Here is a 56,818-nt window from a genome sequence, read left to right as displayed (position 1 = left end):
CGGGTAAACCCGCTCCCACAGTGCCCACCACCCTCAGGCCCTATGAAGTCCCTGTGGGAGCGGCTTCAGCCGCGAAAGGGCCAGCCCAGGCACTGAATCAGTAGAGGTTAGGCTCCATCTCCAGTTCGACCCCGAACCGCTCGAAGATATCGGCCTGGATCCGCCGCGCCAGTGCATGCATCTGCGCCCCGCTCGCCTGGCCGTAGTTGACCAGCACCAACGACTGCAAACGATGCACCCCCGCATCCCCCTCGCGGTGGCCCTTCCAGCCAGCCTGCTCGATCAACCAGCCTGCCGCCAGCTTCACTTGGCCATCGGCCTGGGGATAAGCCACCACTCCCGGGTACTGCGCACGGATACGCTCGACCAGCTCCGCCGAGACCACCGGATTCTTGAAGAAGCTCCCGGCATTACCCAGCTCTGCCGGGTCTGGGAGCTTCTCGCGGCGAATGCTGCAGATTGCCTCGCTGATCGCCTGCGCGGTCGGCTCGGTCACGCCCTGTTCCGCCAGGCGCTGGCGCACCGGGCCGTAGTCCAGGTGAGCCTGTAGCGTACGGCTCAAGGCAAAGCGCACACGCAGGATCAACCAACGCCCAGGGTTGCGCTTGAACAGGCTGTCGCGATACCCGAAGGCACATTCAGCCAGGCCGAAGTCACGCAGCTCGCCGGTCTCGCGGTCCAGGGCGGTCAAGCCGACAAATACGTCCTTGATCTCCACGCCATAGGCGCCCACGTTCTGCATCGGCGCGGCGCCCACGGTGCCGGGGATCAGGCTGAGGTTCTCCAGCCCGCAATAGCCCTGCGCCAGTGTCCACTGCACGAACGGGTGCCACGGCTCACCGGCCTCGGCCTCGACCACGATACGTTCGCCATCGTCGCTGAGCACGCGCCGACCACGGCTGGCCATATGCAGCACCAGCGCATCGATATCGCGGGTCAGCAGCAGGTTGCTGCCACCTCCAATCACCAGCACCGGCACGCCGCCTTGCTGCGCCTGGGCCAGCGCCAGGCGCACCTCCTGGTCATCATGTGCCTGGGTGAAATACCGCGCCTTCACGTCGATGCCAAAGGTGTTGTACGGCTTGAGCGATACCTGCTCCTGCCACTGCACTGTCATAGCCGCCCCTTGATTTCCAGGACCAGTGCCTGGCACGCCGCTTCAACCAAGTCGAGCACCTGCTCGAAGCCGTCGGCGCCACCGTAGTACGGGTCCGGCACTTCATCCAGCGCTGCGCCATAACGGCGCAGGAACAGGTCGAGCTCGCCCACTGCCGTGTGCGGGCGCATCGCACGCAAATGGCCGAGGTTGCTTTCGTCCATGGCCAGGATCAGGTCATATTCGGCAAAGTGCGCCGCCTTGACCTGCTGGGCGCGTTGCTGCGAGAGGTCATAGCCACGCGCCAGCGCTGCCTTGCAGGTGCGGCTGTCAGGCGCATTGCCGACGTGCCAGTCGCCGGTGCCGGCCGAGGCCACATGCACCCGGTCGGCAAGCCCGGCAGCCCGCAATTGATGGCGCAGCACGCCTTCGGCGGTGGGCGAGCGACAGATATTGCCGAGGCAGACGAACAGGACGCGCATCAGGCCTCCAGCAAGCGCCGTACGCGCTCCAGGTCTTCAGGGGTATCCACGCCCACGGCAGGCGCCTCGATGGCGTCTTCGACGTGGATGCGCACGCCATGCCACAAGGCACGCAGCTGCTCCAGCGCTTCGGTCTGCTCGAGCCAGCATGGGCCCCAACTGACGAAGTCCTGCAGGAAGCCGACGCGGTAGGCGTACATGCCGATGTGGCGGCGATATGGCACGCCTTCTGGCAACAGGTTGCGGTCCTTGGCAAAAGCATCGCGGGCCCAGGGCAGCGGCGCACGGCTGAAGGCCAGGGCGAGGCCGTTCTTGTCGCTGACCACCTTGACCGCATTGGGGTTGAACACGGTTTCCGGCTCATGGATCGGTTCGGCCAGGGTGGAGATGCCGGCTTCCGGATGCGCCGCCAGGTTGGCTGCCACCTGGTCGATGATCACCGGCGGGATCAGCGGCTCGTCGCCCTGTACGTTGACCACGATGGCATCGGCCGGCAGCCCCAGGTGTGCGACCACTTCGGCCAGGCGATCGGTGCCGGACTCATGGTCAGCACGGGTCATCAGCACTTCAGCTCCGAAGGCCTGACAGGCCTCCAGAATGCTGGCGTCATCGGTGGCGATGACTACGCGGCCCGCGCCGCTCTTGCGGGCCTGTTCCCACACGTGCTGCACCATCGGCTTGCCAGCGATCAGCAGCAATGGCTTGCCCGGCAGTCGTGTGGAGCGCAGACGGGCGGGGATCACCACGGTGAAATCCAGGCTCATTTGTCCAGACGCTCTTCATCAGTCAGGGTGCGCGCCTCGCTTTCCAGCATGACCGGGATGCCGTCGCGGATCGGGTAGGCCAGGCCGGCGCCCTTGCTGATCAGCTCGGTCTTGTCAGCACTGAGCTTGAGCGGGCCTTTGGTGATCGGGCAGGCCAGGATATCGAGCAGTTTGGTGTCCATTTGAGGCTTCCTTTAGGCCAGGTGGCCGGGAATTGAAAAAGGGCTCAGGGCTTGCGCAGCAAGCGTTGCAACTGGTTGTCGAACCAGGCGCTGAAAGCCGGCGTGGGCTGCGCCTCGACGGCCAGGTACCACCAGTCGTCAGCGGCGAAGGCCCGGCATTTCACCGCATCCTTCTCGGTCATGACCAGCGGCAGCGGCGGGCTGAAGGCCAGGCTCCGGGCGCTGAACTGCGCATGGTCGGCAAAGGGATGCGGCACCGGCTGCCAGTTTAGCCCCAGCAGGGTATTGAAGAAACGTTGCGGGTTGCCGATACCGGCCACCGCGTGCAGGCGCTGGCCTGCGGGAAAATGGTCAAGCGCACGGCGCTCGCCACTGCGCAGGTTGACCAGGGCGGACGGCTGCAGGCGGAAGCCGAAACCATCGGCGCGGTCTGCGCTGGCGCCGTTGAACAGCACTGCGTCAGCCTCGTGCAGGCGCTCGGCGGGCTCACGCAGTGGCCCCGCCGGCAGGCAGCGGCCATTGCCCAGGCCGCGTGCGGCATCGATCAGCACCAGCTCCAGGTCGCGCGCCAGGCGATAGTGCTGCATGCCGTCGTCACACAGGATCAGGTCGAGGGGTTCGCTGGCCAGCAATGCCTGCACGGCGCGGGAGCGGTCGGGGTCGATCATCAGCGGCACGCCGGTGCGCTGCACGATCAGCAGCGGTTCGTCGCCGGCCTGCCCGGCCACCTGATCGGGCTGCACGCGCCAGGGTAGCTGCGGCGGTTTGGCGCCATAGCCACGGCTGACCACGCCCACCTTCAAACCCTGCTTGCGGCAGTGCTCGATCAGCCAGAGGATCATCGGCGTCTTGCCGGTACCACCCACAGTAATGTTACCCACCACGATGACCGGCACCGGGGCCCGGTAGCTGGCACTTTCGCCACTGAGAAAACGCGCCCGCTTGCGCGTGACCACGCGGCGATACAGCGCCTCCAGCGGGCGCAGCAGCGCCAGGGCCGGGTGCCCGGCGTACCAGGCGGCGAGCAGACGGTCGGCGAAGGCCATCAAGGTGTGCCCTGGGCCGCCTCGACAGTGGTCATGCGCAACTGGCTGAAACCGAGCTTGCCGGCGGCATCCATCGCAGTGACCACGGCCTGGTGCGGGGTCTTGCCGTCGGCGCTGATGGCCAGCGGCAGCTTGTTGTCGCCGCCCGACTCACGCTCGATCGCTTCGCTCAGGGTGGCCAGGTCGCTTTTGGGCAGCAGGTGGTTGTTCACCGAGTACACGCCTTCGGCGCTGATGGTGATTTCCACGAGCTTGCCCTGGTCGGGCGCCGCCGGTTCGGCGCTGGCGGCTTCAGGCAGCTCGACGCGCAGCTGGGTCTCGCGGGTGAAGGTGGTGGTGACCACGAAAAACAGCAGCAGGACGAACACCACGTCGATCAGCGACGCCAGGTTGATGTCGACGTTCTCCCGCTGGCGATTGCGCCGGAACTTCACGCCTTGCCTCCGGCCACTTCCACTTCGCGGTCGCCCTGGATCACTTCCACCAGCTTGATCGCTTCCTGCTCCATGCCCACCACCAACTCATCGATACGGCGCAGCAGGAAGCGGTGGAAGAATACCGCCGGGATACCGACCATCAGGCCGGCCGCGGTGGTGACCAGGGCCTTGGAGATACCACCGGCCAGCACTGCGGCGTTGGCGGTCATCTGCGAGCCCATGAAGGCGCTGAAGATGTCGATCATGCCCAGCACGGTGCCCAGCAGGCCCAGCAGCGGGGCCATGGCGGCGATGGTGCCGAGGGTGCTGATGTAGCGTTCCAGTTCGTGGATGACGCGCGAGGCGGCCTCCTCGATGCATTCCTTCATGATTTCGCGACCATGGCGCGAGTTGGCCAGGCCGGCGGCAAGGATTTCGCCCAATGGCGAATCAGCACGCAGGGCCTTGAGCTTGTCACTGGTCAGTTGCTTGTCCTTGATCCATATCCACACCTGGCCGAGCAGGTGCGGCGGGGTGACGCGACTGACGCGCAGGGTCCACAGGCGCTCGACGACGATAGCCATGGCAGCGATGGAGCTCAGAATGATCGGCAGCATCATCCAACCACCGGACTTGACCAATTCCCACACAGTAAACGCCCCTTCGGAAAAAGGCCGCCACTCTACCATAGGCGCGCCGGGGGCTCATCTGCCGGAGGTCAGGGAATTGGCCTACCCCGGTTTCAACCTTGAGCTGTCGGGTGGCTGAACTGGCCCTTTCGCGGGTGAACCCGCTCCCACAGGTTTTGTACCATCCTCAGGTTCAGTGCAGTACCTGTGGGAGCGGGTTTACCCGCGAAAGGGCCTGCTCAGCCACCGCCCGCATCCCTCCAGAAACGCCGCTGTCGGCGCACACTCTCGACCTCCCCCAGCCTCCCCAGCACCAACCGCAACGCCCCCTGCTCCGCCGTGTCATGCATCACCACCCCATGCCGCCGATAACGTTCGACCACCTGCGCATGCGGGTGCCCGAAGCTGTTGTTGCGCCCGCGCGAAATCAGTACCCCGCGCGGCGCCGTGGCGCGGATGAAGGCCTCGCTGGACGAACTGCGGCTGCCATGGTGCGGCGACTGCAGCCAGTCGATCCGCGGCGCTTCTGTGGCCGCCAGCCAGGCCCGTTCGGCACCGGCTTCCATATCTCCCGCCAGCAACAACCGCTCACCCTGCGCCTCGACCAGCAACGCACAGGAGCGGTCATTGCTGCTCTGTCCATCAGCCCAGCGCCACAGCGAAAAGCGCACGCCATCCCACGTCCATTGCTCGCCACTGGCACAAGGTTGCAGTTGCATGTCATCCAGCACTTCGCCGCCGATCAGCCGTTTAACCGGCAGGCCACGTATGATTGCGCCAGCACCACCGGCGTGGTCGGCATGGGCGTGGCTGACCAGCATCAAGTCCAGGCTGCCCACCCCCAGCTTGCGCAAGGTCGGCAACACCAACCGCTCGCCCAGGTCGCTCTCTCCCCTGGCCGGCCCGGCGTCGTACAGCAGGTTGTGATGCCGAGTGCGCAACAGCACCGCCAGCCCCTGGCCGACGTCCAGCTGCCAGACCTCGACCTGGCCGAACGGCACCGTCTCCCGGGGTACCCACAGCGCCAGCAGCATTACGCCACCCAACCCGCGCAGTGGTACGCCACGGGGCATCAAAACCAGCAGCGCACCCAGGCACACCAGCAGCCAGGCCCACAACGGCACGGCTGGTGGCAGCCACGCCGGCTGCTGGGCCGCCAGCGCCAGCAGCCGGAAAAGCACATCAAGCAAACCACCCGCCAGCCAGAGCAGCGCCTCCCCTACCCCGCCCAACGGCAGCAGCAAAGTGCCCAGCAACGCCAATGGCAGCACTGCCAAGCTGACCCACGGCACCGCAACAAGGTTGGCCAGCGGCGCACTCAAGCTCACCGGCAAGCCCGTAGCCAGCAGTACCGGCAACAAGCCGATCGCAATCACCCATTGCGCCCGCGTCCAGGCCTGCCAGGGCCGCCAGTTGCCCAGGCGGGCACTGAAGCAATAGACAAGCGTGGCCACGGCCGCGAACGATAGCCAGAACCCGGGCAGCAGCGCGGCCAACGGTTCCAGCAACAGTACGGCAACCAGCGCCAGCAACAACGGCAAGGTCGCACCCAGTTGGCGAAAACGCAGGCGCCAGAGCAACACCACGGCCAGCATCAGGCAGGCACGCTGCACCGGTACACCGCCACCAGCCAACCAACCGTAGACCAGTGCAGCAGCCATGGCCAAGCCACACGCCCAGGGCAGCCACGGCAGACGAGCGGGCCACAGCCCCCAACGCGCCAGCCCGGCAACCAGGCCATACAGCAAGCCGGCAACCAAGCCGATGTGCTGGCCGGAGATCACCAGCAGGTGCACCGTGCCGGTGGCCTGCAACGTTTGCCAGTCCTCCCGGGCCAGGCCCGCGCCGTCGCCAAGCACCAGCGCCACCAACGCTGCCTGCCGGCCATTGGCGTCCACTGCCAGCAGGCGCTGGCGCAGCGTGTCGCGCCAGCCGCCGGCAACCGGCGCCAGCAACTGCCCGGCCTTGACCGTACCGGTCGCACCGACCCGCCGCGCCAGCAATTGCGCCTCACGGTCCGGCCCATGCGGGTTGAGCAGCCCGGCCGGGCGCTGCAAGGTCACCGCCAGCCGCCACTGCTCGCCCGCGCGCAGCGGCGGGCCGTCGAACCAGCTCAGTTGCAGGCGCTGCGGCAGCTCTGCCCGCCGCGAGCGGGCCGCGTCCAGCTCGAAGCGCACACCCTGCGCAGTCCGGGTCGGCAGGCCGACCACCCGGCCCTCAAGCCACAAGGTGCGACCATCCAGCCCGGTGGCCAGGCGGTCATCCAGGGCCTGCTGCGCAGACCAGCAGGCCCAACACAGGCCCAACAGAAAACAGCCCAGCGGCCACAGCCGCGTGAACAGGCCGAGGCCACCGACTACAGCCAGCAGCACCAGCCATCCGACCGATGGCAATGCGGGGAGAAAGCCCAGACACAACAGCCCGAGCGCGAGCGCAAACATCCCTGTGCGCATGAAGTAGAGCTCCAGAAGCGAAATCACCTTCTGAGGCATAGCCCAATTGCCGCCAGCGCTTGCTCAACAATTGTCACAAACTCTAAACGAGGCTGAGCGGGAATCAGGGCATACTGCCCGGATCAACGCTCCGGGAGCCTACATGCCGCGCCGACTTTTCAAACGCTACATGCCGGACCCGACCAGTATTCGGGAACACAAGTCCTTACGCTTTTTCGGCAAGTTGCTGCATGACCCGAACCTCTGGCACCTGAACCGCCATTCGGTGGCGAGGGCCATGGGCGTTGGCCTGTTCGCGGCGCTGATCCCGATGCCGGCGCAAATGCTGTTGGCTGCCGCGCTGGCCATTCCGCTGCGCGGCAACCTGCCGATCGCGGTCAGCCTGGTATGGCTGACCAACCCGCTGACCATGCCACCGGTGTTCTTCGTCACTTACATGACCGGCGCCTGGCTGATGCAGGTACCGCCGCGCACCCTGCCCGACGAGCTGACTTTCCAGTGGATCACCGACCAGCTGTCGACGTTGTGGCAACCTTTCCTGCTCGGCTCGGTAGTGTGCGGTGTGGTGCTGGGCATCCTCGGCTACTTCACCACCATGCTCTACTGGCGCTGGTGGGTGGGCCGGCAGTGGCGTCTGCGCCAATACCGGTGCAAGGCTTCAGGCACGCATGCCGCGGCCGCTGACCAGCAGGCGAACGCACACCAGGTAGAGCACCGCGGTGGCGACCAGCATGAAGGTAATCGCCGTACCAATGCTGATATCCGACACCCCTAGAATGCCGTAGCGGAACGAGTTGACCATGTGCAGCACCGGGTTGGCCAACGACACGGTCTGCCAGAACGGCGGCAGCAGGTTGATCGAATAGAACACCCCGCCCAGGTACGTCAGCGGCGTCAGCACGAAGGTCGGGATGATCGAGATGTCGTCGAAGTTGCGCGCGAACACCGCATTGACGAAGCCCAGCAGCGAGAAAATGGTGGCGGTCAGCAGCACCACGACCACGGTCACGCCCAGGTGGTGCACCTGCAGGTGGGTGAAGAACAGCGACAGGAAGGTCACGATCACGCCCACCGCCAGGCCGCGCAGCACGCCACCCAGCACATAACCGACGAGGATCGTGTGTGGCGAAACCGGCGATACCATCAACTCCTCGATAGAACGCTGGAACTTGCTGCCGAAGAAGCTCGACACCACGTTGCCGTAGGAGTTGGTGATCACCGACATCATGATCAGCCCCGGCACGATGTACTCCATGTAGGTGAAGCCACCCATGTCGCCGATCTGCCGGCCGATCAGGTTACCGAAGATGACGAAGTACAGGACCATGGTGATCGCCGGCGGCAGCAGGGTCTGCGGCCAGATACGCAAGAAGCGCCGCACCTCGCGGTAGACGATGGTATTCAGGGCGACCCAGTTGGTGCGCAGTTCCACACTCATACGGCCACCTTCGACAGGTTTTTTTCCACCAGGGACACGAACAGCTCCTCGAGTCGGTTGGTTTTGTTGCGCAGGCTCTGCACCTCGATGTTCTGCAGCGCCAGCTGGCCGAACAGCGCAGTGATGCCGATGTCCTTGTCCACCTGCACTTCCAGGGTGTGCGGGGTCAGCAGCCGGCACGGGTAGCCCTGCAGCACCGGTGCAGTGGCCAGGTCCTGCCTGAGGTCGAGGACGAAGGTTTCGACATGCAGCTTGCCCAGCAACTGGCGCATGCTGGTGTTCTCGACGATGGTGCCGTGGTCGATGATGCCGATGTTACGGCACAGCTGCTCGGCCTCTTCCAGGTAGTGGGTGGTGAGGATGATGGTGATGCCCTTCTGGTTCAGCTCGGTGAGGAAGCTCCACATCGAACGGCGCAGTTCGATGTCCACACCGGCGGTGGGCTCGTCGAGAATCAGCAGGCGCGGCTCGTGGATCAGCGCACGGGCAATCATCAGGCGGCGCTTCATGCCCCCCGACAGCGAACGCGACTGCACGTCACGCTTGTCCCACAGGCCGAGCTGGGTCAGGTACTGCTCGGCTCGCTCCTTGGCCACCTTGGGCGGGATGCCGTAGTAACCGGCCTGGGTCACGACGATGTCGAAGGTTTTCTCGAACTGGTTGAAGTTGAACTCCTGCGGCACCACGCCCAGGCAACGCTTGAGCGCCGACGGCTCGCGATCCAGATCGTGGCCGAACACGTTGACCGTGCCGCTGGTCTTGTTCACCAGGGTGGAGAGGATGCCGATGGTGGTGGACTTGCCCGCGCCGTTGGGGCCGAGCAAGGCGAAGAAATCGCCTTCGGCAACATCCAGATCGATGCCCTTGAGGGCCTGGAAGCCGTTGCCGTAGGTCTTGGTCAGCTGTCGGATGGACAGGGCGGAACTCATAGCGGGTCACTTACCGAGAAAAAGGTGCAGGACACGCCAGGTAAAGGCACTGGCGCAGTGAGTGCGGCCAATGGTGCTTGGCCTGGCCGCACAAGTACAGTCATGTGTATTGATAATGACTATCGAAGTGGCCGTGGTGTTCGATCAGGTCAGCGCAGTCATTACCGCTGCCTGGTACGCAGGGCGGGCCTTGAGGCGCTCGTACCAGGCCTCCAGGTGATGCATGGCCGGGCGCTCGATGGGCATTTCGAACCAGGCATAGATGAAGCTGCCCAGTGGGATGTCGCCCATGCCGATCTGGTCACCGGAAAGGTACGGCTGTTTGGCCAGGGCCTCGTCGGCAATGGCCAGCAGCTGGGCGCATTGCTTGTGCGCAGCGTTGATCGCCACCCAGTCGCGCTGGTCTTCCGGGGTGCGCAACAGGCCCCAGAACAGTGGGCGGAACGGCGTGGCGAAGGACGAGGTGGTCCAGTCCATCCACTTGTCCGCCAGGGCGCGCTGACGCGGGTCGTCCAGGTACCAGCCCTGCTCCGCACCGTACTCGGCGCACAGGTAGCGGACGATGGTATTGGACTCCCACAGGGTCAGGTCGCCGTCTTCCAGCATCGGCACCAGGCCGTTGGGGTTGCGGGCACGGTAGTGCGGCTCGTTGACCACGCCGAAGGCGCCGCCGGCGTCGATCGACTCGAAATCCAGGCCCAGTTCGTGGGCGATCCATAGCGCCTTGCGCACATTGCTCGAATTCTTGCGGCCCCAGATCTTCAGCATGGCAACGTCCTTATGAATGCGGAGGTGGTGCAGTCTACTCCAGACTTTCGTCGCCTGTACCGGCCTCTTCGCGGGTAAACCCGCTCCTACAGGGTTCTGCGCCAGACCTGAGAGTGATGCAGTACCTGTGGGAGCGGGTTCACCCGCGAAGAGGCCGGTACAGACAAACACCGGACTGAAACTCCCACCGCCATACCCTGTCACTGTTCTGACCCGGCCGTTCGCAGCGTTGCGTCTAAGCTGTCTGGGACGGCTTACCCCCTGGTTCCAAGGAGGACCGATTATGTTGCTGTTGTGGTTGGTAGTGCTGGTGATCGGCGCGGCGTACCTCACGCACCGGCGCCTGGCGCCCTTGCAGATTCTTGGCATCATGGCGGCTTATGTACTGCTGATGGGCATTTTCAGCAGTGCTCCCGGCTGGCTGCTGACACTGATCTGGATAGTGCTGGCCCTGAAAGTCGCCCTGGTGGCGCTGCCGGAATGGCGCCGCAAGGTATTCACAGGCCCCGTGTTCAACTGGTTCCAGCGCACCCTGCCTCCTATGTCGCAGACCGAGCGCGAGGCGATCGACGCAGGCACCGTATGGTGGGACGGCGAACTGTTCAGCGGCCGTCCCGATTGGCGCACCCTGCTCGCCTACCCGGCTCCGCAGCTGACCGAAGAAGAACAGGCCTTCATCGACGGCCCGACGGAACAACTGTGCGCCATGGTCAGCGACTGGCAGATCGGCCAGGACATGGACCTGCCGGCCGAAGCCTGGGCACATATCAAGCAGAATGGCTTCCTCGCCCTGATCATCCCCAAGGAATATGGCGGCAAGGGCTTTTCAGCCTACGCCCACTCCCAGGTGGCGATGAAACTGGCCACCCGCAGCGGCGACCTGGCTTCCACCGTGATGGTGCCCAACTCGCTCGGCCCGGCCGAGCTGCTGTTGCATTACGGCACCGACGAACAACGCAACCATTACCTGCCACGCCTGGCGCGTGGCGATGAAATCCCCTGCTTCGCCCTCACCGGCCCGCTGGCCGGCTCCGACGCAGGCGCCATGCCTGACACCGGCGTGGTCTGCAAGGGGCAATGGGACGGCGAAGAGGTCATCGGCCTGCGCCTGAACTGGGAAAAGCGCTATATCACCCTCGGGCCCGTCGCCACCCTGCTGGGCCTGGCGTTCAAGGCCTACGACCCGGACCACCTGCTCGGCGAGCAGGAAGATCTGGGTATCAGCCTGGCGCTGATCCCTACCGACACGCCCGGCGTCGAAATCGGCAAACGCCACCTGCCACTGGGCGCCGCGTTCATGAACGGCCCCAACAGCGGCAAGGACGTATTCGTGCCGCTGGATTTCCTCATCGGTGGCCAGGCCATGCTCGGCAAGGGCTGGATGATGCTGATGAACTGCCTGTCGGTAGGCCGCTCCATCTCCCTGCCGGCCGTAGGCACTGGCGCTGCCAAATACACCAGCCTGGTCACCGGCCAATATGCCAATATCCGCGAACAGTTCAATGTTCCGTTGGCCGCCTTCGAAGGCATCCAGGAGTCGCTGGCACGCATCGGCGGCAATGCCTGGCTGATGGACAGCGCGCGGCTGCTGACCGCCAAGGCCGTGGACCTGGGCGAAAAACCTTCGGTGCTGTCGGCGATCCTCAAGTACCACCTCACCGAGCGTGGCCGCGAGTGCATCCAGCACGCCATGGATGTGCATGGCGGCAAGGGCATCATCATGGGCCCGAACAACTACCTGGGGCGCAACTGGCAAGGCGCGCCGATCTTCATCACCGTCGAAGGCGCCAACATTCTTTCGCGCAACCTGATGATCTTCGGCCAGGGCGCCATCCGCTGCCATCCGTTCGTGCTCAAGGAAATGGCTTTGGCCGGGCGCGAGGACGGTGACCAGGCATTGAGGGAATTCGATGACCTGCTGATGAAACACATCATGTTCGCCGCCGGCAATGCGGCCAGCACACTGATACTCAGCCTGGGGCTGGGGCGACTGGAATCCGTGCCCGGCGATGCCCTGAGCCAAGGCTACTTCCGTGCACTCAACCGCCAGGCAGCGGCCTTCGCCATGCTGGCTGACCTGTCGATGATGTTGCTGGGCGGCGCACTGAAACGCCGCGAACGGCTGAGCGCAAGGCTGGGGGATGTGCTGAGTTACTTGTACCTGGGCAGCGCTGCGCTCAAGCGATATCACGACCTGGGCTCACCGGAACATATGCAACCTTTGCTGCGCTGGGCGATGGAAGAAAGCCTGGGCCAGGCAGAAACAGCCCTGGATCGGTTGCTCGACAATTTCCCCAACCGCTTTGTCGGCTGTGCGTTGCGCGTGCTGGTGTTCCCCTTCGGCCGCCGCCACACCGGCCCAAGCGATGAACTGGATGCCGAAGTGGCGGCGTTGATCGGTCGCAGCAAGGGCGACCCAGCCCTGGAGGAGCTGCTTGCAGGTTGCTTCCGCCCGCAGGCCGAAGGCGACCCGGTAGCGGCACTACAGCGGGCCGCCGACTTGCTGGATGGGGCGGCCCCACTGCACAAGGCACTGCACCAGGCTATCAAGGAAGGCAAGGTTCGGCCTGCAACGGGGCAGTCGATAATCGATGCGGCAGTGGAAAGCGGTGCGCTACAGCCTGGTGAGGGGCAACGACTGCAGGAGGCAGAGCACGCCCGGCGGGCAGTGATCGATGTGGATGCCTTCGACAAGACACAGTTGCTGCCCGAACCAGGCAAGGTACGCTGAGCCAGGGGGCCGTTTTGCGGCCCCTTCTGTAACCCGCGTATACTCCGCCCCCGTTTCAACCACCCCGAGGACCGCCCCAATGGCCAACCCCCACCTGGAATATCACCTGCAACTGCTTAACCACCTGCGTACCATCCTGGTGGCCCTGGGTGACGCCGAGCAGGTACCAGAGGAAAGCCACGCCCTGTTCCTCGAGCGTTTCGACGAACTGCTGAGCCTGCTGCCGCAGAATCCGCTGGAAAGCCAATATCTGGGCCAGGACCTGATCTGCCAGGTGATCCAGCGCTACCCGCAAATCGCGCACCTGGTACCACGCGACCTGCTGTGGTTCTTCGGGGGAGACTGCCTGCACTACATGCCTGACGAGGAGCTGGACCTGTACCAGCGCCTTGAAGAGCGCCGCTACGAAGCGGAGCAGAACGACGAGCCGTTCGACTGGCACCAGGAAAAACAACTGCTCTCGTTACCAGGCGACTCTGCCAGCCACTGACCACCTCGACAGTCGCGCCTGATCGAGGCGCGACTTGACGCTGTAGCCAACCGCAATCCCCCGTGCTCATGTTGATTCGCCTTACAGACGCTCGGTGCCGGCCTGCTTAACCTGCATGCGGCCCTGCAATTGCTGACCAGCGCTGACCAGGACTCAAAACTGACCAACGGGTATTTCCAATGAAAAAGACCTTGATCGCCCTCGGCTTGGCCGTGGCCGCCAGTACGGCCCATGCCTTGCCAGACAGCGACACCATCCTCTTCACCGGCAAAGTCAACGGCAACACCTGCTCCATCGAGATTGTCGACCCTTATAGCGGTGCGACACTGAACCCAATCGTGTTGCCTGAGGCTGAAGCTTCCAAGCTCACGGGCGCCATTGACAAAGAGTCGACCCCTCTGGGCTTTGGCATTAGCATCACTGCCGGAACCGGTTGCGACCCGACCGGCAAGAAAGGTGTCGTATCCTTCGCTGGCAAAGACGGCCCGGCAGGCACGGGCGACGCTCTGCATGCACTGCACCCTGGCAGCGCCGCTGGCGTAGCGCTGGCAATCAAGGACAACACCGGCGCCATCATCCCTTGGGGAGCCGAATCCAAGGAATATGACCTGAACGACACCGGCGAAAGCAACATGCTGTTCTACGCCAACCTGCGCTCGACCGCAGCCGTTGTCACCGCCGGGCCAGTCAACGCCACGATTCCTTTCGTGTTCGACCTGAAATAGCCCCCTGGCCGCGCCGAGCGCGGCGCGGCCCCTACTTCACAACGCCCTGTGCAAATCATGTCTAACACTGGATACCAACGCCTCCGACGCGCCCTGCTCCCTCTGTGCCTGGCCCTTTCACTGCCAGCCGCCGAAGCCGCGCTGACCATCAACGCTACCCGGGTGATTCACGCCAGCGACGCTCGCAGCTCTTCGGTCGTGGTCGCCAACCCGACCAACAGGCCTTTCGCCGTGCAGACGTGGGTCAATACCCAGGCGGACGATACACTCACCGCCGTACCGTTGGTGCCAACCCCGGTGCTGTTCCGCCTGGACCCTGGCAAAGACCAACTGGTGCAGATCAACCGACTGCCCAACGACCTTCCGCAAGACCGTGAGTCGCTGTTCTTCTTCAATGTCCAGGAAATTCCGCAGCAGGAAACGTCTGGCCGGAACCAGTTGAACGTCGCCATGCGTACCCGCATCAAGCTGTTCTATCGCCCCACCCAACTCAAGGGCTTGCCGCAGGATAACGTCAAGCAACTGAACTGGTTTCTGCAGCAACGCGATGACGCCCTGTATCTGGTGGTCGACAACCCGACACCATTTCACTTCACTTTCGACCAACTGGAAGTCAGTGGTGCCGGGCAATCGGAAAAACCCAGCGCCATGGCGATGGCACTTCCTTTCGCCCAACAGTCCTACCGGCTGACGCAAATCCGCAGGCTGCAAGGGCTGCAGGTAACTTTCAATACCCTCAACGACTATGGTGCCTCTACTGCCGTCATCCGGCAGCCACTGACTCTCAAGGCTGCAAGGTGATATGTAGCGGCTCGAAATTCGGCAAGTCCGGCCAGGTTTGGCCGGCGTCGAAACTGACCCTCACCTCTACCGAGAATTGCTGCCCCAGCTGCAAACTGCCCAAGAATGTCAGTGGCACCGTTACATCACCGTTTGCACCGATCCCTGAGGTCACCTCTTCCTCGGTGATCGCATGATCGTGCATGACTGGCAGAGCACTACCGGCACCCTCAGCGGATACCCCAGTAACGTCGATGCGAACCCTCTGGTCCAGACCGATCAGTTTCCAGGGCGCCAGGGTAATCGCAGGATTCTGCGCCTGCTCCTTCAATGAGAAGGTATTACCTTCGGTACCCGATAGCTTTGGGATAGTCATCATGTTGCGTGGAAACGGCTGTACCATGACCTGCCTGACAGCCGATACCCAAGGGCCATCGCTTGCGTCTACCTTGTAACGCAGCGGTACCGTCTTGCCGCTCATGGCAACTACGTGACGCTCGCCAATGCAGTAGCGACGCCCCCCCTCCACACCCGGCAGCAACTGCTCACCGAAAAATCCAGGTGCCCATTCCACCGTGAACGGCTCGCCCGGATGAATGACAGCCGAATCGGGTATCCGTATTTCCAGTGGCTCATACATGTCGCTCAGTTGCAGAACCACCTGCTCCTGACTGCCAGCCGCCAGCGGCACTTCAGGCCAGGGCAATACACGAGGTACAGGTTTGGCATCGACGGTGACGGCCTTGGGCACAGACGTCATGCTGGTGTTTCCGGCACGATCACGCAGCAGATACTGCGCATAGCGGCCACCATCACCGCGCTCCCGGATCATCTTGCCGTCATATTCAATGAGCACCGGCTGGCCGGCATCCGCAGCGGTCAAGGTGCGTTCGCCTACCTGGGTGTTGTCCAGCGGCTCGTCATCCCAGTAGTAGACGATCGTGTCGCCCGGCATGAATCCCTGATAGTCCGGCACGCTCGCCCGCAACACTTCGCCATGGTCCTTGAGAAACTTGTCAGTTACCGGCTGTGAGCCCAGGTCAGGAAATTCAAGCCGTCCTCTGTCTCCTCCCAGAATCGGTGCAGTGCGATCGATGGTCAAGGTCAGGGCCCTGGATTCAGTCTTCATTCCGTTATAGCCCCGAACGCAATAGGTAACCAGAACCTCGCCTTCCTTGAGCAGGTAGTCGGCCGGTACATCGATGAACAACTCAGCAGGATCGATCTCGGCGTACCAGGTCTTGTCATCAATGAAGTCGCCATTCCAGAAAAGAGAGAGAGTTTCCCGGTTGCCACCGGGCCCAGGATTGGAAATCGGCCACATTGGAACCTCGATCCGCAAGGGAAGGCCCAGCGTTGCAACCGGCAACAACCCAGGCGCGCCATCCGGGATGTCCTCCAACGCCGCTGGTGTCGAAGGAGGGTCGAGAAAATTGGCGCCGTGTGATGAATCCATAGGCATGATGCCTTCCTCCAAACCGGAGCCGCCCAAAGCAGCAGCAAGGATGCTCTGAGGCTGCGGGTTATCACATTCAAACCAAAACACTGAATAGACTTCATAAGAAAGCTCGCCTGTAAGAAATGCGTCGAAGACTTACAAAGCTACAAAGAAAAACCGCCACGATATGTAGGAAAAGCCGACAAATGCCGAATGGACGGCCTTTCCTCACATCCTCAGGGTCTGGATCTCAATGGGCAGGAGCCCGCAGCGTCGTGCATGGCAACAACCTCCTCTTCGATGTCCGATTCATAGGTACGCCCTGCCAACTCAAACTCGTAGTGGACCCTTCCTCGCCCATCATGGATAGGAGGATTGAAGATGGGCAGAATATGTTTTGCATAAGGCTGTACACGCCAGACGAAACCATTGATGTTGGTCGCTGTGAGGTCGATTGTTTCGTCCAAATCCACACCAGCTACTGGTGTTTCGCCTTCTAATCCTTGAACGGCAGTCCATTTCAGCGTCACCTTGTCACCCACTTTGAGCCCATACTGCGCCAGATCCGGTACCTGGACACGGATCGCAGGGTCAAGCGGGTTATCTGGATCACCGTCATCGTAAAGCGCATCGCAGGTCAGCCAGCCGACAGGTTCACTGGTATTGCCGCCCAGGAACTTTGGTTGTTCCGGATGGATGCCGATGGCAGTCACGTCTACATCGACGGTATCGGACCATACAACGTTCGGGTTGCCCGGTCGCCTGACCTTGTAGTGGACTGGAACGATATCGTTGCCCCTCGCTGCTATGGCCGCCCATGGCACCTCGAATTCCATATCTTCACCGATATCGTCTGTTGCCAATGAATAGTCCAATGTGTCGAGATGGGTGTCGTCCCAGTAGAACGTGAGTACGTCGTTCTCCTGCAATGAAGCATCAATTTTCAGAAGTAACCGTGCAGCCTCGAACTCATCATCAGGAAGCAAAGTGTTCTCGGTGTCGGATTTCTTGCCGTAAACAGCAGGAAGCGGCAGCCGCGGGTTCACCGGCTCCGGCCACTCCGGATCTGGATCAGGGCCGACTGGGCCAACCCGCTCGAGATTGACCATGACATCGATGTCCCGACCACCTTGCGGCACGGTGCCCCTGCGCACTTCGTACGCCACCTTCACCGCAACCGCGCCCGTGCTGCCGGCGCCGTAGCTGTCCCAAACGACGGTCGGAGTTATCCGAAAATCCATCGGAAAGGCGTTGAGGCTACCCACTTCGCGCCACTCGGACGTATCGCTACCCCAAATCACCCGCACCTCGTCGGTAGGCTTGGCGTTGGCGAAGGCCAGCACTTGCACGACGATACCGTCGAAGACATCCTGTTGGTCGATCACGCCATCATCGGCAGCCGCCACGAGGGGGGCTTGGAAACTGCCAGGCGGGGGGCCGATGGCCACCCCCACAGCTCGAGGAGCCGAAAGCCGGCTGAGATTACCCGCCTTGTCCTTCAGCACGTACAGCGCGTATACACCGCCATCTCCCAGCGCTCGGATGGTGTCGGCAGGCACGGCGATATCCTGCGGCAATGCCCCCACGTCGACGGCCCCATCGGGGTCGACGACTTCACCTTCACCCGGTACTTTGTTGAGCCAGAACCAGAACACTTTGTCGCCGTCGGCCCGATCCGGATAAACGGGCAATGTAAGTTTTACTGTTGTAATAGTCGCATCAGTAATATCGGCAATCACCGGAAATGCATCGGGTGTCGCTTTATCGTACGGGGGTTTCCGGTCAAATCTTAATGTCAGTTTATCCGATCCCGTTGTGGAACCTGTGTACTGTTTTACTTCGTAACTAAAACTGTGATCGCCATCCGCCCACTGCTCCAACTGCAAACGATCAAACGGGATCGGAAGCGGGAAAAGGCCGGCATCATTAATATCAAACTGCTCTTCCAGAAGCGTCTTGCCAGTTTGTTCATGTGTAACCGTCAGAAGGTCATACCTGCCAACCGGCGCCATTACTGGCCAATTAGGAATAGTAATCTGGAGCACTTTGCCGTCATCTTCCAAGTACTCAACCTTGACCGTATTGTCCTTAGGGTCTGCAATCAACTCCGGGGCTATTCCCGGGGCATTCAACGCTTGAGGCTGAGCATGACGAATGCGAATTGGACGTAGTGTCGCCTGCTCCTTTTCCACTACAGGCCGTTTACCAACTGACTGACTCATTCCGAGATCTCCCGTTAATCGCCGCAGGTATGTTTCAGCTACCCAGACACTTGACCAGTGTCAGCAGCCCGAAGCTTCGAATACAACTTCAGCTTCCTTCTGACTGAAGCCTGTACTCAATGACTCCGAATCACAACTGGCATTTTTATCAGGTACCTGAAACCCACCCGGCCTTGACAGGCAAAAAAAAGGCCCATGCAAGCATGGGCCTTTTCATTCACGCCTGAATCACTCGGCTCTAGATTTCCTGACTGGCCAAACGATCCACCGGGTCATATCCGTAGCGACTTGTTTGCTCTGGAACATCGCCGTTTGCAGGTACGATCACTTCGATCAGACGGTTCAAACCGTCATAGGTCAGATCACGCCCTGCATCATCCTTGGTCAACCGCGCGCGATCATCGTAGTCATAAGTCTCCTTGCGCAGTAAGTGCTCACCCTCGTGTAGCGTTCGCAAGGTCAAGGCATCACGTACATCGTAATCCTGCGCCAGGCTTTGCACCGCGTTGTTCATGGTGAACGTGCGCAATACTTCTCGATCGAACTCATCGTAGCTCAACGTCGTGATCAGGAACTGCCCCCCTTCTCGGGTAGCAATCTTGATCTGTCGGCCAAGCGTGTCATAGGTAAAGCGTGCCTCTACGCCCCCTAACGTTGTCAGTTCCAACTGGCCTGCGGGGTTGTAGTCATAGCGCTGAATCGCACCGAGCACATCGGTGTAAGTCAATGCACGTTCACGCAGGCTTACCTGGTAATACATGGTGTAATCGTTACGCACTTCAGACTTGACCGCCCCCGTGCTGAAGTAGGTGCGTTTGAGGAGTTCCCCTTGCTCCACGGCAGCGGTCAGGTGCGCGTCCTTCGGATCGTATTCATACGTGGCTTCGAAGTTCTGTGCGGCCACGCTGGTGGTCGAGTCGACGACCTTACGGCTGATAGGCTCCTCATTCAGTTGAGGGTTGTACTCGTAGTAAATGCTCTCACCCGCTGGCGTGATCACCCTGTCTGGATTGCGCTGGCCGGGCAGGTAGAACATCTGTCGCCTGCGCCCACCGGTAATCGACACGACCATGCGATCCAGGCCATCGAACACTTGTTCACCGAGCACCTTGTCACCGACCCTGATAAGCACCGGCAAATCTTCACCGCTGTGCGTGGCATAGTCGCGGTGCACCACGCTACCGTCTGCCAGGGTTTCGTCCACCAGTCGATCAAACACATCGTAGACAAAGCGTTTGTCGGCCCTGCGAGCATCTATCTCTTGCGTCAGGCGCCCGAGGCCATCGTAGTGGCTCTGCTGCACACTGTAGGACTTGGCGGGCACGCCCGGCCTGTCGATGGTAAAGCGCTCCACCCGCACAGGCGTTTCGAACCGGTTGAGCCAGCTGACGGTCTTGCCGGTTCGACCGGCGCCATCGGGAAGCAGCAGTTCACCCGTGCTGGCATCACGCAGTTCGCCATCCTCCGATTCGCGCCAGCTGGTCTGTACCGGGCCATCCTTCCACTGGTCGCTGCCCTGCGGGTCGGTCTGCTCGAAATGCCTGACGTTGTCGGGGCCGATCTGGCAATACTGCTGGCCCCAGTCATCGTAGAGGTAGCGCGTCATATAGGCGGTTTCCGCCGCGGTCGCCACAACCGGCTTGCCAACCTGTTGCGCGGCCCGGGCATCGACCTTTTCAGGTTCATAGTCCAGCCAATCGTATTCGGTTTCCTCGGCAAGGTTGCCGAAGCCGTCGTAGGTCATCTTGTAACTGGCACGCAATGCCTCGGCACGCAAGGTATCGGGGTTGTCCGCATCCTGACGTTCCTGCGCCACCGCGCGGTTCAGGCCATCGACCCAGGTGCGGGTGACCACTCCCTTGACATTCTCACTGGTCTCCTCGGCCTGCTGACCGGTCAGGGCAACCAAGCTGTAACTGTAACGACGCGAAGCTCTGAATTCGGCGTGGTTAGGCATGACAATCTCCTCGACCACCCGCCGCAACGAATCGTAGACATACGCAATCTCCACATCGTTGTCGTCACGGTTGAGCACTGGCAGGTTGATCAACACATCCTGACGCAGGGTAGTGCGCTTCTGAGCATGATGGGGGCTACCGTACGCCTGCTCCGAACCATGGTCGAAACCGGTATGGGTCTGCACCGTCTGCAGCACATTGGCGCCGATTGCCTCCGACATCTCGTACAGGTAAGCATTCTTCGTGGCTTTATTGTCGAGTGTGGTGACCTGGGATCGGATACGGCCATATTCCAGCCCGACGCGGTGCATCCGGTAGTACGTATAATCCGTCGAACTGTAGGGTTGGCCGATCTGGTCGCTTTCATTGGCAAGTTTCAGCAGGGTCTCATTCTTGACCAGTAGCGCACCCGCCCGATCATGGGCGCCCACCTTGGCAGCCAGGCGTTCATAGGTAAGGCGAGTGCAGCGGATAGGCGCCACCGGTTGCCCCGGCGCGCCGGCGCCAGGTATCACGACCGTGTCGCGCACGTTACGCACAAAGTCATGAGGATCCGGTGGGCAGTCGGTACCCGCCCCCTCCTTGGGGTAATACGCGTAGCGGGTGCGCACACCGTTGGCCAGCAGTTCGTCGAGCAGGTTGCCGTAATCATCGTATAGGGTCGTGTCACACTCCTCCCGTGCCCAGCCGCTGCCTTCTTTCCAGCGGCGCGTCACGACATGGGGCATCTGGAAGAACTTCGGCTGATGCTTGAAGGACAAGCCAGGTTGCTCGTGGTACTGCGTGACCACTTCGTGCACGTGCTCGTTCTGCGCGTTGACCTGGCGGGTCATGAGGTGGAAACGGTTGTAGTATTGAGTAACCGTTTTCAATACTTGATCTGGCGCATCCTTCGGCTTGTCGGCGTGCAGATAGTGGGTAATCTGCGTGGAATACTCGAAGTCCGACCCCGTGAACTGGTAGAGGTTGTCAAAGCCATTGTCAACCCAACTGACGCCAGAGGCCCCCCGTCCCAGGAAGTTGTTGTCCGAGTACGCGTAGGTAGTCAGCATGGCTGGCTGCCCGGCACCAGGTTCGATGAGATGACGAACCACCCTGGGTAATGCCGGATGCGCATCCCCTGGGAAGCGATGGCCAATATTATCACCGAACTCGTAATCGATGGTTTCAGTGCCGCCCACCGGGTTTTCCACCTTGCTCAAAACGGCCAGGTTGCGCTCGCCTTCGTATTTCAAGTGGCGGTATTTCAGGCGCCAACTGCCCTTGTTCGCATAGGGATCATCATGGTCAAAGGGTAATTGCACCGATTGGGGCAGGCGCAGTGCCGGTGAACCTTCGGTACTCAGGTTAATGGTATAAGTTGCCAACGCGCGGCCTTGACTGCCGGACTCTGGATGCAGACCGATAATTACTTCACCACTGCTGTAGGTCAGCTCCAGCAACTTGAGCCCCGTGCCATCTACAATGCTGGTCAGGCAGGGAATGCCATTGTAACTGTCGTTGTACGCCAAGGTGATCCAGTGCCCCAGAGGGCCTTCGACGCGTACTGGTAGTGCAACCTTGTTTTCGCTGCCCTTGAGTTCAAGAAATTCCACCAGGCCGGACTTGTGTACCACCCGCCAGTAGGCCCCATGCGTGTCTTCGTGCATGTGGAAGGTTTCCACCGTGCGCTCGTCAATCCCCAGCCCGGTGCCATCGCCGAGGTCGGAGCCTGTGATCTTGTAACGCTCTCCGGTGTGCAATTCGAGCATGTTGCTGGCAGGCGAGTACTGCGTAAGGTTCAAACTCCAGCCATGACCAAAGCCTGCATCCTGGCTACTCATCGGGTTGAACCCCAGGCGCAGTGGCAGCGATGGCCCCATGAGACAATTGCCTATCAACTCCGGCAAGGCGATGAACAGGGCGTACTGCGCGGTACGCGGGTCACCCTCCCCGAACACTACCCAGCGAGTAGCCACAGTCGGGTCAGGCAAGCTCAAGGACTGGCCACTTTCCAAGGTTACCTGCTGTTTGGCCAGGTCGAACTGGATGGGTTTAGCGTGGAAGCTTCCCAGCCAACCCAAGTGACAACCAATGTGCAAAAAGTCGTGAGCACCCTGTTACTCGATGGTCTTAACCGCAGCGTAGGCGAGAAGCGCGAAATCGATACGGCCAATGACCCGGACAATCCGGTACGCAAGACCTTCACCGTGGCCACGAAGCAATACGACAGTCTTGGGCGCCAATGCGCCGAAACCGTCCATGACAATCTCGACAACAACGAAAGCCTCGCACTGACCAGCCGGTTCGAGTACGACGACTGGGGCAACCTGAGCAAGACCATCGGCCCCAATGGCGTCATCTATTGCCAGCAACGCTCGCCGTTTGGCAAAGACGGAGACATCATCGAAACCTGGCAGGAACGAGCCGATGAAGCGGCGCTGAAACAACCATTGAGACGCCAGTTGCAAAAGGTCGAGTTCAACCGCTTTGGCAAGCCCGTATATGAGCAGCGCATCGACCTGGACGGGCAAGAAGTAGGCAGGCGCGACTACCTCTACGAAGGCCTCGGCCGCTGCGTAACGGAGACTCGCACCCAGCGCGACCCGTTGAGCACGCCTGCGGAACCCAAACCGGCCCTGCGCCATGCCTGGAAGTTCAGCTACGATGTCTGGGGCCGCATGATGCGCAACGAACGCCCCGACCAGAGCGCGCTGATACGCCGCTTCAGCGACTTCACCAGCGAAACCCTCACCACCCGCCTGGAACTCGAAGGCGATGCAACCCCAATCTGCACACGCACCTTCGATGGCCTCGGCCGCATGAGCACACTGACCGTCGGGCCACGGATAGAACGCTATGACTACCAGGAAGGACGCACGCTGGTACACCAGCATCACCGCACCAGCAAGCGCACCCATACCTACAGCTATCAGCCAGAAGTCACGACCTTGCCCACCAGGATCAGCACCACCCTCACCAGCGAGCAAGGGCAGCTGACGACAAGCCTCGACAACCCAAGCTTTGCATTCGAGCGCCCGGATGCCTCCATTACCGAAAACAGCAGGGTACGCAGAGTAAGCGCGCCTGAGATATCGACAAATGCAAGTTCCACGGAACCAGTCCAACAAACGCCCCAAGGAGGCCCTGAAAGTACTGGAAGTCAACCGCCTGCCCCTCCTAGACAACGGGCTGCTTCGACTGAAAACCTCGAAGACCTTATGAGTCAAATACGTAACTTTAGACAGTTTGACCGACATGTCGACATACGTACAATACGAGCCAGGAACTTCGATAGGAGAGAGTTCCACGGTGTATCCCCAATACCACGCCCTGATTAATTAGTTCACACCTACATTCATTACCAATACAAGTTACCTCTGTTCTCCAGGGCCCTACCGCGCCGCACTGCTCGGCATGGCCCGCGACCTGGGGCACCTGGGCGCGGTGTCGCTGGATGTCACCCAGGCCAGCGCCGACCTGGGCCAGCGCCTCGGCCAAGTGCAGGGCCAGAGTTATTCCGCCCGCTACGGCAAGGCGTTCACCACCGGTACCAATCTGCGATTCGCCGGCTACCGCTACTCCAGCGAAGGTTACCGCGACTACGACGAGGCCGTACGCGAACGCAATGCCTACAGCGGCTACCTCGGCAACCGCCGCAGCCGCCTCGAAGCGTCGGTATACCAGAGCCTGGGCAATTACGGCTCGCTGAGCCTGTCGCTGTCCCAGGACGACTACTGGCGCAACAACCTGCAACGCAGGCAGTACCAGCTGCAGTACAACACCCAGTACCGCAACATCAACTTCAACCTGTTCGCCTCGCAATCGCTGACCCGCAACAACCACCAGGACCGCCTGATCGGCCTGAACATTACCTTGCCCCTGGACTGGTTCAACGGTGCCAGTGCCACGATCGGCACCCAGGCCAGCAACGGGCGCCAGAGCCAGCGCGCCAGCCTCAGCGGCGGCGCACTGGACAATCGTTTAAGGTATACCGCCTCGACCACCCGCGATATCCAGCAACAGACATCCGGCGCATTGTCGGTCGGCTATCAAGGGGCCTGGGCCAACGTCGGTGCCGGCTACACCCAGGGCAACGACTATCAGTCATTCTCGGCCAACGCCAGTGGCGCCATGGTGCTGCACGCGGGCGGCCTGACCATTGGCAGCCAACTCGGCGAAACCAACGCCCTTGTCGAGGTCCCTGGCACACCAGGCCTCGGTGTGCAGAGCACCCCTGGCGGAAGGACCGACAGCGCCGGCTACCTGATCGCACCACACCTGCGCCCCTATCGCAGCAACCCGCTGCACCTGGACACCGCCGACCTGGCGCCACAGGTACAGATAGACAACGGCAGCACCCAGGTTGTCCCCCGCCGCGGCGCAATCGTCAAAGCAACCTTTGCCGCACGCAATGTCAGCCGCTTGATCCTGACCTTGCTACAGGCCAACGGCAAGCCGCTGCCCTTTGGCGCCCAAGTCAGTGATGAGCAGGGCCAGGTATTGGCGGTGGTCGGCCAGGCCGGCCAGGCGCTGGTGGCCACCGATGACAAACCACAGCCATTGCACGTGCAGTGGGGCGGCCAGACCTGCCAGTTGGCCATCGCCCCTCGAAGCATGCGCGAGGAACAAGGCTACCGCCTTCAGACCCTGCAATGCCCGCAATCCTCGACAGACAGCCCCCGGACCTGAACCCATGAAACCATCCACCCGCGTCTCGTTGACTTCCCTGTGCCTGGCACTGCTGGCCAGCGGCGAGGTCTTTGCACGATCGGCCTGCGACTGGAGCGGCGGCATCAGCGGCGAACTGGAGCACAACATCGATCTCAAACACCAATGGGTAGGCCGCGATGCGCCAATCGGGTCGGTCATTGGCCAGGCCGAAACTTACTACAACCGGCCCAACGAAGCTGGCCTCCAGGTAATCTGTACCAATTTCATGGCCGAAGGCCCAACCCTTACGGCCAACGTGAACAACACCCAGCCACTGTTCACTGGTTCGCTGCCGCCGATCAACGGCGAAGACCTCACCGGCCGCGTGATCCAGACCGGCGTGGATGGTATCGGCATTCATGTGCGCCTGGTCGCACCATATCACGGCAAAGGTGGCAGCCCCAGCAATGCCTGGACTTACATCAACTGGACGTCGGTCCCGTGGCAAGGCTACGCCGATCACGCCCCTGGCCCCACCGGCATCCAACTGAACAACCTGCGTGCATACATCACGCTGATCAAGACTGGCCCGATTGCCCCCGGCCCCCACTCCTTCAACGGTATTCAACTGTTCAGTGGCACCTACAGCGATGTCGGCACCGTGATGCGTGCGCACTTGCATGGCACAGTGACCACCGCGCAATGCACGCTGAAGGCCAACGCCGTCAGCCCGGCCCCGGTAGATCTGGGCACCCACGACGTGAAGGACTTCGGCAAACCTGATGACTTCACGAAAGCAGTCCCCTTCAGGATCACACTCAACGACTGCGAAAGCGACGCATCAGGCGGCACCCAGGCCTATATACGGCTCGACGGAGCCAATGGGTCGAAACCGATAGACGTCGACAAGGGTGTATTCAGCCTGTCCAGCGGTTCGGGGGCTACTGGCATCGGTATCCAGGTGCTGCACGCAGACGGCAGCCCCTTTCGGCTGGAAGAAGAAGTTGCCGTGATGCCGCTGAGCCCCGGCGACCTCACCCTGAATTTCCAGGCCCGCTATTACCAGACCGCGCCCACCGTAACCCCGGGCGAGGCCAATGGAGCACTCAATTTCACCGTCACTTATCGCTGATTTGCACCCGGCCTGGCAACTTGCTTGCCAGGTTGTTGGTTTGGGAAAAGCAAAAACGCAAAAATGCTCCGCATCGAAAGATGGGGAGCATTTCTCGTTATAGGGTGCGCCCACCACGTACAGCCCAAGCGGGCAATCCGTGTCCTGGGAGCCAGGAAAATGAAGCCATGAGAGGCTGGAGAGCTTTTTTCAGTACAAAAGCAAACGCCCCGAACAAGTCGGGGCGTCTGGTTACATGTTTGGAGCGGGAAACGAGACTCGAACTCGCGACCCCGACCTTGGCAAGGTCGTGCTCTACCAACTGAGCTATTCCCGCATTTTGAAGCTTTACCACTATCGGCGTGAAGCGCCTTGAAGACCTTCACCACCACTGCACCGCATAGACGCCACAGTATTTAAACTGGAGCGGGAAACGAGACTCGAACTCGCGACCCCGACCTTGGCAAGGTCGTGCTCTACCAACTGAGCTATTCCCGCAAATGGCGTCCCCTAGGGGACTCGAACCCCTGTTACCGCCGTGAAAGGGCGGTGTCCTAGGCCACTAGACGAAGGGGACACACGACACTTTTCAGTGCACCAGGTTTGAACCTCACGATTCAGCCTGGATTTTCTTTTCCTGCCCCGCAGTTAAGCGTTGCCGGAGAAACTGGAGCGGGAAACGAGACTCGAACTCGCGACCCCGACCTTGGCAAGGTCGTGCTCTACCAACTGAGCTATTCCCGCAATTTGGCGTCCCCTAGGGGACTCGAACCCCTGTTACCGCCGTGAAAGGGCGGTGTCCTAGGCCACTAGACGAAGGGGACACGCTGCTGGCATTACTGCCTGCTTTCACTCCCTGCCGCGTTTCGCTGTGTGCTTTACGCTGCAAGTGGCGCGCATTCTATGGATGGTTCGGACAGGCGTCAACCCCTTTATAGAAATTTATTTAAATCAATGACTTCCGGGTGTGTTGGGGTGCAGATGCGGGATGGGTTGCCGATATAGAGAGAAGCAATCCTGTGCCGGCCCTTTCGCGGCTAAAGCCGCTCCCACAGGGACCGTGCGCAGCTTGAAGGCAGTGCCGTACCTGTGGGAGCGGCTTTAGCCGCGAAAGGGCCGGCACAGGGATTTAGCAGCTGTTCGTCCCACACCGAACTCACTACACTCAAAGCTGTAATTCTTCTTCAATGAGGCATTAACGGTGACACCACTTCTGATCACCCTGCTCATCGTGGCGGGTATCGCGCTGCTGATCGTGATCGGCTACCTAAACAATGTGGTCGAGAACGGCAAGCTCGAGCGCGCCCGGATGAAGATCGAGCTGGCCGACCGCCTGCGCCGCTGTGGCGAAATCACCGAGACCTTCCCCGGCCAGTTCATGACCCCGGCGCTGAAGTTGCTGCTGACCCGCCTGGAGCTCAACCTCAACCAGCGTCAATTGGCGATGGACAAGCACAATGCCGAGATCAAGGCGCGCATCGCCGAACTGGAAAACCTGATTGCCCAGGGTACGCAGATCCCGGTGAACAACCCGCCCAACCCGATCCAGACCGAGATCAAGGCCAAGGATGTGCGTTTCCTGCTGGAGGCGTTGCACAACCAGGTGACCCGAGCCGCCCAGGAGGGCTTCCTGCCCACGCCCGAGGCCAAGCAATGGATCAAGGAAATCCGCCATATCCTGGTGCTGCTGCATATCGAGTTCTTCAACAACCTCGGCCAGCAGGCCCTGCAGCAGAACCAGCCAGGCCAGGCGCGCCTGGCCTTCGAGCGCGGCGTGCAGTACCTGCGCAAGCAGCCGGAACCGAAGGTGTATGAAGAGCAGCTGACGTACCTGGAGAAGCTGCTGGCTCGGGCCAACGCCCAGGTGCTGGACCGCCTGGCCCCGGCGGAGGACGAGCAGAATGAACTGACCCAGGGGCTCAAGACCGATGAGGAAGAGACCTGGAAGAAGAAGGTGATGTACGACTGATGCTTTAACCTGTACCGGCCTCTTCGCGGCTAAAGCCGCTCCTACAGGGACCGCATCGCCCTCAGGCTTGGTGCGATCCTTGTAGGAGCGGCTTTAGCCGCGAAGAGGCCGGTACAGGCAGCGACCATCAGCAGTCGGTCAGCTCCAGAAAAATCGCCGCCAACCGCTCCAGCCCCACCTGATCCGCCTCACTGAAGCGCCCAAGCTTCGGGCTGTCCAGGTCCAGCACACCAATCAACCTGCCCTCCTTCACCAGCGGGATTACCAGCTCGCTGTTGGACGCACTGTCACAGGCAATATGCCCTGGGAACGCATGCACGTCCTCTACCCGCTGAGTCTGCCGGGTGGCCGCTGCCGCCCCGCACACGCCCTTGCTGAACGGGATGCGCACGCACGCCACCTGGCCCTGGAACGGGCCCAGCACCAGTTCTTCGTTGCGGTTGAGGTAGAACCCCGCCCAGTTGAGGTCGTCCACCTGGTTATAGAGGAATGCCGAAAACTGCGCGGCATTGGCGATGAAGTCACGCTCGTCGGCAAACAGCGCCTGCACTTGCGCCGCCAGCAGGTTGTAACCGTCGAGGCCGGCGCCACTGGCATTGAGGTCGATCATTTACTTTTGCTCCAGCAATTGCAGCCCGACCCAGTAGCGGGCGAACTGATAGGCACAACGGCCATTACGGTTACCGCGGCCGGTGGCCCAGCGCACGGCGAGGATGTCGAGTTCTTCGCTGCGCTGCCAGGCCAGGCCGGCAGTTTGCGCGAGCTGGCCGATCCAGTGCTCGACCACGTTCAGGAAGTGTTCCTGGGTGAAGGGGTAGAACGACAGCCACAGGCCAAAACGGTCGGACAGGGCAATCTTGTCTTCCACCGCTTCACTGGGGTGCAGCTCGCCGTCCACGCGCTTCCAGTTCTCGTTGTCGCTCTCCTTTTCCGGCACCAGGTGGCGGCGGTTGGAGGTGGCGTACAGCAGCACGTTGTCCGGAGCCTGCTCGAGCGAGCCGTCGAGCACGCTCTTGAGCACCCGGTAGTCGCCCTCCCCGGCTTCGAACGACAGGTCGTCGCAGAACAGGATGAAGCGCTGCGGCAGCTTCTGCAGCTGCTCGACCACCCGTGGCAGGTCGGCCAGGTGGTCGCGTTCGATTTCGATCAGGCGCAGGCCGGCACCCGCGTGCTCGGCCAGCAGGGCACGTACCAGCGACGACTTGCCGGTGCCGCGCGAGCCCCACAGCAGTGCATGGTTGGCAGGCATGCCGTTGATGAACTGATGGGTGTTGCGGCCCAATTGGTCACGCTGCTGGTCGACGCCGATCAGGTCGCTGAGGCGAATGTCCAGGCTGACTTCCAGTGGCAGCAGGTAGCCGCTGCGGCCATCACGCTGCCAGCGCGCGGCCAGGGTAGTGGCCCAGTCGATGTTCGGGCGCTGGGCCGGCAACAGGGGTTCGAGGCGGGCCAGTACCGATTCGGCGCGGTCCAGGAAAGCAATCAAGCGAGCGTCCATCAGGGCTCCTGCAAGTTCAGATTCGGGGCTGCTGTGCCGGCCTCTTCGCGGCTAAAGCCGCTCCCACAGGTTTATCACCGCCCTTGAGACCTGTGATGTACCTGTGGGAGCGGCTTTAGCCGCGAATAGGCCGGCACAGCCAGTAGAGCAATCAAGGCTGAATGTGTGACAGACCCACCAGCAGCCGGGGCTATTCGGCTATGCTTGCGCAGCGCAAGGGACGTGAAACCGGCTCGGGACACATGGATATCAAGTTCACCAATCGCCTGTCATACAAGCAAGCCCGGTTGACAGTCCTGGTCGGCTTCATCCTGGGAACATTGCTCAGTCTCATCCAGATCGGCATCGATTATGCCAGCGAAGACGCGTCCATCAACCGTGAAGTGCGCGCCTTGCTGCAAATCAGCCACAACCCGGCCTCGCGCATCGCCTACAACATCGACTCGGAACTGGCGCTGGAGCTGACTCGCGGCCTGCTGGAGTCGCCGGCCATCATCCGTGCGCGGCTGATCGACAACAACGAAACGGTACTGGCCGACGTCGAACGACCGCGCCTGGAGGACCGCTACCGGCCACTCAGCGACTTCCTGTTCGGCGATCAGCGCCAGTTCAAGGAACGCCTGTATCTGACCCACATGCCCGAGGAAAACCTCGGCACCCTCTACCTGGAGGTGGACACCTACGCCTTCGGCAGCCGCTTTCTCGACCGTGCCGGGATCACCCTGCTCAACGGCTTCGCCCGTAGCCTGGTGCTGACCGGCATCCTCCTGGCGCTGTTCTACATGATGCTGACCAAGCCGCTGGTGACGGTAATTGGTGCGCTCAGCGGCAGCGACCCGCGCAAACCCACGCAAACCCGCCTGCAATGCCCGCCCGGACATGAACATGACGAAATCGGCGTACTGGTAAGGGTCGCCAACCAGCAGTTCGTCAGCATGGCCACCGAGATCGATCAGCGGCGCACCGCAGAAAACCGCCTGACCCAGTACCTCAACGAGCTGGAAGATATCGTCTCGGCACGCACCAACGAGCTGAAGGCCAGCAACAGCAGCCTGAGCCTGTCCAACCAGGAGTTGGAAGAAGCCCGCCGCCGGGCGCTGGACATGGCCCAGGCGCGCGCCGCCTTCCTCGCCAACATGAGCCACGAAATCCGTACCCCGCTCAACGGCATGCTCGGCATGATCGCCCTTGCCCTGGACAGCCCGCTGCCCAGCGAGCAACGCCAGCAGCTGGCGATAGCCCATGACTCGGGCAAGGTGCTGGTGGAGTTGCTCAACGATATTCTCGACCTGTCCAAGTTCGATGCCGGCCAGCTGGAGCTGGAGCGCATTCCGTTCGACATGGGCTCGATGGTCGAGGACACTGCCAACCTGCTGTCGCAGAACACCGCGCAAAGCGTGGAGCTGACCTGCCTGATCGCCCGCGACTTCCCCAGCAGCGTGCTTGGCGACCCCACGCGGGTACGGCAGATCGTCAGCAACCTGCTGTCCAACGCCCTCAAGTTCACCCGCTTCGGCCGCGTGGATGTGCGCCTGTCGACCATCGTCGGCGGTGTGCGCCTGGAAGTGCGCGACACCGGCATCGGCATCCCCGAAGAAGCCCAGGCACGGATCTTCCAGCCATTCACCCAGGCCGGCGCCGGCATCACCCGCCAGTACGGCGGCACCGGCCTGGGCCTGGCGCTGACACGCAACCTGTGCAAGGCCATGCAGGGCCACCTGCACATCAAGTCCGACCCTGGCTTCGGCAGCCGCTTCACCGCCGAACTGCCACTGGCCGTGCACACCGAGGCCATTGCGCCAGCACCGTTGCACGGGCGCGTGGCGGCGCTGAGCACGGCCGGCAGCGGGCTCGATGAACTATTGCAGGACCTGCTGCCTGCCTGGGGCCTTGCCTACCAGCACCATGACAGCTGCGCGGGGCTCGACGCGACGGCCATCGACCTGCTCATCACCGACAGCCTGGACCACCTGTTCGAACTGCGCCCGGCATTGAAAACACCGATCTTGCTGGTGACCGCCTACGGCAACTTCCTGCCCAGCGAACAGTCGGTCGCCCTCGCCCCCCTGCACCAACTGGCCCGGCCGCTGGCGCGCAACGCCCTGTACCAGACCTTGCGCCGCACCTTGCAGGGCCATGAGCCCGAACACCCGCTGGCTACCCCGGCCATCACACTGGACCAAGGCCGCGCGCGCATCTTGCTGGTGGAGGACAACCCGGTAAACCAGCTGGTGGCCAAGGGCATGCTGGCCAAGCTCGGCTGCCAGGTACAGCTGGCCACCCAAGGCGCCGAGGCCCTGGAGCTACTGGAACAGGACGAATTCGACCTGGTCCTGATGGATTGCAACATGCCGGTGATGGACGGCTACGAGGCCAGCCGGCGTATCCGCCAAAGCGGTCGCTGGCCCGACCTGCCAATCGTCGCCCTCACCGCCAACGCCATGCCCGAAGAGCGCGAGCGCTGCCGGGCAGCCGGCATGAACGACTACCTGGCCAAGCCGTTCCGCCGTGAAGAGTTGCTGGCGCTGGTCGACCACTGGGTGCCGGTCAACGGCTGAGCAGGCGCTCGATGTCCGCTTCCAGGGCCTGCGGCTTGGTGGTGGGGGCGTAGCGCGTTACCTGGCCAGAGGCCGGGTCGACCAGGAACTTGGTGAAGTTCCACTTGATCTTCTGGCTGCCCAGAATGCCCGGCGCGCGCTGCTTGAGTTCGACGAACAGCGGATGGCTGCCGGGGCCGTTGACCTCGACCTTGCGGAACAGCGGGAAGCTCACGCCGAAATTGCGCTGGCAGAACTGGGCAATTTCCCGTGCATCGCCCGGCTCCTGCTTGCCGAACTGGTTGCAGGGGAAGCCCAGCACCACCAGGCCACGCGCGCGATAAGCCTGCCACAGTTGCTCCAGGCCCTTGTACTGCGGGGTAAAGCCGCACTGGCTGGCGGTATTGACCACCAGCAGCGCCTTGCCGGGGAAGTCGCCGAGCTTCTTGTGCTCGCCGCCCAGGGTCACGCAGGGGATGTCCAGTATCGATCCAGCCATGGTCGGGCTCCGGTCAGTCGCGCGGGCGCAGGTCGATGCACACCGAGTTGATGCAGTAGCGCAGGCCGGTCGGTGGCGGGCCATCGGGGAACACGTGGCCCAGGTGCGCATCGCAGCGGGCACAGGTGACTTCGGTGCGGATCATGCCGTGGGAGGTGTCGCGAATCTCGATCATCGCGGCTTCCTCGATGGGTGCGTAGAAGCTCGGCCAGCCGCAGCCGGAATCGAACTTGGTCTGCGCATCGAACAGCGGCAGGCCGCAGCAGATGCAGTGGTAGATGCCGTCGCGGCGCTCGCTGTTGTACTTGCCGCTGAACGGCCGCTCGGTACCCTTGAGGCGGCATACCTGATACTGCTCGGGGTCGAGCATCGACTGCCATTGTTCCAGGGTTTTCACGATCTTTTGCATGTAGGGACCTCGGCAGGCTGAATTTCACTGCGCACCGTCTTTTCCGGGGCGCGGGTGGCACGTATATTAGTTGGCTTCGTGTGCCAGGCGTTCAGTCTGGCACCCGCTTCCTGCCCTTTCAAACCTTTCGGCGGGGCGTAGCGCGTTTTCTCAATCGGGATCCCATCATGCAGTTCAGCAAATCGAACAAGCTCGCCAATGTCTGCTACGACATTCGCGGCCCAGTGCTCAAGCACGCCAAGCGCCTGGAAGAGGAAGGCCACCGCATCCTCAAGCTGAACATCGGCAACCCGGCGCCGTTTGGCTTCGAGGCGCCTGACGAAATCCTCCAGGATGTGATCCGCAACCTGCCCACCGCGCAGGGCTACAGCGACTCCAAAGGCCTGTTCAGCGCGCGCAAGGCGGTGATGCAGTACTGCCAGCAGAAGCAGATCGAAGGCGTCGGCATCGAGGACATCTACCTGGGTAATGGTGTGTCCGAGCTGATTGTGATGTCGATGCAGGCGCTGCTCAACAACGGCGATGAAGTGCTGATCCCTGCCCCCGACTACCCGCTGTGGACCGCCGCCGTGAGCCTGGCCGGCGGCAAGCCGGTGCACTACCTGTGCGACGAGCAGGCCGACTGGTTCCCAGACCTTGAGGACATCAAGGCCAAGATCACCCCGAACACCAAGGCCCTGGTGATCATCAACCCGAACAACCCGACCGGCGCGGTGTACTCCAAAGAGCTGCTGCTGGGCATGCTGGAACTGGCCCGCCAGCACAACCTGGTGGTGTTCTCCGACGAGATCTACGACAAGATCCTGTACGACGAAGCCGTGCACATCAGCACCGCCTCGCTGGCCCCCGACCTGCTGTGCCTGACCTTCAACGGCCTGTCCAAGTCGTACCGGGTGGCGGGCTTCCGTTCCGGCTGGCTGATCATCTCCGGGCCCAAGCACCACGCGCAAAGCTACATCGAAGGCATCGACATGCTGGCCAACATGCGCCTGTGCGCCAACGTGCCGGCCCAGCATGCCATCCAGACCGCGCTGGGCGGCTACCAGAGCATCAACGACCTGGTGCTGCCGCCCGGCCGCCTGCTGGAGCAGCGCAACCGCACCTACGAGTTGCTGAACGACATCCCGGGCGTTAGCTGCGTGAAGCCGATGGGTGCGCTGTATGCATTCCCGAAGATCGACCCGAAGGTTTGCCCGATCCACAACGACGAGAAGTTCGTGCTCGACCTGCTGCTGTCGGAAAAGCTGCTGATCGTTCAAGGTACGGCGTTCAACTGGCCGTGGCCGGACCACTTCCGCGTTGTCACTTTGCCGCGGGTGGATGACCTGGAGGCGGCGATTGGCCGGATCGGGAATTTCCTGAAGGGTTATTCGCAGTAAGTGAAGGCCCTGGGGGCGCTTTGCGCCCCTTTCGCGACACAAGGCCGCTCCTACAGGGTTACGCGATCAGTTGTAGGAGCGGCCTTGTGTCGCGATGGGCTGCAAAGCAGCCCCCAAAACCCCACAGGATGTTTCTTACATCCTGCAACGCTCTATCCCACAGCCCCCGCGCCATCCTCTGCCATACTCCGCCGTACACAGTTTGAAATAGTCGCCCGATTGAATCGGCACGGCCGGCCCCTTATATACCCCGCAGTAAGCGACAACTCATCCGTCAGGAGAACGTAACAACCATGATGCGCATTCTGTTGTTTGTAGCCACCAACCTCGCGGTGGTGCTGGTTGCAAGCATTACCCTGAGCCTGTTCGGTTTCAACGGGTTCATGGCCGCCAACGGGGTCGACCTGAACCTCAGCAGCCTGCTGGTGTTCTGCGCCGTGTTCGGCTTTGCCGGCTCCCTCGTCTCGCTGTTCATCTCCAAGTGGATGGCGAAGATGACCACCGGTACCCAGATCATCAGCCAGCCGCGCACCCGCCACGAACAGTGGCTGCTGCAAACGGTGGAAGAGCTGTCCCGTGAAGCGGGCATCAAGATGCCCGAGGTGGGTATCTTCCCGGCGTACGAGGCCAACGCCTTCGCCACCGGCTGGAACCGCAACGACGCGCTGGTCGCCGTGTCCCAGGGCCTGCTGGAGCGTTTCTCGCCCGATGAAGTGCGCGCAGTGCTGGCCCACGAGATCGGCCACGTGGCCAACGGCGACATGGTCACCTTGGCGCTGGTGCAAGGCGTGGTGAACACCTTCGTGATGTTCTTCGCGCGCATCATCGGCAACTTCGTCGACAAGGTGATCTTCAAGAACGAAGAAGGCCAGGGCATTGCCTACTACGTAGCGACCATCGTTGCCGAGCTGATCCTGGGCATTCTGGCCAGCATGATCGTGATGTGGTTCTCGCGCCGCCGCGAATACCGCGCCGACGAAGCCGGTGCACAGCTGGCCGGTACCGCAGCAATGATCGGCGCCCTGCAGCGCCTGCGCGTGGAGCAAGGCCTGCCGGTGCACATGCCCGACAGCATGAAGGCCTTCGGCATCAATGGTGGCCTGAAGCACGGCCTGGCCGGGCTGCTGATGAGCCACCCGCCGCTGGAAGACCGTATCGAGGCCCTGCGCCGTCGCGGTTGATCCAATCGGTAAAACAAAAGGGCGACTGCGGTCGCCTTTTTTTGTACACCTGTGCCGGCCTCTTCGCGGGTAAACCCGCTCCCACAAGTTCACCACACACCTTGAGGATTGTGCAGTACCTGTGGGAGCGGGTTCACCCGCGAAAGGGCCGGTGCAGGCTACACACCTGTCATCGGCTAACCCGGTACACCCGCTCCAACAAACTCGATACCCCGGCCTGCGAAAACTTCGGGCTTTCTTCAATCACCTCCACAGCCTCCAGCTCATCCACCTGCCACCCGGTAAACCCCTGCCGCAGCTCTTCATCCCCGACCGAAAACGGCGGTCCGTCCAGCAAAGCCTGGTCATAATCCAGAGTCACCACCAACCCCTGGCAACCCGCCGGCAGCAAGCCCGACAACAGCTGCATGTAAGCCACACGCATCTGCGGCGGCAAGGCAATCAACGCCGCCCGGTCATACAGCCCCGCGCAATCGCCAATATCCTCGACCTTCAACGCAAAGAAATCCCCACACCAGAGCTCAACGTCACCACTGCGCCAAACTTCGAAAACCCCGCGCTGTTGCACCTCGGCTTCAAGCCCATGCTCACGGAAGAATGCCTCCACCGCTTGCCGCGACAACTCTACGCCCAACACGCGATACCCCTGCCCGGCCAGCCAGGCCAGGTCCAGGCTCTTGCCGCACAACGGCACCAGCACGCGGCTGCCCGGCGCCAGGCCAAGCGTTGGCCAGTACCTCTGCAGATAGGGGTTCACCTGCGCCTGGTGAAAGCCGATCTGGTTGTCGGCCCACCGCTGCTGCCAGAACGCTGGCTCCATGATCACTCCTGATTTTTAGATGGTTTGTCGGTAAAAGTTGGTTTGGATTTCGATCTGTAGTTGATCGAAGATGATTGCATCTTAACCGTCAGGACCCCGCCATGCTGCCCAGCCTGTTCATTTCCCATGGTTCTCCCATGCTTGCCCTGCAACCCGGCGCCAGCGGGCCTGCGCTGGCAGGGCTTGCCAACGCCCTGCCCCGGCCGAAAGCGATCGTGGTGGTGTCGGCGCACTGGGAAAGCCGCGAACTGCTGGTTACCGGCAGCGCACAACCAGAGACCTGGCATGACTTCTACGGCTTCCCACCGGCGCTGTATGCGGTGCAGTACCCGGCACCGGGTGACGCCACCCTTGCCGGCCAGGTCAGTGAACTGCTGCAGGCTGCCGGGCTGCCAGCCCGGCTGGACGCGCAGCGGCCGTTCGACCATGGTGCCTGGGTGCCGCTGTCGCTGATGTACCCGGATGCGGGTGTTCCGGTGGTGCAGGTTTCACTGCCCAGCCACATGGGGCCGGCGCTGCAGGTCAAGGTAGGCCAAGCGCTGGCGGGTTTACGCGACCAAGGCGTGCTGTTGATCGGTTCGGGCAGCATTACCCACAACCTGGGCGAACTGGACTGGCATGCCGGGCCGGATGTGATCGAGCCTTGGGCACTGGCGTTCAGGGATTGGGTGGTGGAAAAGCTGCGGGCGAATGACCAGGAAGCGTTGTTGGGTTATCGGCAGCAGGCGCCGTTTGCGGTGCGTAACCATCCCAGTGATGAGCATTTCCTGCCGCTGTTCTTTGCCCTGGGGGCTGGCGGCAAGTTCGGGGTGGTGCACCAGGGGTTTACCCTGGGGGCGTTGGGGATGGACATTTATCGGTTCGACTGAAGGGCCTCTTCGCGGGCTTGCCCGCTCCCACAGGTCCTCCACAGGCCTTGAGAGCTGTGATGCACCTGTGGGAGCGGGCAAGCCCGCGAAGAGGCCGGCACAGGCAAAAAAAAATCCCCAGCCAAAGCCGGGGATTTTTTCATTGCGCCAGGATCAATCCTCGCGGTAGCGACGCAGCTTCAGCTGCTTGCCAGCCACGCGGGTGTCCTTGAGCTTGGACAGCAGCTTCTCCAGGCCATCTTCCGGCAGCTCGACCAGGCTGAAGCTGTCGCGCACCTGGATGCGGCCGATGGCGTCACGAGCCAGACCACCCTCGTTGAGGATCGCGCCCAGCAGGTTCTTGGCAGCGATGCCGTCACGGGCACCCAGGGCAGTACGGCAACGCACGCGGCCTTCGGCCAGCGGCATCGGCGCACGGCGCTCGCGGTCACCACGCTCCGAGCGCTCGCCACGCTCACCACGCTCGGTACGCTCACCACGCGGGGCGAAGCTCGGCACCAGCGGCTGCTCACGCTCTACCGCGGCCAGGTCCAGCGCCTGGCCATTGGTGGCCTTGCGCAGCAGGGCAGCAGCCAGGGCACGCGCGCTGCAACCCAGGTCGGCGGTCAGGCGGTCGAACAGTTCGCCGTGGGTGGCTTCCGCTTCGGCAACCAGCGGCGCCAGGCTCGAGGTCAGCTTCTTGATGCGGGCGTCCAGCACGGCCTGGGCATTCGGCAGGCGGGCTTCGGCAACTTTCTGCCCGGTTACGCGCTCGATCACCTGCAGCATGCGGCGCTCACGCGGGGTGACCAGCAGCAGTGCACGGCCATCGCGACCAGCACGGCCGGTACGGCCGATACGGTGTACGTAGGACTCCGGGTCGTACGGCATGTCGACGTTGAACACGTGAGTGATGCGCGGTACGTCCAGGCCACGGGCAGCGACGTCGGTAGCGACAACGATGTCCAGGCGGCCATCCTTGAGCGAGTCGATCACGCGCTCACGCTGGTTCTGGGCGATGTCGCCGTTCAGCGCGGCAGCCTTGTAACCCTTGGCTTCCAGCGCGGAGGCCAGGTCCAGGGTGGCTTGCTTGGTACGCACGAAGGCGATCAGCGCGTCGAACTCTTCCACTTCCAGCAGACGCAGCACAGCCGGGATCTTCTGGTCGGCGTGGACCATCAGGTGGGCCTGCTCGATCGCGGTAACGGTCTGGGTCTTGCTCTGGATCTTGACGTGCTTGGGCTCGCGCAGGTGGCGTTCGGCGATCGAGCGGATCGACGACGGCAAGGTGGCGGAGAACAGCACGGTCTGGCGGCTGGCCGGGATGGCATCGAAGATCACTTCGAGGTCGTCCATGAAGCCCAGCTTGAGCATCTCGTCGGCTTCGTCCAGTACCAGGTACTGCACGGTCGACAGGACTTTTTCGTCACGACGCAGGTGGTCGCACAGACGGCCAGGGGTGGCCACGACGATTTGCGCGCCGTTGCGGATCGCACGCAACTGTGGGCCCATCGGGGCACCACCGTAGACGGCGACCACGTTCACGCCCGGCATCTGCTTGGCGTAGGTTTCGAAAGCTGTAGCAACTTGCAGCGCCAACTCACGGGTTGGCGCCAGGATCAGGGCTTGCGGTTCGCGCTTGCTCACATCGATCTTGTTGAGGATCGGCAGGGCGAAGGCAGCGGTCTTGCCGGTGCCAGTCTGCGCCTGGCCGATCATGTCGTGACCGGCGAGGATGATCGGGATCGATTGTTGCTGAATGGCGGACGGCTCTTCGTAGCCGGTCGCCAGAACGGCAGCAACAATATTCGGATTGAGATCGAGAGCGGCGAAGCCGCCGGTTTCCTGGGTCATGGGTCTGCCTCTAGGTGCATCCGCAAAGACCCATGCTCCAAAGCTGCACAAGCCATGAAAGACCGACAGGTCACCCAGGCAGCTTTGGCGGCGGGGATTTGCGAAAACGATTGAAAAAGAAAACGTGGGAAAGTCCGCCTAGCGGACGTGCAGCCGAAGCTGGACTCGGAGGGTTTGCACCACCTGATTTTGCGGTCCGCTAAAAGACCGGCGCGTACTATACCCGAAATCGTGCGCAGACGTGAGGAATATTTTCAGGGTGCCTGGCCATTGTCGGGCCATCAGCAATGTGCGGCTGAAACGATTCCTGCCTGCGATACCGCGTCGTCTGATTCGCGAGCACGCCCGCTCCCACAGGATACTCACCGCCCTTGAGCACAATGATATTCCTGTGGGAGCGGGCGTGCCCGCGAAGAAGCCAACTCAGGTAGCCGGCCGAATCTCGCGGATCAGCCCCTCAAGGCTGTACCCCAGGCGCGGCGCCAGCGCCTGGGCCCGGGCTTTCAGCCCATCCAGGTCCAGCGTCTGCTCCAGGTCCGCCGGCACCAGCAGGATCACATTGCCCTCCTTCACCGGCAGCTCCCAGTAATGCCGGTGGTACAACCCGCGCAGCAACGCCGCGCCCAGCGGCTTGCCGTCGTCGGTGGCCCACTGGTTGATCACCAGCCAACCACCCGGGTTCAGTTGCTGCTGGCAGTTCTCCAGGAAGTTCCACGCCAGGTGGCCCACCCCCGGCCCATGGTCGGTGTACAGGTCGACGAACAGCAGGTCGGCCTTCTCCGCCGTGGGCAACAGCTCCAGCGCATCGCCGATGCGTACATACAGCCGCGGGTCGTCGTCCAGGCCCAGGTACTCCATGGCCAGGCGCGGTACGTCCGGGCGCAGTTCGATTGCCTCGATGTCGTCCAGCGGCAGGAACTTCATGCAGGCCTGGGTCAGCGTGCCGGCACCCAGGCCGAGAAACAGCGCGCTCTCCGGCTGCTCGTGGCACAGCGCCCCCACCAGCATGGCGCGGGTATAGTCGTACTCCAGCCAGCTGGGGTCGGCCGTGAACACGCAGCTCTGCTCGATCGCATCGCCGAATTCCAGAAAGCGGTAGTCGTCGACTTCATACACGCTGATGACGCCAAAGGCGTCCTGCACCCGTGCCAGTAGCCGCTCTTCCCGTTCCGCCGCCATGCTCACCACCTACCCGCACAAAAACGCGCATTGTCCGCCAACACCCTCGATGCAACAAGCGCAGCGCCAACTGTTACCATGGCCCATAGCCTACAACCGACAAGACCGAGCCCGAGATGAACCAACCGTGGAGCCCCGACAGCTGGCGCGCCCTGCCGATCCAGCAGCAACCGACCTACCCCGATGCCGCGCACCTGCTGAAGGTCGAACAGACCCTGGCCAGCTACCCGCCGCTGGTGTTCGCGGGCGAGGCGCGCGAGCTGCGCCGGCAGTTCGCCGAGGTCACCGAAGGCCGCGCCTTCCTGCTGCAGGGTGGCGACTGCGCCGAGAGCTTCGCCGAGTTCTCGGCGGCGAAGATCCGCGACACCTTCAAGGTGCTGCTGCAGATGGCTATTGTCATGACCTTCGCCGCCGGCTGCCCGGTGGTCAAGGTCGGGCGCATGGCCGGGCAGTTCGCCAAGCCGCGCTCATCGGGCGATGAAACCATCGGCGACATCACCCTGCCCGCCTACCGTGGCGACATCGTCAACGGCATCGGCTTCGACGCGAAAAGCCGCATCCCCGACCCGGAACGCCTGCTGCAGGCCTACCACCAGGCCACCGCCAGCCTCAACCTGCTGCGCGCCTTCGCCCAGGGCGGGTTCGCCGACCTGCACCAGGTGCACAAGTGGAACCTGGACTTCATCGCCAATTCGGCGCTGGCCGACAAGTACCACCAGCTGGCCAACCGCATCGACGAAACCCTGGCATTCATGCGCGCCTGCGGCCTGGACAGCGCGCCGCAGCTGCGCGAAACCAGCTTCTTCACCGCCCACGAAGCACTGCTGCTGAACTATGAAGAAGCCTTCGTGCGCCAGGACAGCCTGACCGGCGACTACTACGACTGCTCGGCGCACATGCTGTGGATCGGCGACCGCACCCGCCAGCTGGACGGTGCCCATGTGGAGTTCCTGCGCGGCGTGCACAACCCGATCGGGGTCAAGGTTGGCCCCAGCATGAACCCCGAAGAACTGATCCGCCTGATCGACACGCTGAACCCGGCCAACGACCCCGGGCGCCTGAACCTGATCGTGCGCATGGGTGCCGGCAAAGTCGGCGACCACCTGCCGGGGCTGATTCGCACGGTCGAACGCGAAGGGCGCAAGGTGCTGTGGAGCTCCGACCCGATGCATGGCAACACCATCAAGGCCAGCAGCGGCTACAAGACCCGCGATTTTGCGCAGATCCTGGATGAGGTGAAGCAGTTCTTCCAGGTGCACCAGGCCGAGGGCAGCCACGCCGGCGGCATCCACATCGAGATGACCGGGCAGAACGTCACCGAATGCATCGGCGGCGCCCGGCCGATCACCGAGGATGCGCTGTCCGACCGCTATCACACCCACTGCGACCCGCGGATGAATGCCGACCAGTCGCTGGAGCTGGCGTTCCTGATTGCCGAAACCCTCAAGCAGGTGCGGCGCTGAGCAACGCCTGGCGCAACTGGCTGCCCTCGGTACGCGGGCAGTTCAGTTGCACCTTCTCCAGCCCCAGCCAGCTGGCCAGGCACAGCAGGTTGCCGGCCAAGGCCTGGTAACCCTCTTCGTCCAGGCCCGCTGCCTCGACATGCACGGCGTGCACTGCCAGTTGCCCCTGGGCGCGCTCGGCGCGCAGGTCCACGCGCGCGCCGATGCGTTCGCGGTACAGGAACGGCAGCACGTAGTAACCGTACACCCGCTTGTGCGCCGGGGTGTAGATTTCCAGGCGGTAGCGGAAGTCGAACAAGCGCTCGGTACGGCTGCGTTCCCAGACCAGTGAATCGAACGGCGACAACAGCGCGCTGGCCTCGATGCGCCGGGGGATGCGCGGCGCGCCGGCGCAGTAGGCAAGCTGCTTCCAACCCAGCACCTCGACCGCTTGCAGGCGGCCATCAGCCACCAGTTCGGCCAGTACCGCTTTGCCCTGCCCCGGGTCCAGGCGGAAGTAGTCGCGCAGGTCGCGCTCGGTGGCTACGCCCAGGGCGGTGGCGGCGTGCAGCATCAAGCCCTGATGCGCCTCGGTCTCGCTGGGCAGTGGCTGGTCGAGGATCGACCTCGGCAGGACCTTTTCCGGTACATCGTAGAGCCGCTCGAAGCCGCGCCGGCCAGCGACCGTCACCTCCCCTGCGGCGAACAGCCATTCCAGCGCGTGCTTTTCCTCGCTCCAGTCCCACCAAGGGCCAGCCCGCTCCTCGCGGGTGGACAGGCTGCCCGCGCCAAGGGCGCCCTGTTCGCGGACCGCTGCCAGTACCCGAGTGATAACGTCCTGGCGTTCACGGCCAAACTGCGCGAGCTGGCGATAGATGCCACGACCATCGGCGGCCTGGGCCATGCGCCAGCGCAGCAGTGGGTACAGGCTCAGCGGCAGCAGCGAGGCTTCGTGCCCCCAATACTCGAACAACAGGCGTTGGCGACCACGGCCCCAGGCGAGCTGGTCGAGGGCGGCAGGCGAGTAGCTGCCCAGGCGGGAGAACAGCGGCAGGTAGTGGGAGCGGACCAGGGCGTTGACCGAATCGATCTGCAACACGCCCAGGCGTTGCAGCATGCGTTTGAGTGCCGGCAGGGTCGGCGCCGTTTCTGGCTGTTTGCCGAAACCTTGGGCAGAAAGGGCCAGGCGGCGGGCCTGGTTGATGGACAGCTTGAGGGGCAAGCCTGAACTCCTTGTAGTGTCTGTTCCGGCCCTTTCGCGGGTGAACCCGCTCCCACAGGGATCCCATTGGTCTCGGGCAATGTGGAGTTCCTGTGGGAGCGGGTTCACCCGCGAAGAGGTCAGTGGTTCCACCGACAAACTTAGCCTATTTCCGCAACGGATCATCCCAGAAATGCCGCTCGGCCTCCTGCTGGATATCCGCCCGGCTCAACCCCAGGTCGTGCAGGGTCGCATCACTCAGGCTGGCCAGTTCCTGGCGCTGGCGGTATAGCTGCAGCCATCGCGCAGGGCGCTGCAGGGCGGCATGCCACAGGTGGTTCAGGGAAAAGGCAGGTTGCTGGATGCTGCTGACATGACCTTTCATCGTGAAGCCCTCCGTGTTGATGGCTCCAGTCTCCTGCCAGGCATAAGATCAATCCAACGAATGTTTCTGATGCCATGCATCTCGGAGATTGATGCAATGTCCCAGTACCAGAGCCTCGACGCGGACGTACTGCGCACGTTCGTGGCCATCGCCGAGCAGGGTGGCTTCACCCGCGCCGGCGAGGTAGTCAACCGCACCCAGTCGGCGGTGAGCATGCAGATGAAACGCCTGGAAGAGGACATCCTCCAGCGCCAGCTGTTCGAGCGCGATGGCCGCCAAGTGCGCTTGACCGCCGAGGGCCAGGTGCTGCTCGGCTATGCGCGGCGCATCCTCAAGTTGCATGGGGAAGTGTTCAACACCCTGCGCATGCCGCACATGGTCGGGGTAGTACGCATCGGCACGCCGGACGACTATGCCATGCGCTTTTTGCCGACCATCCTGTCGAGCTTTGCCCAGGCCTACCCGCTGGTACAGGTGGAGGTGCATTGCGACTCCTCCAAACAACTGATGCTGCGCCAGGACCTGGACCTGACCATCGTCACCCGTGAGCCGGGTAACGAGATTGGCCAGCTGCTGCGCCAGGAACGCCTGGTCTGGGCCGCCGCGGAAGGCTTCTGCCCGCAGGAGCAACGCCCCATGCCGGTAGCCTTGTTCAACACCGACTGCTTCTGCCGGGCCTGGACCTGCAATGCCCTGGAGGCCCAGGGCATCGACTACCGCATCGCCTATACCAGCCCGAGCCTGGCAGCGATCTTTGCCATCGTCACCGCAGGGTTGGCGGTGACCGCACAGTTGCAGAGCCTGATTGGCGGGAATATCCGCATTCTGGGCGAAAACGAAGGGTTGCCGCAGTTACCGGTGGCCAATGTGATGCTGGTGCGCAGTACCCAGAACCCTTCGCCGATTACCGATTGCATGGCCGACTACATTGTCGAAGGGTTCAAGTAACTAGTGTCGCGATGGGCCGCAAAGCGGCCCCAAAATCTCAAAGCTCGAACCCGAGCATCACCGCACACCCCACCAGAAACACACAGAACATCGCCCGCAACACCTTCTCCGGCAACGCATGGGCCAATTTCACACCCCAGCTGATACTCAGCAGGCCGCCCACCGCCAATGGAACCCCCACCCCCCAGTCAACACTGTGGTGCACCCCATAGGTCACCAGGGTTACCAAGGTACTCGGCGCCGCCAGCGCCAGCGACAGCCCCTGCGCCACCACCTGGGTGGTACCGAACACACTGGTCAGAATCGGCGTGGCTACCACGGCCCCACCCACCCCGAACAAGCCGCCCATGGTCCCGGCAAAGCTGCCCAGTACACCCAGCCAAGGCCAGGCATAGCGCAACTCGGCGCTGGGCGGCATTACCTTCATGAACATCCGCGCAACGTTCCACACCGCCAGGGCCACCAGGAAGCCGACGAAGCCCAGGCGCATTGAATACGCATCCAGCCCGACCGCCCAGATCGACCCCAGCCAGGCGAACCCGAAGCTGCACAGCGACAGCGGTACCGCATGGCGCAACTCGATGCGATTACGCTGGTGATAACGCCACAGCGCCAGCAGCACATTGGGCACTACCATCACCAGCGCAGTGCCCTGCGCCAACTGCTGGTCCAGGCCGAAAAGCACGCCCAGCGCCGGAATCGCGATCAGCCCGCCGCCAATGCCGAACAGGCCACCCATGGTCCCCAGGGCTGCGCCCAACACGATATACAACAACCACTCGATCATCAGGGGCCTCATCCACCTGTACACATAATGCGAGCATGCTATCGATTGCGGGCTGGTGGGGAAACGCACAGCAGCGCACAATGGCTATGCGTTTTTCGCAAAAGCAAGGCAGCCATGAGCCCCGATACCCTGACCGACCAGCTAAGCCTGTTCCTCGATGTGCTGGAAACCGGCAGTTTTTCTGCCGCCGCCCGCCGCCACCCGCTGACGCCTTCCGCCGTGGCCCGCCGCATCGACAACCTGGAAAGCGCCGTGGGCAGCCGCCTGTTCACCCGCAGCACCCACGCCGTGCGCGCCACGCCTGCCGGCAACGCCTTTGCCGAACGGGCCAGGCGCATCATCGAGGAACTGCGCCTGGCCCGCGCTGAAGCGGTGTCGCTGAGCAATGCCCCCGAAGGCCTGATCCGCATCGACGCCCCCGCCGCATTCGGCCGCCGTCACCTGGCCCCGGCCATCGCCGATTTCCTGGTCGCCTACCCGGGCCTGGATGTGCAACTGCGCCTGATCGACAGCTTCGTCGACCTGCATGGCAGCCACCTGGGCGAGGTCGACCTGGTGCTGCGCGCCGGCCCCCTGGCCGACACCCGGCTGGTCGCCACGCCATTGGCCTACATGGTGCGCATCGCCTGCGCCAGCCCGGCCTACCTGGCCAGCCGCGGCATGCCCAGCTGCCCCAGCGAGCTGCCAGGGCACGACGGCCTGGACTGGGACGGCCTTGCGCCACCATTCGCCTGGCGTTTCAACGTGGCCGGGCAAACCCGCCTGTACCGCCCCTCACGCATGCGCATGGCCGCCAACAACGCCGAAACCCTGCTGTTCGGTGCGCTCGCAGGCTTAGGCATAGCCCACCTGCCTACTTGGCTGATCAGCGAATACCTGCTGCGCGGCGAGTTGATACCGTTGTTTTGCGACGGTGGCTTGCCCAAAGCGGAAACCAGCGGTATTTACGCACTTCGCCTGGAACATGAAACGAACTCTCGCAGCCGTTTGCTGCTCGAATTTCTCAAGAGCCGCTTCAGCCCGATTCCACCCTGGGACCTGGCCTTGCGCAGTGAGCTGCGCGAATAAAGCGCGCACTAACGATCCGCGTGCCAGACTTTCCCATTGATTACCTTCAAGGACCTGCATGAACGCCGACACCCAAGCCTCCTGTGACGAGCTGCTGCTGGAAAACCAGGTCTGTTTCGCCCTGCACTCCACCTCGTTGCTGATGACCAAGGTCTACAAACCGCTGCTGCAGGCCCTGGGCCTGACTTACCCGCAGTACCTGGCCATGCTCGTGCTCTGGGAGCACGATGGCCTGACCGTAGGCGAGATCAGCCAGCACCTGCTCACCGACCCCGGTTCGCTGACACCGCTGCTCAAGCGTCTGGAGAGCGAAGGCCTGCTGCAGCGCAACCGCAGCCGCGAGGACGAACGGGTGGTACTGGTGCAGCTGACCGACAAGGGCCGCGCCTTGCAGCAGCAGGCCAAAGAAGTGCCGCAGTGCATCCTCAAGGCCAGCGGGCGCAGCCTGGAACAGCTGCAACAACTGCAGGCCGACCTGCTGGCGCTGCGCGAGAACCTGCAGAAAACCCTCTGACAGGTATGCTGTGCGATGGCCGTTCAGATGAACGGTGATGATTTATCTTGCGCACTAACTAATTGCGCGCTAATTTAAATCCCACACCAACCCGCGCCCTCCTCCAGACGGGGAGCGCACAGCACATTAGCGAGGCTCAAGATGCAAAAGGTCACTCCGCTGTACATCGCAGAAGCTACCTCCACCGGTGGGCGCGACGGCAAATCCCGCTCCAGTGACGGCAAGCTGGTAGTCAGCCTGAGCACCCCCAAGGAACTGGGCGGCGCAGGCGGTGACGGCACCAACCCCGAGCAGATGTTCGCCGCCGGTTACTCGGCATGCTTCATCGGTGCCCTGAAGTTCGTGGCCGGGCAGGAGAAAAAAGCCCTGCCGGCGGACGCCTCGATCACCGCGAAAGTGGGCATTGGCCAGATTCCAGGTGGTTTCGGCCTGGACATCGACCTGCACATCAACCTGCCGGGCCTGGCCCAGGCCGATGCCGAAGGGCTGGTGGAAAAGGCGCACAAGGTGTGCCCGTACTCCAACGCCACCCGCGGCAATGTGGATGTGCGCCTGCACGTGACCGTGTAAGGCTGTGGGAGCGGCCTTGCGTCGCGATGGGGCGCGAAGCGGCCCCGGAATCTCGGGTACACCTTGATATTGCCGGGGCCGCTTTGCGGCCCTTTCGCGACACAAGGCCGCTCCCACAAAAGCAAGAGCAAGAGCACGCATCGAGATCTGCAGGAATCGCAGGCACAAAAAACCCGGCCTAGGCCGGGTTTTTTGCGTTTCACAAGAAGGATTACTTCTTGGAACGGCCTTTGAAGCTGTTGTCGCGAGTGTCGATATCGATCCACTCGTCGATCTGGATGAAGTCGGCAACCGAGATCTCGGTACCGTTCTTCAGCTTGGCAGGCTTCATGACCTTGCCCGAGGTGTCGCCGCGTGCAGCGTTCTCGGTGTAGACAACCTGGCGGCTGATGGTGGTCGGCAGTTCAACCGATACCAGGCGGCCTTCGAAGAACACGGCTTCGCAGACGTCTTCCATGCCTTCTTCGATGTACGGCAGAACGGCTTCGATGTCCTCGGCGTTCAGTTCGTACATGGTGTAGTCGGTGGTGTCCATGAAGGTGTATTCGTCACCGTTGATGAACGACAGGGTCGCTTCTTTGCGATCCAGGATCACGTCGTCCAGCTTGTCGTCTGCACCGTAGACGGTTTCGGTCTTGTAGCCGGTCAGCAGGTTCTTCAGCTTGGTCTTCATGATCGCGCTGTTACGGCCCGACTTGGTGAACTCAGCTTTTTGAACCAGCCACGGGTCGTTGTCGATCCGCAGGACGGTACCGGGTTTCAGTTCTTTACCAGTTTTCATTACGAAGTATCCGAATCTGGATGGATTTATAAAAATCGAGGCCGCGTATCATAGCGAATTTCGGTAAAAGTGTACTAGCGCTGTGGCAAGGTCCGGCTGAGCGGCCTGTCGCGCCGCCCAAAGCCGGGCATGCTGCTGCAGTTCCGGCCAGTGCTGACGGGCTGCCTGCCAGGCCTGGCCCATGTCGCGGTCCATGTTCCAGGCACGCCACAGGCCAAGCAGGGCGGCATCGGCATCGCCTGACAACCCCTGTCGATAATGCGCGAGAAACGCTTCGAGCTTTTCCCAATGGGCATTCTCGTCCTGCACGTAAATGTGCCACAGCATCGGCTGCCCGGCCCACTGCGCGCGCACGAACGAGTCTTCGCCGCGCACGGCATTGAAATCACAGCTCCACAGCAACCGGTCGTAGTCGTCCTGGCTGACGAAAGGTAGCACCTGCAGGGTCAGCGCCCCGCGCTTGCGCACGCTGCCCACTTGCAGTGAAGCCTCGCCAAGCCACTGGCCGAGCCCCGCGACAACGCGCCCTTGCGGCACCAGCAGGTGGCAAGGTTGCTCGCCTGAGGCCAGGGCCTCAAGCCAGTTGCCCAATTGCGGGTTTTCGTAGGCGAACAGGGAAATCAGCAACGCCCCCGCTTCAGGGTTTACGCCAAGCCCGTGCAAGAAGGCCTGCCGTGCGCCTTGCTGGAACGCATCACGCCGCGCCAGCAGCGAGCCCTCGCGCAGCAGGCCACCGGTTTTTTTGGTGAAGCCCGGAAAGAAAAATACCTTGCGCAAGCCATTGGGCTGCGGCGAAGGCAAGCCATGGCAACCTTCCACCCAGTCCTCGGCACTGAGGTATTCGAGGTTCAGCCACAGCGGCGGCGTGACACGAGCACGCATTGCCTCCACATAGGCTGCTGGCAATTGGCAGGCGAAGGCACCGATTACCACATCAGCCGGCGCCACCGGCAACCAGGCTACCGGCCATTGGCGCACATCCACACCGTGCTGCCACTGCTGCGGGGCGGTGGCATCGGCCCCGGGGCACATGGGCGTGAATGCATTGAGGTCATCCACCCACAGGCGCACAGCCAGGCCGTGCTCGGCCACCAGCTGCCGGGCCAGGCGCCAGGTCACGCCTATATCGCCGTAGTTGTCGACGACGCTGCAGAAGATGTCCCAAGTGGCTTTCATGTGCCCTGCCCTCGCCCAGCGGAAAAACCGCGCATTCTGCGTATAAATTGTCGCTGACAAAAGCACCTGCGCGGAAAAATGCCCAAGCGCATGCGACAATGCACCCCGAACACCCTGCCAGGAGGCTGCCATGGCGCGCCACCGTGAATTGAAAATCACCCTCAAGCCGTTGCCGTTGATCGTGTGCGTTGCCTTTGGCCTGTGGCTGGGCGCCGTGGCGATCGCCGCCAGCCTGTGGCTGGCCCTGCAACTGTGGCCACAGCAGGTACAGCCACTGGCCCAAGCCGTGGCCCCCGCCGCGTACCGGCCTGCCGCGCCGCCAGCGCCAGCCCCTGCGGCGGATGCCCAGGCGGAAATGTTCGAACGCTACAAGGACATCCTGCACAAGCAGGAGCTGCAACAGGCCGCCGAGGCCGCCCAGGGCAACCCGCGCAACCTCAACAGCCCCAAGTGCCAGTTCTGGCTGCAGCAGAACCGCACCGCGCCCACCGACAAAAGCCAGGCCAACGTGCTGGAGTTCTGTTACTGACCATGGACAAGCCCAGCCTGCTGGCCCAGATCGTCGCCACCCTCGAACATGACCTGGATGTGCTGACCCGCGCGGCGCAAACTGCGTACGAAGCCGCCACTGCCGAAGAGAACATCGCCGAGAACAAGTACGACACCCTGGGCCTGGAGGCCTCGTACCTGGCCACCGGCCAGGCCCGCCGCAGCGCCGAGATCCGCAAGGCGCTGCTGACCTACCAGCAACTGCTGCTGCGCGATTACGACCCGGCACGCGGGGTGCAGGTGAGCAACCTGGTGACGCTGGAAGATGAAGATGGCGGGCAGCGCCGACTGTTCCTCGGGCCCGAGGCGGCGGGGTTGAAGATTGGCGAGGGGGATGGGCTGGTGACGGTGATTACCCCGCGCTCGCCGCTGGGGCAACAACTGGTCGGCAAGAAGGTTGATGATGAGGTAAACCTGGGGGCACAGGCATTGTTCATTGTTGATGTTGTCTGAACCGGCCCTATCGCCGGCAAGCCAGCTCCCACAGGATTACCACAAGCCCAAATACTGCGGGGTACCTGTGGGAGCTGGCTTGCCGGCGATAGGGCCGCTACAGGCAATACACTTCTAAAGGGTTTGCAAGGCATCGAACCGCCGCGCCAGCCCCTGCTCCTCGAACTGCTCCACCACAAAATCGACAAACGCCCGGGTCTTGCCCGGCAACAGCTTGTGCTCGGCGAAATACAGGCTGATATGCCCATCGTCCACATACCAGTCCGGCAGCACCCGCCGCAGCCGCCCGCCTTCCAGGTACGGCACGGCAAACGGCAGGCTCACAAGGGCAATCCCCAAGCCCTGCTCGGCCACCGCGCAAGCCGCATCCGAATCGCTCATGGTCATCGTCTGGCGCAACTGCAATGGCTGCTGCACCTGCCAACGGCTGGTCAACGGCCATGACCGCACCCGCCCGGTCTGCGGCGAGCGGATCAGGATACCGTCATGCCGTTGCAACACCTGCGGGTCGTCAATCGGCGCGTGCTGCCCCAGGTACGCCGGCGCCGCCACCAGCACCCGGTGCGCCGGGGTCAGCTTGCGCGCCACCACCCCCGGCGGCAGCTCGAAACCTCCGCCAATCGCCGCATCGAAGCCCTGGCCAATCAGGTCGACCTGGCGGTTGTCGAAATGCCAGTCCGGAGTAATGGCCGGGTAGCGACGCAGGAACTCACCCAGCAATGGCAACACATACAAGCGCCCAAAAACCGTACCCATGCTCACCCGCAACAACCCGGCCGGCTGGCCTTCGCTGCTGGCCAGGTTGGCCACGGCGTACTGGATGGTGCGGAAGCTGTCACTGACCTCCCCCAGAAATCGCTGCCCTGCCTCGGTCAGGGTCAGCTTGCGGGTACTACGCTGGAACAACCGCACCCCCAGGCGTGCTTCCAACTGGGCAACATGCTTGCCCACGGCAGCCGGGGTAATGCTGAGGCGCCTGGCGGCTTCGGCAAAGCTGCCGACTTCGGCACTGCGGATGAAGCATTCCAACGCGTTGAATGATTCCATGGCCATGATTGGCAACCAAAGGTTTACTCTGCTGATAGTGATTGCCATCTTATCAGCAGGTAATCAAGCGCCGATACTGCGCCCATCCAAGGCATTCCGGCCTGGCTTCCAGCAGGAGATCAACATGTCCAAGCAACACTCACTCGAAGGCAAGGTGGCCCTGGTACAGGGTGGTTCCCGCGGCATTGGTGCAGCCATCGTGCGACGCCTGGCCCGCGAAGGCGCACAAGTGGCCTTCACCTATGTCAGCTCCGCCGCCCCGGCGCAGGCACTGGCCAAGGAAATTACCGAAAACGGCGGCAAGGCCCTGGCCATGCGGGCCGACAGCGCCGACGCGGCGGCCGTGCAACTGGCCGTGGATGACACCGTGAAAGCCTTCGGCCGGCTGGATATCCTGGTCAACAACGCCGGTGTGCTGGCGGTAGCGCCGGTGACCGAATTCGACCTGGCCGACTTCGACCACATGCTGGCGGTGAACGTGCGCAGCGTATTCGTCGCCAGCCAGGCCGCGGCACGCTACATGGGCCAAGGCGGGCGCATCATCAACATTGGCAGCACCAATGCCGAGCGCATGCCGTTTGCCGGTGGCGCCCCTTATGCCATGAGCAAATCGGCGCTGGTCGGCCTGACTCGCGGCATGGCCCGGGACCTGGGGCCGAAAGGCATTACCGTGAACAACGTGCAGCCAGGGCCGGTGGACACCGACATGAACCCGGCCAGCGGCGAGTTCGCTGACAGTTTGATCCCGCTGATGGCGATCGGGCGCTATGGCGAGGCGGATGAGATTGCCAGCTTCGTGGCTTACCTGGCGGGGCCTGAGGCGGGGTATGTCACAGGGGCCAGCCTGACGGTCGATGGCGGGTTTGCTGCCTGATTGAAGGGTTGCCTGTTCCGGCCTCTTCGCGGGTAAACCCGCTCCCACAGGGATATCACAGGCCCCGAGCCCAGTGGTGTACCTGTGGGAGCGGGTTTACCCGCGAAGAGGCCAGCACAGGCTTAACCGATCCCCGACCTCCAGCCCCCCGCTCTGCTCTGCCGCACAATGCGTTGATGTAGTGCCCGACACTTTCCGATAATCCCCCCTTTACTCCTGCCCGCCACGAGAACCCCATGAATACCCCCACGCTCAGCCGTGCCCTGATTCTGCTGATGGCCACTGCCACCGGCCTGGCCGTGGCCAGCAACTACTATGCGCAACCGCTACTGCACAGCATCGCCCAGCAGTTCGGCCTGAGCACTGCCAGTGCCGGCAGCATCGTCATTGCCGCGCAACTGAGCTACGGCGCCGGCCTGTTGCTGCTGGCGCCGCTGGGCGACCTGTTCGAGCAGCGCCGGCTGATCACCGTGATGACTGCCATTTCCACCCTTGGCCTGGTCATCAGCGCCTGCGCACCGAGCCTTCCCTGGCTGATACTTGGCACCGCGCTGACCGGGCTGTTCTCGGTGGTGGCGCAGATCCTCGTGCCCATGGCCGCGACCCTCAGCGAGCCACACCAGCGCGGGCGGGCGGTCGGCACCTTGATGAGCGGATTGCTGCTGGGCATCCTGCTGGCGCGCACCGCCGCCGGGTTCATGGCCGAACTGGGTGGCTGGCGCAGCATCTACGTGCTGGCCGCGGTGCTGATGGCCATCACCGCCGTGGCGCTGTACCGCAGCCTGCCACAACACCACAGCCATGCCGGGCTGAAGTACCCAGCGCTGATCGGCTCGGTGTTCCGCCTGTTCGTCGAAGAACCGGTGCTGCGCCTGCGCTCTCTGCTCGGCCTGCTGGCTTTCAGCCTGTTCGCCCTGTTCTGGACGCCACTGGCGTTCCTGCTGGCGAAAGGCCCGTATCACTATTCGGACGCGGTGATAGGCCTGTTCGGCCTGGCCGGTGCAGCGGGTGCACTGTCGGCCAATTGGGCGGGGCGCCTGGCCGACCGTGGCAAGGGTTCGCTGGGCACCACCGTGGGCCTGGTGGTATTGCTGCTGTCGTGGGTGCCGCTGGGCTTCGCCGAGCAGTCGTTGCTGGCGTTGCTGCTGGGCGTACTGATGCTCGACCTGGCAGTGCAACTGGTGCACGTGAGCAACCAGAATGCGGTAATTGCCCTGCGACCCGAGGCGCGCACGCGGCTGAATGCCGGGTATATCACCTGCTACTTCATTGGCGGGGCCTTGGGATCGCTGCTGGGCACGCAGCTGTTCCAACGCCAGGGCTGGATGGGGATTGTGCTGGCCGGGTTGGTGATTGGCGGGCTGGCGTTGCTGGCGTGGGGTTTGGCCGAGCGCAAGCGCAAGAACGCTTTGCAGATCGCCTGAAGCCCATTGACCTGAGCGACAATGCACCGCACGACCCTCCGTCGCATGGCCGTTGACTTGCCTGCCGGGTCAGCGCTCAGTAGGCGCTGGTCAATGCCCTTTCCCTGACAGGACAACGTTATGACAAGACTCACGGTGCAATCCGGCGATTTCTTGCAAGGTGAAGGCGAGTATCGCAATGGATCGCTCACACTCAAGACCCCGCGCAGCCCCTCCCCGGGCGAGCGGATTTCCCTGGCACGCATCAGCGACCTGCGGCTGGCCAGCCTGGAATCCAGCCGCAGCCTGGGCAGTGCCCTGGGCTGGGGCGTGGCCGGGGCCCTGGTGGCCGGGCCGGTGGGGTTGCTGGCCGGGCTGTGGCTGGGTGGCAAAGAAGAGGAAGCCACCTTCCTGGCCACTTTCAAGGACGGGCGCAAGCTCATGGCCATTACCGATGGCAAGACCTGGTCGAAGATCGACGACAACTGGAAGCAGCACAGGCGGCCGGCCAGCAAAGGCTGACGGGATATCGCAGGGCCCGGATCGTTTTATGTTGAAGGCGGCTGTAAGATGCCGCCTTTTTTCATGGCCTGTACTGGCCTCTTCGCGGGTAAACCCGCTCCTACAGGAACTGCGCCACTCTCAAGGGCAGCGCTGTTCATGTGGGAGCGGGTACACCCGCGAAGAGGCCGGCGCAGGTGTCGCGCATCCAGGAGCCCCACCGCATGCCCCCGCGTCACCCCCGCCTGCCCCTGAGCCTGCTCAGCCTGGGCCTGGCCCTGCATTGCCCCCATGTGCTTGCCGAAGACAGCGTGCTACTGGCTCCGCTGCAGGTCTCCGATACCTACACCCACGACGGCTACCAGGTACGCCAGGCAGCAGTAGGCGGCTTCCAGCCCGCCCCCTTGCTCGACACCCCGGCCTCGATCAGCGTATTCGGCCAGCAACTGCTGGAAGACCGCCAGGTACGCCAGCTCAGCGAAGTGCTGCAAAGCGACGCCTCGGTGGGCGAAAGCTACGCCCCCATCGGCTACTACGAAAACTTCAACGTGCGCGGCTTCGAGCTGAATGCCGCCAGCAGCTACCGAATCAATGGCCAGACTATCGCCGGCGAGCAGAACGTGGCCCTGGAAAACAAGCAGCAGGTGGAGCTGCTCAAGGGCCTGTCCGGGCTGCAGAGCGGCGTATCGGAGCCGGGCGGCCTGATCAACTACGTGACCAAGCGCGCCGAAGACGTGCGCAGCGTCACGGTGTCGACCAACGAACAAGGCGAACGCTACCTGGCCACCGACCTGGGCGGCTGGTTCGGCAGCGAGCGACAGTTCGGCCTGCGGGCCAACCTGGCTCATGAAGACATCCGCTCCTACGTCGACCACGCCGACGGCAAGCGCGACTTCGCCTCGCTGGCCTTCGACTGGCAGATCAACCCGGATGCCACCCTGCAGCTGGATGCCGAATACCAGCACCGTGAACAACGCTCGGTGCCGGGTTACCAGTTGCTCGGTGGCAGCGAAGTACCTCATGGCATCGACCCGGACGACCGCCTGGCCTACCAGCACTGGGCCAAGCCGGTGCAGAACGATTCGCTGAACCTGGGCGGGCGCTTCGAGTACCGTTTCAACGAAGCCTGGACCGGGACTTTGAGTGCCTCGCGCAGCAAGGTGGTGATTGATGACTACAGCTCGTTTGCCTGGGGCTCGAGCGAAGGCGCGTTCTTCGGCAGCAACGGCGACTACGACATCTACGACTTCCGCAGCCCGGACGACACCCGCCGTACCGATGAGGCGCAGGCCATGCTCAACGGGCGTTTCGATGCGCTGGGCGTGGGGCATGAGTTGACCGTGGGCACCAGTGCGCAGCGGCGCACGCTGGATCAGCGCCCCAGCTATATGGAATGGGTAGGTACAGGCAATATCCACACCGGTGCGCCGGCCTTCGATCCATCCGACAAGCCCATCAGGTCTAGCGAACGTCGCCTGGACAGCCGCCAGTACGGGCTGTTCGTGAGCGACCGCATCAGCTTCAACGAGCAATGGCAGACCATACTGGGTGCCCGGGAAGTACGCCTGGACGAGAAAACCTGGAATGAGGACGGCGTTGCCGGCCGCCATACCCGGCAGTACGAACTGCTGCCCAACGCCGCGCTCATCTACAAGCCGCAGCCGGATACCACGGTATATGCCAGCTATTCCAAAGGCCTGTCGGCAGGCGGTACTGCACCCTGGTTCGCCGAGAACAGCTTCGAAATCCTCGCGCCAACGACCTCGCACCAGCTGGAACTGGGCCTAAAGCACGACTGGCAAGGCCTGAGCTTCAGCGCCGCACTGTTCCAGATACGCCAGGCATACCAATACGCGCGCCCGGACGGAGCCGGCACTTTTACCTATGTCCAACAAGGCCAGCAGAAGAACACCGGCCTGGAACTGGGCGCCAGCGGCTGGGTGACCTCGAACCTGCAGGTACAGGCCAGCGCTGCGGCGATTCGGGCGCGGGTGCAGAACAGCGATACCGATGCCTATGAGGGCCACCAGGCGATCAACGTGCCCAGGTTCCGGGCGGCGTTGCAGGCGGAATACACCCTGCCGGTACCGGGGTTGGCACTGCTGGGTGGGGCGCGCTACAGCGCCAGCAAATATGCGAGCCAGGCGGGGAATGTGGAAGTTGGTGGGTATACGGTGTTCGATGTGGGTAGCCGCTACCGTACGCGCATCGGGGGGTATGACACGGTGCTGCGGCTGACTGTGGATAACGTGTTCGACAAGCGTTATTGGCGTGATGTGGGGGATTACCTGGGGGATAACTACCTGTTCCAGGGGGCGCCGCGGACGGCTCGGCTTTCGGCTTCGGTCAGCTTCTAGAATTTTGGGGGCGCGTTGCGCCCCTTCGCGACACAAGGCCGCTCCTACAGGCGTACGCGGTCCCTGTAGGAGCGGCCTTGTGTCGCGAAAGGGCCGCAAAGCGGCCCCCAAAGGCCCAAAAACAAAAAGCCCCCGGCTTTTCAGCTCGGGGGCTCTTCGTAGAATGTGGCGGTGAAGAAGGGATTTGAACCCTTGATACGATTTCTCGTATACACACTTTCCAGGCGTGCTCCTTCGACCACTCGGACACTTCACCGTTTCTCTTCAAGCCTTGCAGCCTGTCGAGGTGCGCTAATTTA

At 62.6% G+C, this 56,818-nt stretch carries 49 protein-coding genes, 6 tRNA genes and 2 pseudogenes; 24 read left to right on the top strand and 33 right to left on the bottom strand.

Features of this window, described 5'->3' with window-relative positions; all coding sequences use genetic code 11:
* Nucleotides 1-97 precede the first annotated feature (97 nt).
* From murB to NY023_RS07940, 8 genes are all read right to left on the bottom strand, one after another.
* On the bottom strand, nt 98-1,117 hold the full coding sequence (gene murB, locus NY023_RS07975; protein WP_044046919.1) for a UDP-N-acetylmuramate dehydrogenase: 1,020 nt from the start codon (nt 1,115-1,117) through the stop codon (nt 98-100).
* Nucleotides 1,114-1,578 (bottom strand): low molecular weight protein-tyrosine-phosphatase, encoded by a 465-nt coding sequence (locus tag NY023_RS07970; RefSeq protein ID WP_013971567.1) that lies wholly within the window; start codon nt 1,576-1,578, stop codon nt 1,114-1,116. Before NY023_RS07970 ends, murB begins: the two co-directional genes overlap by 4 nt.
* Complete coding sequence (gene kdsB, locus NY023_RS07965) at nt 1,578-2,342, bottom strand: 3-deoxy-manno-octulosonate cytidylyltransferase (protein WP_013971566.1); 765 nt, start codon at nt 2,340-2,342, stop codon at nt 1,578-1,580. The genes NY023_RS07970 and kdsB overlap by 1 nt, the downstream gene beginning before the upstream one ends.
* Complete coding sequence (locus NY023_RS07960) at nt 2,339-2,524, bottom strand: Trm112 family protein (protein WP_011532874.1); 186 nt, start codon at nt 2,522-2,524, stop codon at nt 2,339-2,341. The genes kdsB and NY023_RS07960 overlap by 4 nt, the downstream gene beginning before the upstream one ends.
* Before the next feature lie 44 nt (nt 2,525-2,568).
* On the bottom strand, nt 2,569-3,570 hold the full coding sequence (lpxK, locus tag NY023_RS07955) for a tetraacyldisaccharide 4'-kinase (RefSeq protein WP_013971565.1): 1,002 nt from the start codon (nt 3,568-3,570) through the stop codon (nt 2,569-2,571).
* The gene (locus NY023_RS07950; RefSeq protein ID WP_013971564.1) at nt 3,570-4,004 is read right to left on the bottom strand and encodes an ExbD/TolR family protein; all 435 of its coding nucleotides are present in this window, start codon (nt 4,002-4,004) and stop codon (nt 3,570-3,572) included. Before NY023_RS07950 ends, lpxK begins: the two co-directional genes overlap by 1 nt.
* A complete protein-coding gene (locus NY023_RS07945) occupies nt 4,001-4,636 on the bottom strand; it encodes a MotA/TolQ/ExbB proton channel family protein (protein ID WP_003259970.1) in 636 nt (211 codons plus the stop codon). Before NY023_RS07945 ends, NY023_RS07950 begins: the two co-directional genes overlap by 4 nt.
* A 218-nt stretch (nt 4,637-4,854) precedes the next feature.
* On the bottom strand, nt 4,855-7,068 hold the full coding sequence (locus NY023_RS07940) for a DNA internalization-related competence protein ComEC/Rec2 (RefSeq protein ID WP_044047228.1): 2,214 nt from the start codon (nt 7,066-7,068) through the stop codon (nt 4,855-4,857).
* 142 nt (nt 7,069-7,210) lie between these two features.
* On the opposite strand from NY023_RS07940, the pseudogene NY023_RS07935 reads away from it, so the two are divergent.
* Nucleotides 7,211-7,717: pseudogene (locus tag NY023_RS07935) on the top strand (DUF2062 domain-containing protein); the annotation flags it as partial.
* A 9-nt stretch (nt 7,718-7,726) separates the two neighbouring features.
* Here the strand turns inward: NY023_RS07935 and NY023_RS07930 are convergent.
* The 3 genes from NY023_RS07930 to NY023_RS07920 all read right to left on the bottom strand — a co-directional run bounded on the left by NY023_RS07930 (nt 7,727) and on the right by NY023_RS07920 (nt 10,203).
* Nucleotides 7,727-8,506, bottom strand: a complete 780-nt coding sequence (locus NY023_RS07930) for an ABC transporter permease (protein WP_003260104.1) — start codon at nt 8,504-8,506, stop codon at nt 7,727-7,729.
* The gene (locus tag NY023_RS07925; RefSeq protein ID WP_013971560.1) at nt 8,503-9,435 is read right to left on the bottom strand and encodes an ABC transporter ATP-binding protein; all 933 of its coding nucleotides are present in this window, start codon (nt 9,433-9,435) and stop codon (nt 8,503-8,505) included. Before NY023_RS07925 ends, NY023_RS07930 begins: the two co-directional genes overlap by 4 nt.
* Nucleotides 9,436-9,579: 144 nt before the next feature.
* Nucleotides 9,580-10,203: a glutathione S-transferase gene (locus NY023_RS07920; RefSeq protein WP_013971559.1), complete on the bottom strand. Its 624-nt coding sequence runs from the start codon at nt 10,201-10,203 to the stop codon at nt 9,580-9,582.
* 283 nt (nt 10,204-10,486) lie between these two features.
* On the opposite strand from NY023_RS07920, the gene NY023_RS07915 reads away from it, so the two are divergent.
* From NY023_RS07915 to NY023_RS07900, 4 genes are all read left to right on the top strand, one after another.
* Entirely contained in the window at nt 10,487-12,934 is a 2,448-nt protein-coding gene (locus NY023_RS07915) for an acyl-CoA dehydrogenase (protein ID WP_013971558.1), read from the top strand.
* Between the two features lie 79 nt (nt 12,935-13,013).
* Nucleotides 13,014-13,424 (top strand): PA2817 family protein, encoded by a 411-nt coding sequence (locus tag NY023_RS07910; protein WP_013971557.1) that lies wholly within the window; start codon nt 13,014-13,016, stop codon nt 13,422-13,424.
* A 179-nt stretch (nt 13,425-13,603) separates the two neighbouring features.
* The gene (locus NY023_RS07905; protein ID WP_013971556.1) at nt 13,604-14,149 is read left to right on the top strand and encodes a fimbrial protein; all 546 of its coding nucleotides are present in this window, start codon (nt 13,604-13,606) and stop codon (nt 14,147-14,149) included.
* A 57-nt stretch (nt 14,150-14,206) separates the two neighbouring features.
* Nucleotides 14,207-14,950, top strand: a complete 744-nt coding sequence (locus NY023_RS07900; protein ID WP_031324438.1) for a molecular chaperone — start codon at nt 14,207-14,209, stop codon at nt 14,948-14,950.
* Here NY023_RS07900 and NY023_RS07895 read toward each other — a convergent pair.
* The 3 genes from NY023_RS07895 to NY023_RS07885 all read right to left on the bottom strand — a co-directional run bounded on the left by NY023_RS07895 (nt 14,934) and on the right by NY023_RS07885 (nt 22,370).
* A complete protein-coding gene (locus NY023_RS07895; protein WP_049798437.1) occupies nt 14,934-16,391 on the bottom strand; it encodes a hypothetical protein in 1,458 nt (485 codons plus the stop codon). The two genes, NY023_RS07900 and NY023_RS07895, sit on opposite strands and share 17 nt — an antisense overlap.
* Before the next feature lie 212 nt (nt 16,392-16,603).
* Nucleotides 16,604-18,589, bottom strand: coding sequence for a hypothetical protein (locus NY023_RS07890; RefSeq protein ID WP_044046918.1), 1,986 nt, complete (start codon nt 18,587-18,589; stop codon nt 16,604-16,606).
* Between the two features lie 238 nt (nt 18,590-18,827).
* On the bottom strand, nt 18,828-22,370 hold the full coding sequence (locus tag NY023_RS07885; RefSeq protein ID WP_158308186.1) for a sugar-binding protein: 3,543 nt from the start codon (nt 22,368-22,370) through the stop codon (nt 18,828-18,830).
* Between NY023_RS07885 and NY023_RS07880 the strand changes: the two genes are divergently transcribed.
* The 3 genes from NY023_RS07880 to NY023_RS07870 all read left to right on the top strand — a co-directional run bounded on the left by NY023_RS07880 (nt 22,341) and on the right by NY023_RS07870 (nt 26,311).
* Nucleotides 22,341-23,867, top strand: a complete 1,527-nt coding sequence (locus tag NY023_RS07880; protein WP_158308185.1) for a hypothetical protein — start codon at nt 22,341-22,343, stop codon at nt 23,865-23,867. The genes NY023_RS07885 and NY023_RS07880 overlap by 30 nt on opposite strands.
* 76 nt (nt 23,868-23,943) lie before the next feature.
* On the top strand, nt 23,944-25,218 hold the full coding sequence (locus NY023_RS07875; protein WP_013971550.1) for a fimbria/pilus outer membrane usher protein: 1,275 nt from the start codon (nt 23,944-23,946) through the stop codon (nt 25,216-25,218).
* A 4-nt stretch (nt 25,219-25,222) separates the two neighbouring features.
* Nucleotides 25,223-26,311, top strand: coding sequence for a fimbrial protein (locus NY023_RS07870; RefSeq protein WP_013971549.1), 1,089 nt, complete (start codon nt 25,223-25,225; stop codon nt 26,309-26,311).
* A gap of 240 nt (nt 26,312-26,551) precedes the next feature.
* Here the strand turns inward: NY023_RS07870 and NY023_RS07865 are convergent.
* The 5 genes from NY023_RS07865 to NY023_RS07845 form a co-directional block, all read right to left on the bottom strand.
* A tRNA-Gly gene (locus NY023_RS07865) sits at nt 26,552-26,627 on the bottom strand.
* An 85-nt stretch (nt 26,628-26,712) separates the two neighbouring features.
* A tRNA-Gly gene (locus tag NY023_RS07860) sits at nt 26,713-26,788 on the bottom strand.
* A gap of 3 nt (nt 26,789-26,791) precedes the next feature.
* Nucleotides 26,792-26,867, bottom strand: a tRNA-Glu gene (locus tag NY023_RS07855).
* A 91-nt stretch (nt 26,868-26,958) separates the two neighbouring features.
* Nucleotides 26,959-27,034 (bottom strand) — tRNA-Gly (locus tag NY023_RS07850).
* Nucleotides 27,035-27,038: 4 nt separating this feature from the next.
* Nucleotides 27,039-27,114: transfer RNA gene (locus NY023_RS07845), tRNA-Glu, on the bottom strand.
* 377 nt (nt 27,115-27,491) lie between these two features.
* On the opposite strand from NY023_RS07845, the gene NY023_RS07840 reads away from it, so the two are divergent.
* A complete protein-coding gene (locus NY023_RS07840; protein WP_013971548.1) occupies nt 27,492-28,259 on the top strand; it encodes a hypothetical protein in 768 nt (255 codons plus the stop codon).
* Between the two features lie 127 nt (nt 28,260-28,386).
* On the opposite strand, the gene NY023_RS07835 is transcribed toward NY023_RS07840, so the two are convergent.
* Nucleotides 28,387-28,869: a GAF domain-containing protein gene (locus NY023_RS07835; RefSeq protein ID WP_003260813.1), complete on the bottom strand. Its 483-nt coding sequence runs from the start codon at nt 28,867-28,869 to the stop codon at nt 28,387-28,389.
* A complete protein-coding gene (locus NY023_RS07830) occupies nt 28,870-29,757 on the bottom strand; it encodes an ATP-binding protein (RefSeq protein WP_013971547.1) in 888 nt (295 codons plus the stop codon).
* A 200-nt stretch (nt 29,758-29,957) separates the two neighbouring features.
* Between NY023_RS07830 and NY023_RS07825 the strand changes: the two genes are divergently transcribed.
* Nucleotides 29,958-32,315: a response regulator gene (locus tag NY023_RS07825; RefSeq protein WP_024086513.1), complete on the top strand. Its 2,358-nt coding sequence runs from the start codon at nt 29,958-29,960 to the stop codon at nt 32,313-32,315.
* Here the strand turns inward: NY023_RS07825 and NY023_RS07820 are convergent.
* The gene (locus NY023_RS07820) at nt 32,305-32,793 is read right to left on the bottom strand and encodes a glutathione peroxidase (RefSeq protein WP_013971545.1); all 489 of its coding nucleotides are present in this window, start codon (nt 32,791-32,793) and stop codon (nt 32,305-32,307) included. The genes NY023_RS07825 and NY023_RS07820 overlap by 11 nt on opposite strands.
* A gap of 13 nt (nt 32,794-32,806) precedes the next feature.
* Nucleotides 32,807-33,202 (bottom strand): peptide-methionine (R)-S-oxide reductase MsrB, encoded by a 396-nt coding sequence (msrB, locus tag NY023_RS07815; protein ID WP_013971544.1) that lies wholly within the window; start codon nt 33,200-33,202, stop codon nt 32,807-32,809.
* A gap of 167 nt (nt 33,203-33,369) precedes the next feature.
* On the opposite strand from msrB, the gene NY023_RS07810 reads away from it, so the two are divergent.
* Entirely contained in the window at nt 33,370-34,581 is a 1,212-nt protein-coding gene (locus tag NY023_RS07810) for a pyridoxal phosphate-dependent aminotransferase (RefSeq protein WP_013971543.1), read from the top strand.
* Nucleotides 34,582-34,874: 293 nt separating this feature from the next.
* On the top strand, nt 34,875-35,762 hold the full coding sequence (gene htpX / locus NY023_RS07805) for a protease HtpX (protein WP_013971542.1): 888 nt from the start codon (nt 34,875-34,877) through the stop codon (nt 35,760-35,762).
* A gap of 169 nt (nt 35,763-35,931) precedes the next feature.
* Here the strand turns inward: htpX and NY023_RS07800 are convergent, their stop codons facing one another.
* Nucleotides 35,932-36,582, bottom strand: coding sequence for a thiopurine S-methyltransferase (locus NY023_RS07800; RefSeq protein WP_024086512.1), 651 nt, complete (start codon nt 36,580-36,582; stop codon nt 35,932-35,934).
* A 101-nt stretch (nt 36,583-36,683) separates the two neighbouring features.
* Here NY023_RS07800 and NY023_RS07795 point away from each other — a divergent pair, with 101 nt between their 5' ends.
* Entirely contained in the window at nt 36,684-37,451 is a 768-nt protein-coding gene (locus NY023_RS07795) for a DODA-type extradiol aromatic ring-opening family dioxygenase (protein ID WP_013971540.1), read from the top strand.
* A 153-nt stretch (nt 37,452-37,604) separates the two neighbouring features.
* Here the strand turns inward: NY023_RS07795 and NY023_RS07790 are convergent.
* Together NY023_RS07790 and NY023_RS07785 are read right to left on the bottom strand one after the other, a co-directional pair.
* Nucleotides 37,605-39,318, bottom strand: a pseudogene (locus NY023_RS07790) (DEAD/DEAH box helicase).
* A gap of 389 nt (nt 39,319-39,707) precedes the next feature.
* On the bottom strand, nt 39,708-40,463 hold the full coding sequence (locus NY023_RS07785) for a spermidine synthase (protein WP_015269377.1): 756 nt from the start codon (nt 40,461-40,463) through the stop codon (nt 39,708-39,710).
* Nucleotides 40,464-40,579: 116 nt separating this feature from the next.
* Between NY023_RS07785 and NY023_RS07780 the strand changes: the two genes are divergently transcribed.
* Nucleotides 40,580-41,926 (top strand): class II 3-deoxy-7-phosphoheptulonate synthase, encoded by a 1,347-nt coding sequence (locus NY023_RS07780; RefSeq protein WP_003247094.1) that lies wholly within the window; start codon nt 40,580-40,582, stop codon nt 41,924-41,926.
* On the opposite strand, the gene NY023_RS07775 is transcribed toward NY023_RS07780, so the two are convergent.
* Nucleotides 41,907-43,127 (bottom strand): winged helix-turn-helix domain-containing protein, encoded by a 1,221-nt coding sequence (locus tag NY023_RS07775; RefSeq protein ID WP_044046916.1) that lies wholly within the window; start codon nt 43,125-43,127, stop codon nt 41,907-41,909. The genes NY023_RS07780 and NY023_RS07775 overlap by 20 nt on opposite strands.
* 145 nt (nt 43,128-43,272) lie before the next feature.
* The gene (locus NY023_RS07770) at nt 43,273-43,491 is read right to left on the bottom strand and encodes a DUF1127 domain-containing protein (protein ID WP_013971536.1); all 219 of its coding nucleotides are present in this window, start codon (nt 43,489-43,491) and stop codon (nt 43,273-43,275) included.
* Nucleotides 43,492-43,587: 96 nt separating this feature from the next.
* Between NY023_RS07770 and NY023_RS07765 the strand changes: the two genes are divergently transcribed.
* Nucleotides 43,588-44,439 (top strand): LysR substrate-binding domain-containing protein, encoded by an 852-nt coding sequence (locus NY023_RS07765; RefSeq protein ID WP_015269374.1) that lies wholly within the window; start codon nt 43,588-43,590, stop codon nt 44,437-44,439.
* A gap of 37 nt (nt 44,440-44,476) precedes the next feature.
* Here NY023_RS07765 and NY023_RS07760 read toward each other — a convergent pair whose 3' ends face one another.
* Complete coding sequence (locus tag NY023_RS07760) at nt 44,477-45,226, bottom strand: sulfite exporter TauE/SafE family protein (protein ID WP_013971534.1); 750 nt, start codon at nt 45,224-45,226, stop codon at nt 44,477-44,479.
* 114 nt (nt 45,227-45,340) lie between these two features.
* Here NY023_RS07760 and NY023_RS07755 point away from each other — a divergent pair, with 114 nt between their 5' ends.
* The 3 genes from NY023_RS07755 to NY023_RS07745 all read left to right on the top strand — a co-directional run bounded on the left by NY023_RS07755 (nt 45,341) and on the right by NY023_RS07745 (nt 47,378).
* On the top strand, nt 45,341-46,294 hold the full coding sequence (locus NY023_RS07755; RefSeq protein ID WP_013971533.1) for a LysR family transcriptional regulator: 954 nt from the start codon (nt 45,341-45,343) through the stop codon (nt 46,292-46,294).
* Nucleotides 46,295-46,352: 58 nt separating this feature from the next.
* Nucleotides 46,353-46,808: a MarR family winged helix-turn-helix transcriptional regulator gene (locus tag NY023_RS07750; RefSeq protein ID WP_013971532.1), complete on the top strand. Its 456-nt coding sequence runs from the start codon at nt 46,353-46,355 to the stop codon at nt 46,806-46,808.
* Nucleotides 46,809-46,949: 141 nt separating this feature from the next.
* Nucleotides 46,950-47,378 (top strand): organic hydroperoxide resistance protein, encoded by a 429-nt coding sequence (locus tag NY023_RS07745; protein WP_013971531.1) that lies wholly within the window; start codon nt 46,950-46,952, stop codon nt 47,376-47,378.
* A 211-nt stretch (nt 47,379-47,589) separates the two neighbouring features.
* On the opposite strand, the gene efp is transcribed toward NY023_RS07745, so the two are convergent.
* Nucleotides 47,590-48,159: an elongation factor P gene (efp, locus tag NY023_RS07740; protein WP_013971530.1), complete on the bottom strand. Its 570-nt coding sequence runs from the start codon at nt 48,157-48,159 to the stop codon at nt 47,590-47,592.
* 48 nt (nt 48,160-48,207) lie between these two features.
* Complete coding sequence (gene earP, locus NY023_RS07735; protein ID WP_013971529.1) at nt 48,208-49,335, bottom strand: elongation factor P maturation arginine rhamnosyltransferase EarP; 1,128 nt, start codon at nt 49,333-49,335, stop codon at nt 48,208-48,210.
* A gap of 130 nt (nt 49,336-49,465) precedes the next feature.
* Between earP and NY023_RS07730 the strand changes: the two genes are divergently transcribed.
* On the top strand, nt 49,466-49,864 hold the full coding sequence (locus tag NY023_RS07730) for a hypothetical protein (protein WP_013971528.1): 399 nt from the start codon (nt 49,466-49,468) through the stop codon (nt 49,862-49,864).
* A gap of 2 nt (nt 49,865-49,866) precedes the next feature.
* On the top strand, nt 49,867-50,337 hold the full coding sequence (locus tag NY023_RS07725; protein WP_013971527.1) for a GreA/GreB family elongation factor: 471 nt from the start codon (nt 49,867-49,869) through the stop codon (nt 50,335-50,337).
* Nucleotides 50,338-50,451: 114 nt separating this feature from the next.
* Here NY023_RS07725 and NY023_RS07720 read toward each other — a convergent pair whose 3' ends face one another.
* Nucleotides 50,452-51,390 carry a LysR family transcriptional regulator gene (locus tag NY023_RS07720; protein ID WP_013971526.1) on the bottom strand — a complete coding sequence of 313 codons (939 nt, stop codon included), beginning with the start codon at nt 51,388-51,390 and terminating at the stop codon, nt 50,452-50,454.
* 118 nt (nt 51,391-51,508) lie between these two features.
* Here NY023_RS07720 and NY023_RS07715 point away from each other — a divergent pair, with 118 nt between their 5' ends.
* The 4 genes from NY023_RS07715 to NY023_RS07700 all read left to right on the top strand — a co-directional run bounded on the left by NY023_RS07715 (nt 51,509) and on the right by NY023_RS07700 (nt 56,519).
* Nucleotides 51,509-52,258 carry a 3-oxoacyl-ACP reductase family protein gene (locus tag NY023_RS07715; RefSeq protein WP_024086508.1) on the top strand — a complete coding sequence of 250 codons (750 nt, stop codon included), beginning with the start codon at nt 51,509-51,511 and terminating at the stop codon, nt 52,256-52,258.
* Between the two features lie 236 nt (nt 52,259-52,494).
* Nucleotides 52,495-53,682, top strand: coding sequence for an MFS transporter (locus NY023_RS07710; RefSeq protein ID WP_013971524.1), 1,188 nt, complete (start codon nt 52,495-52,497; stop codon nt 53,680-53,682).
* A 120-nt stretch (nt 53,683-53,802) separates the two neighbouring features.
* A complete protein-coding gene (locus tag NY023_RS07705; protein WP_015269367.1) occupies nt 53,803-54,183 on the top strand; it encodes a hypothetical protein in 381 nt (126 codons plus the stop codon).
* Between the two features lie 203 nt (nt 54,184-54,386).
* Entirely contained in the window at nt 54,387-56,519 is a 2,133-nt protein-coding gene (locus NY023_RS07700; RefSeq protein WP_024086507.1) for a TonB-dependent siderophore receptor, read from the top strand.
* A gap of 166 nt (nt 56,520-56,685) precedes the next feature.
* Here NY023_RS07700 and NY023_RS07695 read toward each other — a convergent pair.
* Nucleotides 56,686-56,775 (bottom strand) — tRNA-Ser (locus tag NY023_RS07695).
* Between the last annotated feature and the right edge of the window lie 43 nt (nt 56,776-56,818).

Origin of the sequence: Pseudomonas sp. NBB, from assembly GCF_032701105.1 — a bacterium.
GTDB classification, from domain to species: Bacteria; Pseudomonadota; Gammaproteobacteria; order Pseudomonadales; family Pseudomonadaceae; genus Aquipseudomonas; species Aquipseudomonas asiatica.
This window is presented reverse-complemented; position numbering and strand designations above follow the sequence as displayed.

Coding starts and splice junctions, on each gene's coding strand:
- murB (WP_044046919.1), bottom strand. CDS start 1,117: ATGACAGTGCAGTGGCAGGAGCAGGTATCGCTCAAGCCGTACAACACC.
- NY023_RS07970 (WP_013971567.1), bottom strand. CDS start 1,578: ATGCGCGTCCTGTTCGTCTGCCTCGGCAATATCTGTCGCTCGCCCACC.
- kdsB (WP_013971566.1), bottom strand. CDS start 2,342: ATGAGCCTGGATTTCACCGTGGTGATCCCCGCCCGTCTGCGCTCCACA.
- NY023_RS07960 (WP_011532874.1), bottom strand. CDS start 2,524: ATGGACACCAAACTGCTCGATATCCTGGCCTGCCCGATCACCAAAGGC.
- lpxK (WP_013971565.1), bottom strand. CDS start 3,570: ATGGCCTTCGCCGACCGTCTGCTCGCCGCCTGGTACGCCGGGCACCCG.
- NY023_RS07940 (WP_044047228.1), bottom strand. CDS start 7,068: ATGCGCACAGGGATGTTTGCGCTCGCGCTCGGGCTGTTGTGTCTGGGC.
- NY023_RS07930 (WP_003260104.1), bottom strand. CDS start 8,506: ATGAGTGTGGAACTGCGCACCAACTGGGTCGCCCTGAATACCATCGTC.
- NY023_RS07925 (WP_013971560.1), bottom strand. CDS start 9,435: ATGAGTTCCGCCCTGTCCATCCGACAGCTGACCAAGACCTACGGCAAC.
- NY023_RS07920 (WP_013971559.1), bottom strand. CDS start 10,203: ATGCTGAAGATCTGGGGCCGCAAGAATTCGAGCAATGTGCGCAAGGCG.
- NY023_RS07915 (WP_013971558.1), top strand. CDS start 10,487: ATGTTGCTGTTGTGGTTGGTAGTGCTGGTGATCGGCGCGGCGTACCTC.
- NY023_RS07910 (WP_013971557.1), top strand. CDS start 13,014: ATGGCCAACCCCCACCTGGAATATCACCTGCAACTGCTTAACCACCTG.
- NY023_RS07905 (WP_013971556.1), top strand. CDS start 13,604: ATGAAAAAGACCTTGATCGCCCTCGGCTTGGCCGTGGCCGCCAGTACG.
- NY023_RS07900 (WP_031324438.1), top strand. CDS start 14,207: ATGTCTAACACTGGATACCAACGCCTCCGACGCGCCCTGCTCCCTCTG.
- NY023_RS07895 (WP_049798437.1), bottom strand. CDS start 16,391: ATGCCTATGGATTCATCACACGGCGCCAATTTTCTCGACCCTCCTTCG.
- NY023_RS07890 (WP_044046918.1), bottom strand. CDS start 18,589: ATGAGTCAGTCAGTTGGTAAACGGCCTGTAGTGGAAAAGGAGCAGGCG.
- NY023_RS07880 (WP_158308185.1), top strand. CDS start 22,341: ATGACCAAAGCCTGCATCCTGGCTACTCATCGGGTTGAACCCCAGGCG.
- NY023_RS07885 (WP_158308186.1), bottom strand. CDS start 22,370: ATGAGTAGCCAGGATGCAGGCTTTGGTCATGGCTGGAGTTTGAACCTT.
- NY023_RS07875 (WP_013971550.1), top strand. CDS start 23,944: ATGGCCCGCGACCTGGGGCACCTGGGCGCGGTGTCGCTGGATGTCACC.
- NY023_RS07870 (WP_013971549.1), top strand. CDS start 25,223: ATGAAACCATCCACCCGCGTCTCGTTGACTTCCCTGTGCCTGGCACTG.
- NY023_RS07835 (WP_003260813.1), bottom strand. CDS start 28,869: ATGATCGACCTCAATGCCAGTGGCGCCGGCCTCGACGGTTACAACCTG.
- NY023_RS07830 (WP_013971547.1), bottom strand. CDS start 29,757: ATGGACGCTCGCTTGATTGCTTTCCTGGACCGCGCCGAATCGGTACTG.
- NY023_RS07825 (WP_024086513.1), top strand. CDS start 29,958: ATGCTTGCGCAGCGCAAGGGACGTGAAACCGGCTCGGGACACATGGAT.
- NY023_RS07820 (WP_013971545.1), bottom strand. CDS start 32,793: ATGGCTGGATCGATACTGGACATCCCCTGCGTGACCCTGGGCGGCGAG.
- msrB (WP_013971544.1), bottom strand. CDS start 33,202: ATGCAAAAGATCGTGAAAACCCTGGAACAATGGCAGTCGATGCTCGAC.
- NY023_RS07810 (WP_013971543.1), top strand. CDS start 33,370: ATGCAGTTCAGCAAATCGAACAAGCTCGCCAATGTCTGCTACGACATT.
- htpX (WP_013971542.1), top strand. CDS start 34,875: ATGATGCGCATTCTGTTGTTTGTAGCCACCAACCTCGCGGTGGTGCTG.
- NY023_RS07800 (WP_024086512.1), bottom strand. CDS start 36,582: ATGGAGCCAGCGTTCTGGCAGCAGCGGTGGGCCGACAACCAGATCGGC.
- NY023_RS07795 (WP_013971540.1), top strand. CDS start 36,684: ATGCTGCCCAGCCTGTTCATTTCCCATGGTTCTCCCATGCTTGCCCTG.
- NY023_RS07785 (WP_015269377.1), bottom strand. CDS start 40,463: ATGGCGGCGGAACGGGAAGAGCGGCTACTGGCACGGGTGCAGGACGCC.
- NY023_RS07780 (WP_003247094.1), top strand. CDS start 40,580: ATGAACCAACCGTGGAGCCCCGACAGCTGGCGCGCCCTGCCGATCCAG.
- NY023_RS07770 (WP_013971536.1), bottom strand. CDS start 43,491: ATGAAAGGTCATGTCAGCAGCATCCAGCAACCTGCCTTTTCCCTGAAC.
- NY023_RS07765 (WP_015269374.1), top strand. CDS start 43,588: ATGTCCCAGTACCAGAGCCTCGACGCGGACGTACTGCGCACGTTCGTG.
- NY023_RS07760 (WP_013971534.1), bottom strand. CDS start 45,226: ATGATCGAGTGGTTGTTGTATATCGTGTTGGGCGCAGCCCTGGGGACC.
- NY023_RS07755 (WP_013971533.1), top strand. CDS start 45,341: ATGAGCCCCGATACCCTGACCGACCAGCTAAGCCTGTTCCTCGATGTG.
- NY023_RS07750 (WP_013971532.1), top strand. CDS start 46,353: ATGAACGCCGACACCCAAGCCTCCTGTGACGAGCTGCTGCTGGAAAAC.
- NY023_RS07745 (WP_013971531.1), top strand. CDS start 46,950: ATGCAAAAGGTCACTCCGCTGTACATCGCAGAAGCTACCTCCACCGGT.
- efp (WP_013971530.1), bottom strand. CDS start 48,159: ATGAAAACTGGTAAAGAACTGAAACCCGGTACCGTCCTGCGGATCGAC.
- earP (WP_013971529.1), bottom strand. CDS start 49,335: ATGAAAGCCACTTGGGACATCTTCTGCAGCGTCGTCGACAACTACGGC.
- NY023_RS07730 (WP_013971528.1), top strand. CDS start 49,466: ATGGCGCGCCACCGTGAATTGAAAATCACCCTCAAGCCGTTGCCGTTG.
- NY023_RS07725 (WP_013971527.1), top strand. CDS start 49,867: ATGGACAAGCCCAGCCTGCTGGCCCAGATCGTCGCCACCCTCGAACAT.
- NY023_RS07720 (WP_013971526.1), bottom strand. CDS start 51,390: ATGGCCATGGAATCATTCAACGCGTTGGAATGCTTCATCCGCAGTGCC.
- NY023_RS07715 (WP_024086508.1), top strand. CDS start 51,509: ATGTCCAAGCAACACTCACTCGAAGGCAAGGTGGCCCTGGTACAGGGT.
- NY023_RS07710 (WP_013971524.1), top strand. CDS start 52,495: ATGAATACCCCCACGCTCAGCCGTGCCCTGATTCTGCTGATGGCCACT.
- NY023_RS07705 (WP_015269367.1), top strand. CDS start 53,803: ATGACAAGACTCACGGTGCAATCCGGCGATTTCTTGCAAGGTGAAGGC.
- NY023_RS07700 (WP_024086507.1), top strand. CDS start 54,387: ATGCCCCCGCGTCACCCCCGCCTGCCCCTGAGCCTGCTCAGCCTGGGC.